Origin of the sequence: Thiohalocapsa halophila, assembly GCF_016583825.1 — a bacterium.
GTDB classification, from domain to species: domain Bacteria; phylum Pseudomonadota; class Gammaproteobacteria; order Chromatiales; family Chromatiaceae; genus Thiohalocapsa; species Thiohalocapsa halophila.
Map to the genome: position 1 here is coordinate 1 of NZ_NRRV01000006.1, position 56,256 is coordinate 56,256.

Consider the following 56,256-nt stretch of genomic DNA (forward strand, 5'->3'; position numbering starts at 1 on the left):
CACCCAGCACCCAGCCCCTAGCCCCATGACTGACCCACAGCCAACGAACGGCAATAACCCGTCCGCGCAGCCGCAGCCGCAGCCGGGGCCGGATCAGGACGAGCACAAGCTCATCGCCCAGCGGCGCGAGAAGCTGAAGGCCATCCGCGAGCAGGGCGTCGCCTTCCCCAACGACTTCCGCCGCAACGTCGTCGCCGGCGAGCTGCACGCCGAGTACGGCGAGATGGACGGGGCGGAGCTGGAGACCCGCAACGTGCGCGCCAAGGTGGCCGGGCGGTTGATGTCCCGCCGCGTCATGGGCAAGGCGAGCTTCGCGCACCTTCAGGATATGTCCGGGCGGCTTCAGCTCTTCGTGCAGCGGGATATGCTCGGCACCGACGACTACGCCTGGTTCAAGAAGGAGCTGGACATCGGCGACATCGTCGGCGCCTCGGGGCAGCTCTTCAAGACCAAGACCGGGGAGCTGTCCCTCAAGGTGGACCGGCTCCAGCTGCTGACCAAGTCTCTGCGCCCGCTGCCGGAGAAGTGGCACGGCCTGTCGGACCAGGAGAGTCGCTACCGCCAGCGCTATCTGGATCTGATCATGAACGAGGCGGCGCGCGAGACCTTCCGCACCCGCACCCGCATCGTCCAATTCATCCGGGACTTTCTGAACGCCCGCGACTTCCTGGAAGTCGAGACGCCGATGATGCAGGCCATCCCGGGCGGCGCCGTGGCCCGGCCCTTCGTCACGCATCACAATGCCCTGGACATGCAGCTTTTCCTGCGCATCGCTCCGGAGCTGTACCTGAAGCGCCTGGTGGTGGGCGGCTTCGAGCGGGTCTACGAGATCAACCGCAACTTCAGAAACGAAGGGCTGTCCACGCGTCACAACCCCGAGTTCACGATGCTGGAGCTCTACCAGGCCTACGCGGACTACGCCGACCTGATGGACCTCACCGAGGTGATGCTGCGGGACATGGCGCAGGCGGTGCTCGGCAGCCGGCAGCTCGACTACCAGGGCGAGACCTATGACCTCGCCCGGCCCTTTGCGCGCATGTCGGTGCGCGAGTCCATCCTGCACTTCAATCCGGACCTGGATCCCGCCGACATCGACGACCTGGAGCGCGCCCGCGCCGTCGCCGAGCGCTTGGATATCCACCTCAAGCCCGGCTATGGCCTGGGTAAGGTGCAGGTGGAGATCTTCGAGAAGACCGTCGAGCACCGGCTCATGGCGCCCACCTTCATCACGGCCTATCCGACGGAGACCTCACCGCTGGCCCGGCTCAACGATGCCGACCCCTTCGTCACGGACCGCTTCGAGCTCTTCGTCGGCGGCCGTGAGATCGCCAACGGCTTCTCGGAGCTCAACGACGCCGAGGATCAGGCCGAGCGCTTCCGCCGGCAGGTGGCGGACAAGGACGCCGGCGATCTGGAGGCCATGCACTTCGACGCCGACTACATCCGGGCGCTGGAGCACGGCATGCCGCCGACGGCGGGCGAGGGCATCGGCATCGACCGGCTGGTGATGCTGTTCACCGACTCGGCGTCCATTCGCGACGTGCTGCTGTTTCCGCACATGCGCCCGGAGGACTGACGCCTGCGTCTGCGTCGGCAACGGCGAATCCATGCAGGATGGCCGGCGCGGTACGCGCTTTCGCGTTGTCCTTTCCCTCGACCTGAGGACTGCGACAACGAAACTTCGTCGACGGCTCGCTCAACCTCGCTTCGGCCCTGGTCGCGAGCGCACTCACAGCCTGCAAAAGTCGTTTCCTCGCGGGCCAATCCGTCCGCGCCACGCAGTACTTGGACCCTCATGAAATCCATTCGCCAGGACTGGTTCTCCAATATCCGCAACGACCTGCTCGCCGGCCTGGTGGTCGCGCTGGCGCTGATTCCGGAGGCCATCGCCTTCTCCATCATCGCCGGCGTCGACCCCAAGGTCGGGCTCTATGCATCCTTCAGTATCGCCGTGATCACCGCCTTCGTCGGCGGGCGCCCGGGTATGATCTCCGCGGCCACCGCGGCCATGGCCGTGCTCATGGTGGATCTGGTGGCCGATCATGGCCTCCAGTATCTGCTGGCGGCGACGGTGCTGACCGGTGTGCTCCAGGTGATAGCCGGCTGGCTGCGGCTCGGCAACCTGATGCGCTTCGTCTCGCGCTCGGTGATCACGGGCTTCGTCAACGCGCTGGCCATCCTGATCTTCATGGCACAGCTGCCGGAGATCACCGGCGAGCAGCTGACGCTCGAGGTCTACGCGGTGCTGGCGGCGGGGCTTGCCATCATCTATCTCCTGCCCATGCTGACCAAGGCCGTGCCCTCGCCGCTGGTGGCCATCGTCGTGTTGACGGGGGTGGCGCTGTACCTGGGGCTCGACATCCGCACTGTCGGCGATATGGGGCAGATGCCGGACAGCCTGCCGGTGTTTCTGCTGCCGGACATCCCGCTGAATCTGGAGACGCTGCAGATCATCCTGCCGGTGTCGGCCACGCTGGCGGTGGTGGGGCTGCTGGAGTCCATGATGACGGCCACCATCGTCGACGACCTCACCGATTCCAAGAGCAACAAGAACCGCGAGTGCGTGGGCCAAGGCGCGGCCAATGTCGCCACCGGCTTCCTCGGCGGCATGGCCGGCTGCGCCATGATCGGCCAGACCGTCATCAACGTGAAGTCCGGCGGCCGCGGACGGCTCTCCACCCTCGTCGCCGGCGTCTTCCTGCTGATCCTGGTGGTGTTCGCCAACGAGTGGGTGGCGCAGATTCCGATGGCGGCGCTGGTGGCCGTGATGATCATGGTCTCCATCGGCACCTTCAACTGGGCCTCCTTCCGCAACCTGCGCGAGCATCCCTTCGACGCCAACGTGGTCATGATCGCCACCGTGGCGGTGACCGTACTCACCCATGACCTCGCCCAGGGCGTGCTGGTGGGCGTGCTGCTGTCCGGGTTCTTCTTCGCGCAGAAGGTGAGCCGGGTGCTTTACGTCGGCTCCAGCCCGGCGCGGGAGGGGCGCGAGCGCGTCTACCACGTCGTCGGCCAGGTGTTCTTCTCCTCCGCCGACCAGTTCATTGCGTCCTTCGACTATAAGGAGGTCATCGAGCAGGTGACCATCGACGTGAGCCGCGCGCACTTCTGGGACATTACCGCCGTCACGGCGCTGGACAAGGTGGTGCTCAAGTTCCGCCGTGAGGGTACGGAGGTGAACGTCGTCGGCCTCAATGAGGCGAGCCGCACCATGGTCGACCGCTTCGCGGTGCACGACAAGCCCGAGGCCGTTGCCGACCTGATGGGACATTAAAACTCGGAGCTGCTGACACAGGACACCGCCGATGCAAGACGAGCAGAAAATACTGGCCTGTGTGGACCAGTCCCACTTTGCGGACATGGTGACGGACACCGCCGCCTGGGCCGCCCGGCGCCTGCACGCGCCGCTGGAGCTGCTGCACATCCTGGACCGCGAGGCGCGGGTGGTGAGCGGGTCCGACCACAGCGGCGCCATTGGTGTGAACGCCCAGCAGGCGCTGCTGGAGGAGCTCTCCGACGAGGACGAGGCCCGCAGCAAAGCGGCCCGCGAGGAGGGTCGGGTCTTCCTCAACCGGCTGCGCGAGCGCGCCATCAGCCGCGGCGTGGACGGCCCGGACGTGCGCCTGCGCTATGGCGAGCTCGAAGAGACGCTCGTGGACGCGCAGAGCGCCGTCCAGCTCTTCGTGCTCGGCCGCCGCGGCGAGTCCGCCGAGACCACCCAGCGCGACTTGGGGCGCAACGTGGAGCGCATGGTGCGCGCGCTGGACAAGCCCATCCTCGCGGTCACCGACGACTTCACCGAGCCCGAGCGGGTGATGATCGCCTTCGACGGCGGCGCCATGACCCGCCGCGGGGTGGAGCTGCTGGCGCGCACAGCGCTCTTCCACGGCCTGCCGGTGGATGTAGTCATGTCCGGCAAGCCGCGGCGCGACGCCGAGAAGCAATTGGATTGGGCGCGGCAGACGCTGGCCGCCGCCGACTACGACGTGAAGACCGCGCTCATCCCCGGCGACACCGAGCGCGTCATCGCCCAGTACATCCACGACCAGGGCATCGACATGCTGCTCATGGGCGCCTACGGCCACTCGCCGCTGCGCAGCCTGCTCTTCGGCAGCAAGACCGCCGATCTGCTGCGCTCGGCCAAGGTGCCGACGCTGCTGCTGCGCTGAGTCGGCGGACCAGGTGGTCGGAGTGATGATCGAGACCGCTCGGCCTACAAGTACGGGTCAGCTGTTGTTCAATATGGGAAACCGGCCTCAGCGGGGAGTGATCGATGACTGACCTCGAGACCCTCTACCAAACCGATTACGCGGCTTGGGCCAGGCGCCACGTGGAGCTGCTGCGCGCCGGGCGCTTCGCGGAAATGGACATCGAGCATCTGCTGGACGAGCTGGGGGACATGAGCAAGAGCGAGCGCCGCGAGCTGGAAAGCCGACTCCTGAGCCTGATCGCCCATCTGCTGAAATGGGAGTATCAATATCAGGCGCTCTCCGAGCGTTGGCGCGAATTCAAGGGCGACAGTTGGCGGAACACCATCGTCGAGCAACGCAAGCAGCTCGCTGTCCTGCTGCGCCAATCACCCGGGCTCAAGCCGGTCGTCGGGGAGGCCATCACCGCCGCCTATCCAGATGCGGCCGACCTCGCCAGCAAAGAGAGCCGCCTGCCGCCCGAGACCTTCCCCGCGGACTGCCCGTACTCGGCTGAGCAGTTGCTGCAGGATGACTTCTATCCGGGGCCGAGCGATAGCAGGAGCTGAACAACTGCCGCAGGCATGGCCGGGCGCAACTGGGGCGCAACAGGACATCCCAGCCAGCCCGAGTCCTTCGCCCCGGCAGACCGCCGGTTGCCGACGACAGCATGAGACGCAAGCGCGATGGGCACAGCGCATCCAGCCTCCGGTGGCGGATGCGCTGCGCCCAATTCCTGAGCAAGGTCCGCGCCTTAAGGTCGCCGCTCGGGCAGCTCAATTCGGCGGCTGATCGGCCTCCGGCCAGAATCCGTCATCCATGATCTGCTCGAACGACCAAGTCAAGGCGGCCGGGAAGCTCGTTTCGGTGAGGCCCGTTTCGCGCGATGCGAGCAGCGTCGCGTCACCATAGGCGTCCGCCAGCAGCTCCGGCAGCTTCGGCTTGAGGCTCGGGTTGTCCGCCAGGTGCCGTGCGATGTCGCGCCGTTGGACCTTGATCGTGGTCCGCCAGAAATTGCCCCGCAGCATGGGCTGCGCCTGCCATTTGAGCAGGTGCATCAGCAGAATGGCCAGCCGGCTCAACAGCTCGCGCTTTTCGCGACGCCCCATGCTCTCGATCTCCTCGGCGATGTGCTCGATGTCCGCCTGCGCGAGCTGTCCCGAACGGAGGAGCGTGGCCTGTTGTTCTGCCCAGGCGTAGAAGTCGGTGTCGTAGAGGGTCATGGTGCACCTTGGCTCGGAAGCTGTGCGCTGTCACTGATGGCCCGGAGCTCGACTTTGTCGTAGACCTCGGCCAGTTCCAGGCTTGCTTCGACTGACTCCAGCGGCACGCTGTCGGCCAGGCGGTCGTAGGTGCTGAGCAGCCAGCGGCCGTCGGCCTGGCGGACGTAGAGCTCGGCGGCGACGCGGTGCTGGGAGACCAGCAGATAGGTTTGCAGGCTGCGCAGGGTGCGGTAGTGGGCGAACTTGTCGCCGCGGTCGTAGGCTTCTGTGGGGTCCGACAGGATCTCGATGATCAGGGTCGGGTTGGTGATGATGTCCCGGCGCTGGTCGTGGTAGGTGCGCTCGCCGCAGACGGCCATGATGTCGGGATAGGCGCCGAAGTTGGCGGCATCCGCACGCACCTTCATGTCGCCGGCGTAGACGTAGCACGGGCGGCGGCGGAACTGGTTACCGAGCTCGCGCACGATGTTGGTGGCGATGAGGTTGTGCTCCTCGGAGCCGCCGGTCATGGCGAAGACCTCGCCGTCCACGAGCTCGGTGCGGGTGTCGGTGGCCTCGCGCTCGGCCGCGAGCCAATCCTCGAAGGTCAGATACGGGATGGGCTGAACGGACATGCTGCACAGCTCCTGACAGGTGCTTGGAACGGCGCTCCGGGTGACTGTCTGCGCTCAGTGACTGTCTGCGCTCAGTATAGTCCGTGCGATCCGGCGTCCGAGCGCCGCGCGGTCGCGGTCTCAGACCAGCTGAGCCGTGGACGGCGTAGTCAGGCTATCCTGGCCTGACACAGTCAGGGCTCGAAGCCCTGACTGCGCAGGGGCCGCCCGCGCATGCACGGCGTCTCGCGCGAGGCCCGGCAGCCGGTGTCGGCACCGCCAGGCAGCAGAGCCCCCGCCGGCGGCCTCACTCATCCGAAATCGACACATCCTCGCCGGCGGCCGTCAGCCGCGCGGTCTTGTCGTCGATGTAGTCGAAGGGCCCGTCTGGGAAGTCGCGGTACTTGCCGAGCCCCACGTACTCCAGCAGCCCGACGAAGTGGTAGCGGTAGAGCATGCTCTCGATGCGCGCGATTTCGTCCTTGCCGCCGGTGGGGCCGTCCATCAGGACCAGGGCCGGGCGGTACTCGATGCCGAGGGCCTCTGCGAGCTGGCGCCCTGTGGTGGATTGGCCGTCGGGCCCGGTGAGCCCGGCATCGGATAGGGCATCCACGCGGACCACGGTGTAGGGCGCCAGCGCCTCGGCCACCTCCGGTGCCTTCAGGTGCCCGTCATGCAGGGCGTCGCAGGCGACGCAGGCGGTGTCCTCGAAGAGCAGCAGCAGCGGGCCGTCGATGGCGCTGAGATCACCGACGTCGGTGGCCTCCCGGATCAGCGCGTGCTCGCGGAAGGCATAGGCGCCGGTGGCCGCCGCCGTCTCGGCCTTCTGCGCGTCCAGGTACTCGGCGAGGGTCTGGCTCTGGTAGGCCTGCGCGTCGACATAGTCCAACACCTGCTTGAATTCCGGCACGTTGCGGTAGCCGTTGACCCGCGCCACCGGCTCGTTCGCCTGGCTCAGGAAGATCACCGTGGGCGTGTAGCGCACGCCGAGCGCCTCGGCCAGGGCCTTCTCGGACAGCATGGTCTCGGCATCCATGGCCACCTCCCGGTCGCCGCGCACGTTCAGCGCGATAACGTCGAAGCGCTCCCGGAGCCAGTCGCTGTAGTCGCTCCCCTTGAAGTTCTCTTCGATCATTTTGAAGCAATAGGGGCAGCCGTTCATCTCCAGGAACAGGATGACGTGGCGGCCGGCGTCGGCGGCCTCGTCCACGTCCTCGGCGATGTCGAGGAAGCTCTCCTTGAACCAGTCCGGGTGACTGGACATCTTGCCGCCCAACACCTTGCCGGTGCCGGTATCGGCGGCTGCCGCGGCGGCCGGCGCACCGCCGAGCGCGAGCAACAGGACAGCCAGCATCAGGGCAGCGAGCGGCAGCAGGCGAGGGTGAAGGCGTGTAGCCATGGCGATGGGTCTCCTGGCCAATCAAGGAAGGGGGCGGAGTATACCGGGGTGATTCGGGGCGCTTTTGGGGCGTTTTATGGGGCCTCAGTCGCGCAGTGCCCGGACCCTGATGGGCTCGCCCCAGATGCGCCGGATGAGCGCGGCGGCGGTCTCCGGCGGTGCCGCGCTGGTCCAGCAGCGCACTTGGCCCGGCGTCTCGCCGGTGCGCAGCAGCGCGGCCTCGCCGAGGCGGTGCTGCACCTGCCTGGCGACGGCGGCACCGGCGTCGGTGACGGTGATGCCGGGCCCGGCGATGTCCTGGATCAGCCCGCGCACCAAGGGATAATGGGTGCAGCCGAGCACCAGGGTATCCGCGCCGCGGTCCAGCAGCGGCAGCACCAGCTTCGTGAGCAAGTCCCGCAGCGCCGCGGCGCGGAAGTCCCCGGCCTCGATCAGCTCCACCAGGCCGGGGCAGGGCTGGGTGAGCACCTCCACCGCGCCGTGGAAGCGCCCGCGCAGGGCCTCGAACTTGTCGCTCTTGAGGGTGCCGCTGGTGGCGAGCACGCCGACGACGCCGCTGCGGGTGCCGGCCGCCGCCGGCTTCACGGCGGGCTCCATGGCGATGATGGGCAGACTGTGGCGCCCGCGCAGGTGGGCGGCGGCGGCGCCCGTGGCCGTGTTGCAGGCGATGACGATGGCCTTGGCGCCCTGCGCAATCAGAAACCCCGTCACCCGCTCGGCGCGGGCACGGATCAGGTCGTTCGGGCGCTCGCCATAGGGGGCATGGCCGGAGTCGGCGACGTAGAGCAGGTCTTCGGCGGGCAGCAGGCGGCGAATATCGGCGAGCACCGTGAGGCCGCCGACGCCTGAGTCGAAGACGCCGATGGGCGCATCCGCCCGCTGTGGCAGCGGGTGCGGCGCCCCCTGTGGATCAGGCGTCTCCAGCGCGGCATCCTCCGCCGGCGCAACCGGGGCCCGCGTGCGCGCCGATGCCGGTCCGCGTCGAGGGCCGAGCGTCGAGCCGACGCCGACGCGTCTCAGGCGGCGTCGCCGAAGCCATAGGCGGGGGCGCGCAGGCTGAGCAGCGGGCCGTCGTCGCCGAGCTGGAGCCCGTCGCCTTCGGCGGCGGCGACCTCGGCCACCACCAGCAGCTCCCAGTGGCCGGGCGCACTGGCGCGGGCGTCCACGATGCGGCCCGGGCCCTGCTCGGACTTGCTGCCGGGCGCGCTCAAGACATCGCCGGGCTTGGGCGCTGTGTCCGTGTCCACCTCGGCGATGTACATGCGCCGCTTGAGCTTGCCCAGGTACTGCATGCGGGCGACGACTTCCTGGCCGGTGTAGCAGCCCTTGTGGAAGCTCACGCCGTCGATGAGCTGCATGTTGACCATCTGCGGCACGAAGGCGTCCGCCGTCTCCGGCACCACGGTCGGGATGCCGGCGCGGATATCGTGCAGGGCCCAGAGGTCCGGGTTGGCCTCGCTGGCGCCGGCGGCGGTCGCCTCCGCCCAGAGGGCCCGGGCATCGGCGGCCGGCCCGATGAAGAGATAGCGGGGCACCGGCCCGGCGACGCGGATGAGTGCGGCATCGCCGGCGCGCACCATGTCGTTGTCGCCCTGGGGCAGGCTGCCGAGCCGGGCCGCCAGGACCTCGTCGGCGCAGGCGCCGATGACACCGCAGCACACCAGCGCGTCGCTGGCGTCGTCGATGCTGGCATTGCGACGCAGCATGAACATGCGCAGGCGTTTCAAGAGCCCTTCCATCTGGCTGCGCGGCAGCAGCAGAAACAGGCTTTCTCCGAGGCGCAGCAGCCGGAAATTGGCCAGCATGCGGCCCTTGGGGCTGCAATGGCTGCTGAGCTGGGTGTGGGTGTCCGAGAGCTCGCGGACGTCGTTGCTCACCTGGCCCTGCAGGAAGTCGGTGGCCTCTGGGCCGCCGACGGCGATGAGCCCGAGGTGCGAGAGGTCCGTCAGGGCGCAGTCCGCATCGGCCGGGGCGGTGTCGAAACGCGCCGCGCCGTCGTCGCCGACGGCGGCGCCGCGCGCGGTGAGGAAGGCTTGCCAGTCCTGGTTCATGATGTCTGGTCTCGCTTGCTTATGGTGCCGGGAACGGGCAGGCTTGAGAGGATAGCGGCTGCCCGGATGGCCGTCGATGGATCTCGCGGTCCCATGTGGGGCCGATTGCGCGCTGTTCGTCGATCACCGAGTCTGCACTCGGCTTCGCTGTGCCGGACAAGCCCGGTGCGGCAGCATCCCCAGCCGCCCGAGCCGCCGTCCCCTCCGAATTCAACCTCGTAGTGCTCGTCCTTCCATGCCAGTCGCCGCCGACAGCCTTGTCCTCTACAAGATCCACCCCGCCCGCGTGGTCAGTGTCGGCGAGAAGATCGAGATCGAGCTGGAGGGCGGGCAGAGCAAGCGCGTGCGCCCCAAGGACGTCACCCCCCTGCACCCCGGCCCGCTCAAGCGCTTGGCGGACCTGCACGAGCCCGGTGCGGCGCAGCTGGAAGAGGCCTGGGAGCTGCTGGAGGGCGCCGAGACGGATCTCAAGGAGCTCGCTGAGCTCATGTTCGATGATTTTACGCCCGCCAGCGCCTGGGCCGTCTGGCGGCTGCTGGACGAGGGGCTGTATTTTCAGGGGACGCCCGAGGCCATCCAGCCCCGCTCCCGGGAGGCCATCGAGCAGGACCGCGCCGAGCGCGAGGCCAAGGCCCGTGCCGAGCAGGAATGGGCGGGCTTCATGGCTCGGCTCGGCGAAGGGCGGATCATCGACGACGACCGCCCCCGGCTCGCCGAGGTGGAGCGCCTCGCCAACCAGCAGGGCGAGCACAGCCGCATCCTCAAGGCCCTGGAGCTGCCGGAGACCCCGCAGGCGGCGCATCGCCTGCTGGTGAGCCTGGGCTACTGGCCGCCCGAGCACAATCCCTATCCGGCGCGCAGCAACGTCGCGGTCACGGATCCGGCCCTGCCGGTGCCGGCACTGGCGGACGAAGAACGGCTGGATCTCACGCACCTGCCGGCCTTCGCCATCGACGACGAGGGCAACCAGGACCCGGATGATGCCGTCAGCATCGACGGCGGGCGCATCTGGGTGCATGTGGCGGACGTGGCCGCGCTGGTGGCGCCCGACGGCGAGCTGGACCGCGAGGCCCGCGCCCGCGGCGCCAATCTCTATCTGCCGGAGGGCATCGTCAACATGCTGCCCGCCGCGGTGACCGAGCAGTTGGGCCTGGGCTTGCAGGAGACCTCGCCGGCGCTCTCCTTCGGCGTCACGGTGGACGACGAGGGCCGGCTCGCGGACATCGAGATCCGCCCCAGCTGGATCCGCGCCCAGCGCCTCACCTATGCCGAGGCCGAGGCGCGGCTGGCCGAGGCGCCCTTCGCAGCGCTGAACGCCGCCGCCGAGCGCTACCGCGCCCGCCGCCAGGCGGCGGGCGCCGCCGGCATCGATCTGCCGGAGGTGAGCGTGCGGGTGCAGGACGGCGAGATCGTCATCCGCCCCATCGACCGCCACGGCTCCCGCGCCATGGTGACGGACCTGATGCTCATGGCCGGCGAGGCCGCCGCGGCCTGGTGCGGCGAGCGCGGCATCCCCATCCCCCACGCCACCCAGCCGCCGCCGGACAGTATCCAGCACCCCGCGGGCATGGCGGGCATGTACGCCTACCGCCGGCAGTTCAAGCCGAGCCGCACCAGCATCGAGCCGGGGCCGCACTTCGGGCTCGGGCTGGACGCCTATGCCCGCGCCACCAGCCCGCTGCGGCGCTATGCGGACCTGCTGGTGCACCAGCAGGTGCGCGCGGCGCTGCGCGGTGACGAGCCGCTGACCGCGGAGCAGGTGAGCGCGCGCGCCGGCGAGGCGGACCAGGGCGGCATCGCCGTGCGCCGCGCCGAGCGCCAGTCCAACCAGCACTGGAAGCTTTCGTACCTGAAGCGGCACAAGGCCTGGCAGAGCGAGGGCGTCGTCGTCGAGCTCGGCGAGCGCAAGGACACGGTCATGATCCCCGAGCTGGCGCTGGAGACCAAGCTGCGGGCCAAGGCTGACCTCACCCTGGATCAGCGCCTCACGCTCGGCGTGGCCGACGTGGATCTGTACGATCTGGATGCGCGGTTTCGGGTGGTTGGCTGAGCGGCTTCACGGCCAAGCAGGTCACTCGTCCACCGCAGCCTCTGCGACCGCCGGCCGGATCCCGCTGAACCTTGCCTCCGTTGGCGCGAGCTTCAGAAGAGCCGTCAATGAGATCGTTTTCTGTGCGCCGACGAAGCGGTTCAACTTGGCGGTACTGATGACGTAAAACGTCCACTGATCGAGGTTGAGCGGGTCGACGGTTTCTTGATGCCGGTGTTCCAGGAGGCAGAAAGCGTATACGTCAGACTGACGTTTTACTTGGTGGGAATAGGTGTTCCGTGAGGCATCCCAACCCTGAGTTGGCCGTATGTCGAAGGTGATCCGTGAGAGGCTAGCCTGCGCCCAGCTTTGGATGTAGGCGCCGGATTTCACTTCGATCCTCACGCCTTCAGGCGTTTCCAAGTCGTAGGGGTTCCATTCCACTCGCGTGCGGTCCGAACAGCCTACGGCAATCGCGACGATGTATTCTGCAAGCAGACCGCGCAGAGCATTGCCGACTAAGTCGGACGACGACCACTGCCAGAAAGACAGTAAGTCGAAGGGCAGTTGCCGTCCTTCGCTCTTGAACGCTTCCGATCCCGTTTTCCTTGTTCCCGAAATCTCCGGATACATTGGCTCTTCTCGCGCCTCGCAGGGTGGAGGCTCGGCGGGTGGGTGTCGATCCTACGGAGGTTTTGCTTCGCCCGCAGCACCCGGCGGGGCGCTACCGTTCGTACACCTATCGTTAACGTGTAGGTCGGGCCGACGCAAGGAGGCCCGACGCCCACGGTCGGCACCGCACCGGCGTCGGACGTCGCAGTCGCCCAGCCCGTCCGACGACGGGCTACCGCGCGCAGGAGGCGTTCCCGTCAGTCGGTGGCGGCCGTCGGCACGTCGTCCGGGCTTGCCGCCGACGGCGGCTCCTGTGCTGCCGCCGGCTCTTCCCGCGCCGGCAATGGCGCCACCGCGCGATCGAAGCTCCCCGGATTCAGATACTGGATGACCACGCCGCCGTCGTCGTCGCGGGCGATGTCCATGCCAAGCTCCGGATACAGCCAATGCACGATGCCGGATTCCTCGGTGCGCTTTTCGGCGGGCTCGCCGAACCGGCCGGCGATGTCCCGGGGCTCCAGGCTCTTCCAGGGCAGGTAGGTCAGGATGCGGATGGGGGCGTTCGCGAGCCGCTCCACGTCCACGGGGTCCAGCTTCACTTTGCGGCTGCCGCTGCTCGTCTTGCTGATGCGAAGTCCGCGCTCGTACATGGCCGCGAGCTGATCCTCCGGCACGCCGAGGGTGATGATCCAGTCCGCCTTCAGATTGCTGAGAAAGATGTTCTTGAAGTAGACCTCGACGGTGCGGGTCCCGTCGGGACTCTCGAACAGATTGATCTTGCCTTCGTCGCCGAGCAGGGCGCGTGCGTCGGCCAGGGTGCTCTCGCCGATGGTCAGGTTGAACACCCGCGTGTGGCCGGCGGCGTCCCGGCTGACGTCCCAGGGGTAGAGCTTCAGGCCTGCGCGCTCATCCGGCAGGATGGACAGGATCAGCATAATGCCGATGAAGAGCATGGCCGCGGCGGCCAGCGTGGAGAGGATGATTTTGCGGTCCATCTTCGAGGTGCGAGGTGCGAGGTGCGAGGTGCGCTGCGTGCGCCGATCAGGCGGGCGGGGTGACAGCTGGGTCGCGGCCTTCGTTCCGGGCTCGTGAGGTCGCTCTTCGGGGGTAGGGGCCTACGGACGCTCTGCGCCCGAGAGAGCCAGCGCGCCGAGCCATCAGTCGAGCATCAGCGCCGCGACCACATCACGCCCTTCGCTGACCAGGATATTGTAGGTGCGGCAGGCGGCGCCGGTGTCCATCACCTCCACGCCGATGCCCCGCTGCAGCAGCGCAAAGTGCACCTCGGGGCTCGGGAAGCGCTGGCGGGTGCCCGTGCCCAGGATCAGCACCTGCGTGGCGTCCCCAAGCACCGCTTCCAGATGGGCAACGCTCAGGGCGTCCACATGCTCCGGGCCCCAGTCCGCTTGCACGTGCTCAGCGGACACCGCGATGCTGCGGGCGTAATCGCGTCCGTTGATGCGGACATGCCCGTCGCCGTAGGCCTCGATGACGTTGGCGCCGGTGTCTTCGATCTCTGCAAATTTCATGGTCAGCGGCTGGCGGCGGGTGGGAAGGTTCATCGGCGTGCAATCACGCGGGTGCGACGAGCTGGCCCCGACAGGCACGAAAACAATGGTCAGTGTCAGTGCAGCATCAGTACAGGTGCCGCAGGTCCAGCTCGCAGCCCGAGAGCCCAGGGATGGGAACGCTGCACTGCCCCTGGATTGCGTCGCAGTGGCGGTAGCCCTCGGCGCCCTGCTCGCGGCAGCGCAGCACGGTGCCGGCGTTGGCGTCCACCAGCCAGGCCTCGGTAATGCCGCACGCGGCATAGCGCCTGAGCTTCACATCCCGGTCCAGCGGCAGGCTGCTGTCGGCGACCTCGATCAGCAGCAGGATGTCGGCCGGCCCCGGGTGCCTGGTGCGATACTGTGTTGCTGGTGGCGTCACCACCGCCAAGTCCGGCTCGGGCTCGTCGTGGGGCCCAAGTCGCACCGGGTTCTGCACCCGCACCACCGCAGAGTCGCCTGCGGTGCGGATCAGGCGGTTCTGTAGCTCGGTCACCATGGACGCATGCGGCGGCCTGATGGGCGGCATTTCCATCACCTGCCCGTCGATCAGCTCGACACGCGCGTCAGGCGACAGGATGCCGGTGTCCGCCATGCGGTGGTAGTCGTCCACCGTGTATCGGTGGCGATGGGGGAGCATCAGGTCCTGGGCGGTGGCGGCCATCGTCGGTTGCTCGGCTGCATGCCGTCTCGGCGGTTCGTTGCGTGCGGTTGGGGCGTCTCGCGTCGCTTGACCCACGATTCTAGCCGATGTGGGAGCATGGATACTCAGGCCGGTGCCGACCTGCCACAGCGCGGTTTTGAGTGGCAGCGGCAAAGCCTCCCTCCGGCGTGCGCAGAGGGTTGCCCGGATTCATCGGCCGGTCAGCCAGATGCCCCCTGTCGACCTCTCGGCGAAGTCCACGGTGCTCCCAGGCCGTTCGCGTCCACTCGGCATCCGTATAGACCTGGATCTCCGCCGGCATCGGCAGCGCCGACAGCCCCCAGTCCAGACCGGGCTCGGCCTGTGCGAGCCAGTCGGCGGCGCGGCTCGGCATGCTGGCGTCAAACCTCCTTGTAGATCCGCGCCCCGTCCCGCACGAACTCCTCCGCCTTCTCCTGCATGCCGACTTCGAGGGCCTGCTCGGCGTCCTCCAGCTGGCGGGCCTTGGCGTAGTCGCGCACGTCCTGGGTGATCTTCATGGAACAGAAGTGCGGGCCGCACATGGAGCAGAAGTGAGCGACCTTGTGCGAGTCGTGTGGCAGGGTCTGGTCATGGAATTCGCGGGCGCGGTCCGGGTCCAGGGACAGGTTGAACTGGTCCTCCCAGCGGAACTCGAAGCGGGCCTTGCTGAGCGCGTTGTCGCGGATCTGGGCGCCGGGCAGGCCCTTGGCCAGATCCGCACCGTGGGCGGCGATCTTGTAGGTGACGATGCCGTCGCGCACGTCCTGCTTGTTGGGCAGGCCCAGGTGCTCCTTGGGCGTGACGTAGCAGAGCATGGCGGTGCCATACCAGCCGATGTTGGCGGCGCCGATGCCCGAGGTGATGTGGTCGTAGGCGGGCGCGATGTCGGTGATCAGCGGGCCCAGGGTGTAGAAGGGCGCCTCGAAGCAGTCCGTAAGCTCCTTGGTGACGTTCTCTTCGATCATCTGCAGCGGCACATGGCCCGGGCCCTCGATCATGACCTGGACGTCTTGCTCCCAGGCGAATTGGGTCAGCTCGCCCAGGGTCTCCAGCTCGGCGAACTGGGCGCGGTCGTTGGCATCGGCGATGGAGCCGGGGCGCAGGCCGTCGCCCAGGGAGAAGGACACGTCGTAGGCCCGCATGATCTCGCAGATCTCGTCGAAGTGGGTGTAGAGGAAGTTCTCCTGGTGATGCGCCAGGCACCACTTGGCCAGGATCGACCCGCCGCGGGAGACGATGCCGGTCACGCGGTCCGCGGTCAGCGGGATATAGCGCAGCAGCACCCCGGCGTGGATGGTGAAGTAGTCCACACCCTGCTCCGCCTGCTCGACGAGGGTGTCGCGGAACATCTCCCAGGTCAGCTCTTCCGCCTTGCCGTCCACCTTCTCCAGGGCCTGGTAGATGGGCACGGTGCCGATGGGCATAGGCGCGTTGCGCAGGATCCATTCCCGCGTTTCGTGGATGTTCTTGCCGGTGGAGAGGTCCATCAGGGTGTCGCCGCCCCAGCGGGCGGACCAGACCATCTTCTCGACCTCCTCTTCGATGCTGGACGTCGTCGCCGAGTTGCCGATGTTGGTGTTGATCTTAACCCGGAAATTGCGGCCGATGATCATCGGCTCCAGCTCCGGGTGGTTGATGTTGGCCGGGATGATGGCGCGTCCCCGGGCCACCTCGTCGCGGACGAATTCGGCGGTGATGGTCTCGGGCAGGCCGGCACCGAAGGATTGGCCGCGCTGCTGGCGCAGGAGCTTCTCGTAGCGAGGGTCCGCTCGCAGCTCGTCGAGGCGCATGTTCTCGCGGATGGCGACGTATTCCATCTCGGGCGTGATCTCGCCACGGCGGGCGTAATGCATCTGGCTGACGTTGTGCCCGGGCTTGGCGCGGCGCGGTGTGCGCAGGTGCTCGAAGCGCAGGTGGGCCAGCGCCGGCTCGTGCTGGCGGCGGCGGCCGAAGTCCGAGGTCGGGCCGTCGAGCAGCTCGGTGTCGGCGCGTGCCTCGATCCAGGCGCTGCGCACGTCCGGCAGGCCGCGCAGCAAATCGATGGACAGGTTCGGGTCCGTATAAGGGCCGGACGTGTCATAGATGAAGATCGGCGGATTCTCCTCGGCACCCTCGCCGTTGCCGATGGGGGTAGGCGTCTGCGCGATCTCGCGCATGGGCACCCGGATGTCCGGGCGCGAGCCTGTCACATACTGCTTGGTCGAGGCGGGGAAGGGACGGGTGACCTCGTCGGACAGCCGCGCGGTGGTGGTGACGAAGTCTTCGGGAATGGCGCTCATGACGGCTCCTCGCAGCGATTCATGCCCCTTGACGCGGGGCTGGCCGATTGCGGCGGGGAGCGGGGCGCAGGGACGGGCGGGGCGGCCGTGATGCGTCCTCGCCTTCCCTCCGCCGGTATCAACCGGATCAGGTTCTAAGGGACTGTCTCAGCCCGCGCACGGCGGGCACCCCCAGCAGGACTGTCTTGCACGCTAGCCAAAGGGTAGACGGATTGCAACCATGGCCGCCAAGCGTCTGGGCGCGTCAGGCGCTCGGCGCCGGGCACAGTGATGGGACAGACTGGCTGGTCAGACTGGCTGGGCAGACCGACCGGCGCCAAGGCGGCTCCCGGCGGTCATGTGCCCTTCATCAAAGTGCGCTAGCCTGCCCGGCTCGGCGCGCGACGCGTCGCCGGCTACCAAACCGATCACCGCCAAACCGATCACCGGAGGACACCTCATGAGAATCACACCACTGACCATGCTGACCGCGCTCGCCATGCTAGCCCTGGCTTCGGCTCTGGGCGGCTGCGGCCAAGGCGATGAGACCGAGCAGATGGAGGAAAGCGCGCAGACCGAGCCGGCGACCGGCGCCGAAACCACCGCCGGCACGGACAGCCAGCTCGAGCAGGCAAAGAGCCAAGCCGCCGCCGCCATGGCCAAGCTCCAAGCGGCCGGTGAGCAGGCTGGCGCCGCCGCCCGGGATGCGGCCGGCAGCGCCATGGATCAGGTCCAGGCGAAGGCCGATGAGGCTGCGGCGAGCCTGCAAGAGGCCAGTACCCAGGCGAGCGCTGCGGCTGCGGCAGCCGCCGAGGCCGCGTCCGAGCGGACCGCAGCGCTGACCCAGAGCGCCCAGGCCCGGGCCGATACCATGATTACCGAGGCGCGGGATTATCTGCGCGAGAACGACCTCAACTCGGCACAGGGCGTGCTCGACAAGCTCAAGGGCCTGCGGGACCAGGTCTCGGAGGAGGTCCGCACCGAGATCGACGAGCTGCAAGAGCGCCTCTCCGACGAGGCCCGCAGCCAGACCGCCGGCTGACCGCCGCGGCCAGCTCGCCGCCCGCGGGCGCTGTTGGCAGCCATGGGCGCCGAGCCCAGGGCGCTGTCACTGCGCCCGCGCTGCCGTCTCCTTCTTCCCGGCTGCCCGGGGATACCACCACACCCGGCACACCGCCCCGTATTGCGTGAGCCCTCTGCATGACCTCTCCCGTCCCGCCTGACAATCCCCAAAGCCCATGGCCGAGTGCCGCCGAGGAAGCCGCCCAGGAGCCCTCTGCCGAGAGCCCGCAGATGGCTTCGGCCTCCTATCGGCTCGCCTACGCCGACATCGACTTCCTGCGCCGTGCGGAGCTTCGGCCCGTGCGGTTGCAGCTGGAGCTCCTGAAGGCGGAGCTGGTTCAGCAGGAGGAGCACATCGATTCCACGGTGGTGATCTTCGGCAGCACCCGCATTCCGGAGCCCGAGGCCGCCCGCGCCCGGCTGCGTGCCGCCGAGGATGCCGCCGCGGCGGCCCCGGATGACCGCGAGCTCGCCCGCCGCGCGGCCGTGGCCCGGCGCATCCATGACAAGGCCAAGTACTACGACGAGGCGCGACGGCTCGCGGCCATGATCACGCAGGTCTCGCAGCGCAACGGCCACCGGGACTATGTGGTAGTCACCGGTGGCGGGCCCGGGATCATGGAGGCCGCCAACCGCGGCGCCCAGGACGTCGAGGGCAAGAGCCTGGGCTTGAGCATCGTGCTGCCCCACGAGGAGCATCCGAACCGCTATGTCACGCCGGAGCTGTCCTTTCAGTTCCACTACTTCGCCGTGCGCAAGATGCACTTCGTGCTGCGGGCGCGGGCGCTGGTGGTCTTTCCCGGTGGCTACGGCACCCTGGACGAGCTGTTCGAGACCCTGACGCTCATCCAGACGGGCAAGGTCCATCCAGTGCCGGTGCTGCTGTTCGGGCGCGAATATTGGCAGCGCATCATCGACTTCGATGCGTTGGTGGAGGAGGGCACCATCGACCCGCCGCACCGGGAGTTGTTCCAATTCGTCGAGACCGCCGAGGCCGCTTGGGCGGCGATTCACGGCTTCTGGGCGAACAAGAACAGTGCAAAGTCCGTTGACTGAGGCGCCGTGCAGGGGTGCGCGACGGCAGTATTGGCCAACCATATTGCTTGGCTTGAGATAATTAATCCGGTCGATCTTGCGTCCGGCTTGGTTTCTGGCGAATCCTAGCGAGATACTCGGTGACCCTCGCGCCGAGCCACCGCTGGCTGGAGCACAAGAACCATGACCGACCGCATCACCGTCGGCGGCCTCCAGGTCGCCACGCCGCTGTATGAGCTGATCCGCGACGAGATCGCCCCTGGCACCGGCATCGAGCCCGACGCCTTCTGGGCGTCCTTTGCCGACATCGTCGCCGACCTGGGACCGCGCAACCGCAGCCTGCTGGAGCGCCGCGACGCGTTGCAGGCGCAGATCGACGATTGGCACCGCACCCGCTGTGGACAGCCACTGGATGCGGCCGCGTATAAGGCCTTTCTTCAGGACATCGGCTACCTTGAGCCGGAGGGCGCGGACTTCGCGGTGACCACCGCGAACATCGACCCGGAGATCGCGTCCATCGCCGGCCCGCAGCTGGTGGTGCCCGTCAACAACGCCCGTTACGCCCTGAACGCCGCCAACGCCCGCTGGGGCAGCCTCTATGACGCCCTCTACGGCACCGATGCCATCCCGGAGGACGGCGGGGCCGAGCGCGGCGCGAGCTTCAACCCGGTGCGCGGCGAGCGAGTGGTGGCTGCCGCCGCGGACTTTCTGGACAGCCATTTTCCTCTGACGGGCGGTGCCTCCCACGGCAGCGTGTCCGGCTACTGGGTCGAGAATGGCCAGCTCCTCGCCGGTGACGCCCCGCTCGCCGAGCCGGCGCAGTTCGCGGGCTGGCAGGGCCCGCCCGAGGCGCCGACGGCCGTGCTGCTGGCAAATCACGGCCTCCACGTGGAGCTCGCCGTCGATCGCGAGCACCCCATCGGCGCCAAGAGTCCGGCCGGGGTCAAGGACGTGGTGTTGGAGTCCGCGGTGACTGCGATTCAGGACTGCGAGGACTCCGTCGCCGCCGTGGATGCCGAGGACAAGGTCGGCGTCTATCGCAACTGGCTCGGGCTCATGCGCGGCGACCTCACCGCGAGCTTCAGCAAGGGCGGCAAGATGCAGGAGCGCCGGCTGAATCCGGACCGGGTCTACAGCGCGCCGGCGGGCGGTGAGCTGACCCTGCCCGGGCGCTCGCTGATGCTGGTGCGCAATGTCGGCCACCTGATGACCACCGACGCCGTGCTGACGGCGGACGGCGCGGAGGTCCCCGAAGGCTTCCTCGACGGCATGGTGACGGTGCTCGCCGCCGTGCACGACCTCAAAGGTTTAGGGTCCGTGCGCAACAGCCGCGCCGGCAGCGTCTACATCGTCAAGCCCAAGATGCACGGGCCGGACGAGGTGCAGCTGGCGGTGGATCTGTTCGCGCGCATCGAGGACGCACTGGACCTGCCGCGCAACACCCTCAAGATCGGCATCATGGACGAGGAGCGGCGCACGACGGTGAACCTGAAGGAGTGCATCCGCCGCGCCTCGGAGCGGGTCATCTTCATCAACACAGGCTTCCTGGACCGCACCGGGGATGAGATCCATACCAGCATGGAAGCGGGCCCGATGCTGCGCAAGGGCGCCATGAAGACCGCACCCTGGCTCTTGGCCTACGAGGACTGGAACGTCGACGTCGGCCTTGCCTGCGGCCTACGCGGCCATGCGCAGATCGGCAAGGGCATGTGGACCATGCCGGACGAGATGCGCGCCATGCTGGACACCAAGATCGGTCATCCAAGGGCCGGCGCCAACTGCGCCTGGGTGCCGTCGCCGACGGGCGCGACGCTGCATGCACTGCACTACCACGCCGTCGACGTCGCCGCGCGCCAGGCGGAGCTCGCCGCCGCCGGTCGGCGCGCGCAGCTAGACACCATCCTCGAGATCCCGGTCGCCGATTCCGCCGAGTGGAGCGCCGCCGACATCCAGCAGGAGCTGGACAACAACTGCCAAGGCATCCTCGGCTACGTGGTGCGCTGGATCGACGCTGGGATAGGCTGCTCCAAGGTGCCGGATATCACCGACACCGGCCTGATGGAAGACCGCGCCACGCTGCGCATCGCCAGCCAGCTGCTGGCCAACTGGCTCCACCACGGCATCGTGAACAAGGACCAGATCATGGCCACCCTCAAGCGCATGGCGGAGGTCGTCGACCGCCAGAACGCGGGCGACCCGACGTACCAGCCCATGGCGCCGGAATTCGACGGCATCGCCTTCCAGGCCGCCTGTGATCTCATCTTCCAGGGGCGCGCAGAGCCGAACGGCTACACCGAGCCCGCCCTGCACCGCCGCCGCCGCGAGCGCAAGGCGCAGGGTTGAAGCTGGCTCCTGGTGGCGGGGCGCCGGGCGCCGGACTTGGTTCCAAGGGCCGGCGCGGTGCGTAGTGTTGAGTCCGTGTCCGGCGCCGCCGCAGCGCCCCGCTGCGGATGCGGCGCCGACGGGCGGTCGCGCGCTTTAGCGAGTTAAAGTTACCGTCACCCTAATTGATTAGGGGGGACGGTATACTTATCTTTCCATGGCGATGTCGCGCGGCGTCGGCGGTCAGCTTCCCTGTCCTAGTCTGTGGTAAGGCGCGGGCTTCGGCAGTGCGGGAGCGGCTCACCCCGCTGGCAGCCGGGTCTTGACCGCGAGGCCGCCGGTCGGGGCCTGGGAGAACTCCACTGCCCCGCCGTAGGCATCGGCGACGTCGCAGGCGATGGCGAGGCCGAGGCCGGAGCCCGCCTTGCGCTCGTCGAGCCTGAGGCCGCGCTCACCGAGGCGGTGCAGCTGATCCGTTGGTACGCCGGGGCCGTCGTCGGTGATGGTCACCACCACCGCGTTGCCGGTGCTGACCCGGATCTCCACCTGCCGGCGGGCCCACTTGGCTGCGTTCTCGAGCAGGTTGCCGAAAAGCTCCAGTAGATCGTCCATGGCCAGCGCGGCGACGGCGCCGTCGGGTGCGGTGAGCTGCCAATCGATGCGCTCGCCATCGGGGGTGCGCTCGAGTGTGCCGAGGAGGCGGCGCAGCGCATCGCCCACGTTGGCCCGGGCCTGATGCGGGCGGGCACCGGAGCGCACCCGGGCCCGGATGAGCTCCCGGTCCACGCGCCGGCGCATGTGCCAGGCGAGCTGATCCAGATCGGCGGCCACCGCCGGGTTGCCCTCCTGGCGCAAGCGCTCGGCATCCGCCGCCAGTGCGCTCAAGGGCGTCTTCAGCCCATGGGCCAGGTCGGCCGTCCAGCTGCGGGCCTGGGCCACGGCCTGCTCGCGGGCGGTGAGTAGGGCGTTGACCTCCGCCACCAGCGGGCGGACCTCGGCCGGGTAGTGGGGCGGCAGACGCTCGGCCTGGCCCGCGCGCACGGCGTTAACGCCCTGGCGCAGCGCCTCCAGCGGCGCGAGGCCGATGCGGATTTGCACCAATGTGGCCACCGCCAGCAGCAGCGCAATGACGGCGAGGTAGGGCAGCATGTCGGCGGTGAAGGCATTGCGGGCGGCGATGAGCTCGGCGCGGTCCTGGCCCACGGCGAGGCGCAGCTCGCGCCCCGGCCCGTCGCCGGGGCCATCGGCGTCCGTCAAGAGCCTGATGCTGCGCTCGCGGACCAGCAGCGGGCGTCCGCCGGGCCCCGGGAGCAGGTGAGCATGCACTTGCCCGGCCATGAGCCGGTCGCGCGGCAGGGCGAGCTCGGTGTCCCAGAGGGACCGCGAGCGCAGGGCGCCGATCCCCCTGTCGCCTGCGGCGGTGTCGTCGATCTGCCAGTAAAGGCCGGACAGCGGGGCCTCGAACCGCGGGTCCGCCGGGCGCGGCTCGACGGCCAAGCGGCCGTCGTCGGTGATGTGCGCGGCGGCCGCGAGCTGGCTCAGCTGGCTCGTGAGCTCGGCGCCGATGCGCCGCTCGACGTGGCGCTCGAACAGCGCCACCAGGCTGAACGCGGCCACCAAGAGCGCCAGTGCGACGGACAAAAGCCCGGCGACGGCGAGACGGGCGCGCAGGGAGCGGCCGGTCACGGTCTGTTCCGGGACGCCTCGGCGGTTGGGTCGGGCTCGATGACATAGCCGAAGCCGCGGCGGGTCTGGATCAGGTCCGCGCCGAGCTTGCGGCGCACGCGGCCCACGAGCACCTCCACGGCATTGGACTCGCGCTCGAAGTCCTGGGCATAGAGCTGCTCGGTGAGCTCCAGCTGCGGCACGACCCGGCCGGCGTGCTGCATCAGATAGGCCACGAGCCGGTACTCGGTGGGCGAGAGCCGCACCGGCACGCCGTCACGAGTCACCTGCATCCGCCGCGTGTCCAGGCTGAGTCCACCGACCCGCAGCACCGGCGATGCCTGCCCGGCGGAGCGGCGCACCAGTGCGCGAAGGCGTGCCAGCAGCTCTTCCATGCGGAAGGGCTTTGGCAGATAGTCGTCGGCGCCGGCGTCGATGCCCTCTACCCGCTCGTGCCAGTCGCCGCGAGCGGTGAGGATGAGCACCGGGAAGCGCTGCCCGGCCTCGCGCCAGCGCCTCAGCACGGCGAGCCCGTCCATGCCCGGCAATCCTAGGTCCAGGATCACCGCGGCGAAGGTCTCGGTGTCGCCGAGGAACCAGGCCTGCTCGCCGTCCGCGCTGTGCACCACCACGAACCCCGCTGCTTCCAGCGCCGAGGCGATGCCCCGGGCCAGGCGTGTGTCGTCCTCCACCAGCAGAATGCGCATCAGTGCTCCTCCTCCTGCTTCAGCAGACGGCCGGTGGCGGCATTCGCCAGCACCTCCAGCAGGCGGCCGTCGGGGGCGATGATCTTGAGCTCATAGACCCAGGTACCGTCCTCGCGCTCCAGCTCGACTTCCACTACCTCGCCCGGCACCCGCGTAGTCACGCTCGCCAGGATCTCGGCGAGCGGCAGCACCTCCCCGCGCTCCAGCGCCGCACGGGCGCGGTCGTGGTCGTGGGGGTCAGCGTGCACCGATCCGCCTGCGGCCGCCAACAGCAGCACCAGCGCCCGCGTGCTGGCGAGCCGGGGCATTTGGCCCATAGGCGGATACATGTAAAGCCTCCGGGGCGTCGGGCGACTGTCTTAAAGCATTAGAGGGCGTGTCCCGGGGCTGCCGGGGCGCGCTGAGCCGGCGCGCTCGGGGCGCGGGCCGTGGGAGCCAGGCTGTCCGGCCGGCACCGTGGAGCCCTCCGCTGCCTGCACTGCCAGCACGCCCGCCGTCAGCACCCCTGCTGTTCCCATCATGCTGCGCGCGCCCGGGTGACAAAAGGCTGACGACGGCTTACAGGCATTGGTCAGCGACGGCGCCTTAGGCTGGCCGCCAGTGGATGCCGGCTGCGCCAGCCGCCTGCCGGCGCCGGGATCCTGAAGCCATCGTCTCAGCAACTGGAGCAATGAGCCATGACGACACAAACATTATCCGCCGATGCGGCGCCGCGACGGCGTTCGCCGCAGGCCGAGGACAGCGGCCAAGTACGGGTTTGGGACCCCTTGGTGCGGGTTTTCCACTGGTCGCTGGTGGCGGCCTTCGCCACCGCCTTCGTCGTCGAGGACGACCTCCTCGGCGTGCATGTGTGGGCCGGGTACCTGATCCTTGCCCTGATCGCCTTACGGCTGGTCTGGGGTGTCGCCGGCTCCCGCCACGCCCGCTTCACCGACTTCGTGCAGGGGCCGCGGCAGGTGCTCGCTTATCTGCGCCAGAGTCTGCGCCTGCAAGCACCTCGACATCTCGGCCACAACCCCCTGGGCGGTGTCATGGTGGTGGCGCTGCTGGTGCTGGTGGGCGTCACCGGTGTGAGCGGCATGGCCCTGTATGGCGCCCAGGAGCTGTCGGGACCCCTGGCGGGGCTGATGAGCACAGCGCCGCCCGCCGTCGGCGAGGCGCTGGAGGAGACCCATGAGGTGCTCGCGAATCTGACGCTGGTCTTCATCGTCGCGCACGTGGCCGGGGTGCTGTTCTCGAGCTTCGCCCACCGCGAGAACCTGATCGGTTCCATGTTCACCGGCCGCAAGCGCCGCAGCTGAGGGAGTGACCATGACATTGACGATGATCTCAGGCCCGTTGCGCAGCCTCGGTCCGGCGCTGTTGCTCGCGGCGGCGGGGGTGGGCCCCGCCGCCGCGGCGGGCGACGCCGCTGCCGGTGCCGCCGCCTGGGTGCAGAAGCACCCGCAAGCCGAGGGCGCACCCGCGCGCAGCTGCGCCAGCTGCCATAACGAGGATCTGACGCAGCCTGGGCGCCACGCGCGCACGGGCAAGCCCATCGAGCCCCTGGCGCCGTCGGTGCACCCCGAGCGGCTTACCGATCCGGCCAAGGTGGAGAAGTGGCTCAGACGCAATTGCCGCTGGACCCTGGGCCGCGAGTGCTCGGCGACCGAGAAGGCGGACTTCCTGGCCTATATCCGCACCCAGTAGCGCTGTAAGCGAACCTCCGACGGAGACCCTTGATGAAGACATCCCTGCACATTGCCGGCGTTCTGGCCGGCGTCCTGCTGGCCCTCGCTATCGCCGGCCTGGCCTTGGGCGACGATGACGACCATGACGATGATCACTACGAGGACCACGGCGGGTGGGTAGAGCCCGGCGAGGACGTCGAGCCCGTCGCCAACGTCGCCTATGCTGAGGAGTGCGGTGCCTGCCATATGGCGTATCAGCCCGGACTGCTACCCGGTGACGCCTGGCGGCAGGTCATGGACGCCGACGCGCTGATGGACCACTACGGCGACGACGCCTCCCTGGCGCCACCGCTGCGCCTGGAGCTCGCCGAATACCTCGTCGCCAACGCCGCCGGGCAGTCCCGCAAGTCGCGCTCCCGCGCCTTCGCGGTCGGCGACGCCGGCGCCGGCGACTTGCCGCGCATCACGGCGACCCGCTACTTCCGCAACGAGCATCACGAGATCCCGGCAGGGATGGCCACCGGCAACCCGGACGTCCGCAGCTTCAGCAACTGCGACGCCTGCCATACCGGCGCCGCCGACGGCGTCTACAACGAGCATCGGGTGCGCATCCCCGGCCACGGCCGCTGGGACGATTGAGGCTCGGGGCTCCGCCCACCGCCCCTGCCCCCGGCAGAGCCGCCGATGCGAGGGTGGTGGCTCCCCAGGGCGCAGCAGTCGGCGCATTGGCCCCCCCGATCGCATGCTCAGCGCAGGTGCCGTCGGCGAGGTCTAGGGTCTGATTATGGCTCGCGGCGTCATAGAGGCCTGGTATGCGACACGTCTTCGTCGTCGGGCTCGACGACTTCCATTTGCGGCAACTGCGGACGTTGCCGGGGGCCGATGAAATCCGCTTCCACCCGCTGTTCACCCGCGCCGAGGTGAAGCAGCAGGACAGGTTCCCCGTGGCCCGGCTGCTGGACGAGGGGCGGCGCCTCCTGCGGGATTTCCCGGAGGGCGTGGATGCGGTGATCGGGTACTGGGACTTCCCCGTCAGCACCGTGCTGCCCATCCTGCGGGCTGCGGTCGGCCTGCCGGGCCCGAGCTTGGAGGCAGTGCTGCAATGCGAGCACAAGTACTGGAGCCGGCTGAAGCAGGCGGAGGTTGTGCCGGAGCAGGTACCGCCCTTCTGTGCCGTCGATCCCTTTGCCGACGACCCCCCTGGCGCAGTGCCCGCTGGACTTCCCTTTCTGGCTAAAGCCGGTGAAAGCGGTGCTGTCGCATCTTGGCTTTCGCATCGATAGCGAGGAGGATCTGCACAAGGCCCTGCCCATTATCCGGGCCAACATCCACCGCTATGCCGAGCCCTTCAACCTGATTCTGGGCTATGCAGAGCTGCCCCCCGAGGTGGCGGCCGTGGACGGCTGGCACTGCATCGCCGAGGGCATCATCTCCGACGGGCACCAGGTGACCCAGGAGGGCTATGCCTACGGCGGCGATGTCTGCGTCTACGGCACCGTGGACTCCTTGCGCGGCGGGCCCGTGGGCTCGTCCTTCGACCGCTATCAGTATCCATCGCAGCTGCCGATCTCGGTACGGGCGCGTATGACGGCGGTGACGCAGCTGGTCATGCACCAAATCGGCTACGACATGGCACCCTTCAACATCGAGCATTTCTGGGATCCCGAGACGGACCGGCTCTCGCTGCTGGAGATCAACAGCCGGCTGTCCAAATCCCACGCGCCACTGTTTCGGCTAGTGGACGGGCAGTACCACCACCGCGTCATGCTGGATCTGGGGCTCGGCCGCGCGCCGGCGTTCGAGCAGGGCCGCGGTCGCTACAAGCTGGCGGCCAAGTTCATGCGGCGCCACTACGCGGACGCGCGGGTGACGCGGGTACCGACGGCGGCGGAGATCGCGGCGGTGGAGCAGGCAGTACCCGGCACCCGGATTCAAATCGAGGTGTCCGCCGGGGAGCGGCTGTCCGGCCTGCGGGATCAGGACAGCTACAGCTACGAGCTGGCGACGCTGTTCATCGGCGCCGACTCCGAGGCGGAGCTTACGGCGCGGTATCGGGAATGTCTGGAGCGGTTGCCGCTGACGCTCGCGCCGGTCGCAGAATAGGGGGCGTCGGGGCGGCTGGGTCCGGCATCGTATTCCGTGCGCTGGGCATTCGCGATATTCTTAGGTAATCGAAAGCGCAGGTTACAAGATAAACAGGACACAACGCATGAAGATGGTGCCATTCATCATGGTGGTGCTGGTGCTGGTCTTGGCGCTCGCCGGCTGCGCCAACATGAACAGCGCCGAGCAGCGCATGGTCTCGGGTGCCGCCATCGGCGGCGTCGTCGGCGGGCCCATCGGTGCTGGTGTCGGTGCCGGCATCGGCTACGTGGTGGACCGCAACGAGGACCAAGTCCGCTGATCTGGCGCGCGGCGGCGCGCGGCGCTGTCCGGCGCCGCCGACGGGTTCGGCAACGTATGGCGGTGCAGGCGGCATCGCTGCGCGTCGGGATCGGCAGGGTCCACTGTTGTTGGGCGCCGGCGTTGGCCCGGCTCCGCCCGCATGCAGTCGTAAGTCCCACTGTGATCGTCATCGAATCGTCTTATTCCCCCGGTAGCCTGTGGGGCGCCTGCTGACGGCACTCCATCCAAACCCCGGGGGATTACATCATGCAGACCTTCGCGCGCAGCGTGCTCGCCGCCGGCATCGTCGCCGCCGGCGTCCTACCGACAACCACGGCCCTGGCCGCACCCTTCGTGAGCTTCGACAAGGCTTGGACGCACTTCGCGTCCGTCTCTCAAGGCGATCCGCAGACCGACGTCTTCGATGAGAGCGCCGCCGAGATCGTCGCCCATGACTCGGCTACACAGCGGGTCTTCGTGGTCAACGGCGACCTGAGCCGGGTGGACGTGCTGGACGCCGCCGACGGCAACTTCCTCGGCTCTCTCGATGTCTCCAGCTTCGGCGGCCCCAACAGCGTCGCCGTGAAGAACGGCACCGTGGCCGTCGCCGTGGAGAACGCCACCAGCGCGCAGACCGACGGGAGTGTCGTGTTCTTCGACGCCGCCGACACCGACATCGGCTCGGGCGGCACCAGCACCGGCAACGCCACCGTCGGCCCGCTGCCGGACATGGTGACCTTCACGCCGGACGGCTCCAAGGTCATCGTCGCCAACGAAGGCGAGCCCGACTTCTACGGCCAGGACGGCACCGACCCCGAAGGCAGCATCTCCATCGTCGACATCTCCGGCGGGGTTGCCGGCGCGTCGGTGAGCACCGCGGGCTTCACGGGCTTCAACAAGACCGACCTCGTCAACGACGGCGTCCGGATCACCGGCCCCGGCACCGGCGGCGCCGGCGAGGCCACCGCGGCCCAGGATATCGAGCCCGAGTACATCGCCGTCTCCGAGGACGGCAGCAAGGCCTATGTGACGCTGCAGGAGAACAATGCCGTCGCCGTGGTGGACATCGACTCGGCGACGGTGGAGGCGGTGCGCTCCCTCGGCTTCAAGGATCACGGCGCCGACGGCAGCGGTCTCGACGCCAGCGACCGGGACGACGCTGTCAATATCCGCACCTGGGACAACGTCAAAGGCATGCCGATGCCCGATACCATCGGCGCCTACACCGCCGGCGGCAAGACCTATTACGTCACCGCCAACGAGGGCGACAGCCGAGAATACGACGAGATCCCAAGCGGCTCCAACGGCACCGTGTACTCCGATGAGACGCGGGTCGAGGACGTGACCCTGGGCGCAGGCTTTCCGGCAGACGCCCGGGACGAAGACCAGCTCGGGCGGCTGCAGATGAGCAGCGTCGACATCGACGGCTCGACGCCGACGACCTACGACGAGATCATGAGCTTCGGCACCCGCTCCTTCAGCATCTGGGACGGCGACAGCGGCGATCTGGTCTGGGACAGCGGCGACTTCTTCGAGCGCTTCACGGCCGATCTGTCGCTGACAGACCTCGACGGCAACCCCGTGTTCAACTCCGACAACGACGGCAACGACAGCTTCGACAGCCGCTCCGACGCCAAGGGGCCCGAGCCCGAGGCGCTGGTGATCGGGCAGATCTACAACAACACCCTGGCCTTCGTCGGGCTCGAGCGCATCGGCGGCATCATGGTGTTCGACATCACCGATCCCACCAGCCCGTTCTTCCTGCATTATCTGCTGGACCGCGACTTCACCGTCGCCGCCGACAGCATCGCCGCCGGCGATATCGGCCCCGAGGGGCTCTACTTCGTCACCCCGGAGGCAAGCCCCTTCGGCCGGTTCGGTCTGGTGGTGGCCAATGAGGTCAGCGGCAGCACCAGCTGGTACAACATTCAGGTGCCGCTGCCGGCACCGCTGGCATTGTTCGCCGCCGGTCTGCCTCTGCTGCTCTTGGCGCGGCGGCGCTGAGTCCTCCCCGCTCGCCGCGGCGAGCCGCCGCCGGCCCGGCGCGGGCCGGCGGCCATCGGTGCGCGGTCGTGTCTGCTATAGTCAGGTGCTGATCCATACCGCGTCGTTCGCGGTACAGCAGCCCCTGCCATGACCGCCCAGCCCCCCGTTCAGCCCCCGCTCAAGCCACGTCTGCCACCCGAAGATCGCCGCCAGCGCATCCTTGAGATCCTGCGCGCCGCAAGGCTGCTGGGGCCGCTGCTCGCCGTGGCCGTAACCTTGGTGGCCGCGCTGGTCTTGCTGCTGGTGAACATGGCGACACCCGGTCTGGCCTGGCCCAAGCTCGTCTGCCTGGGCTTCCTCGCCATGGGGCTCGCGGCGGCAGTGCTCACGGCCCAGCGCCTGAAGACGCAGCTGCTGCAGCCGCTGGTGAATCTGGAGGAATCCGTCTCCCGTGTCTGCCAGGGCGAGCCGGGGGCCAGCCGGGCGCTCGCCAACGTGGGCGTGCTGGAGACCATGGCGCAGGGCATCGGCAGCCTCAACGCCGAGCTCACCGACCTCTATGAGGACATGGACAGCCGCGTCGCCCGCCAGACCCAGCGCCTGGCGCAGAAGACGGCGTCGCTGAAGATCCTCTACGACGTCGCCGCCGAGATCACCCGCGCCGACACCCTGGAGGACTTGCTGCTGCATTTTTTGCGGGTGCTCAAGGAGATGGTCAACGGCCGCGCCGCCACCGTCCGCGTGGTGGCCGCCGACGGCGAGATGCGGCTGGTGGGCTCCATCGGCCTGGACGACGACCTGGTGCGCCAGCAGGACATGCAGCCGGTGGAGCTCTGTCTCTGCGGCACCGTGCTCTGCCCCGGCGAGATCGTCTGCGACAACGACCAGCGCTACTGCTCCCGGGTCTACGGCCGGCGGATGTTCGCGAGCGACGCGGTGGAAGTCGTCACCGTGCCGCTGAAGCATCACGACGAGCTGCTCGGGGCCTACAGCATCTTCGTGGACCGGCCCGGGCTGCGCGAGCGCGAGGACATTCTGGAGCTGCTCAGCACCATCGGCCAGCACATCGGCGTGGCCCTGGCCAAGCACCGCTCCGATACCGAGGCCCGGCGCCTGTCCATCGTCGAGGAGCGGGCCTCCCTGGCGCACGAGCTGCACGACTCCCTGGCACAGACCCTGGCGAGCCTGCGGCTGCAGGTGCGCATGCTTGGCGATGCCCTGAAGGACGCCGAGGTGGCCGCCGAGGCCAGGGCCGACCTGAACCGCATCAAAAACGGCATCGACGAGGCCCATGGCGAGCTGCGCGAGCTGCTCTCCAGCTTCCGCGCCCCCATGGATCGACGCGGCTTGATTCCCACCCTGGAGGACATCATCCGGCGCTTCGGCCAACAGACGGGTATCCATGCCGTGCTGCAGCTCAATTGCCGGCCCTTCGAGGTCTCGCCCACCGAGGAGATGCAGCTGATGCGCATCGTCCAGGAAACCCTGACCAATGTGCGCAAGCACGCCGATGCCCAGACCGTGCGCGTGCTGCTCACCCGCGAGGCCAATGGCGAGTATGTCCTGCTGATCGAGGACGACGGCGTCGGCTTCAGCACCCGGCGGGAGGCGGCGGGCCGGCCCGGCGAGCACATCGGCTTGTCCATCCTGGACGAGCGCGCCCGGCGCATCGGCGCGCGGCTGGAGATCGAGAGCGAGCCCGGGGAGGGCACCCGCGTGGAGGTCACCTTCACCGCCGGGCGCACGGGGCGCGCCGCACCCACGCAGCAGGCCGCCTGATGCGCGTGCTGCTCATCGACGATCACGCCCTGTTCCGGGTCGGTCTGCTGGAGCTCCTGGAGCGCCGCGGCATCGAGGTGGTGGATGCCGTGGGCGACTCCGACGTCGGCCTGCGCCTGACCCGCGACTGTGCGCCGGACGTGGTGCTACTGGACCTGCGCATGCCCGGCCCCGGCGGGCTCGAGATCCTGAAGCAGATCCGCGCCGAGGGTCTCGATCGGCGCGTGGCCATGCTCACCACCAGCACCGAAGAGGAGGACCTCATCGCCTCCTTGCAGGCCGGTGCCAACGGCTATCTGCTGAAGGACATGGAGCCGGATGAGCTGGGGGCGGCTTTGGAGAATATCGTCGCCGGCAAGACCGTCGTGGCCCCGGATCTCACGGGGGTCCTGGCCAGGGCGTTGCGCCCGGAGCCGGAGCCGGCGGCGGCGCCGCAGCCGGCGGTGTCGGAGCTGACGCCGCGGGAGCAGGAGATCCTGTGCCACCTGGCGGCCGGGCAGAGCAACAAGGCCATTGCCCGGGAGCTCGGTATCTCCGACGGCACGGTCAAGCTGCACGTGAAGGCGATTTTGCGCAAGCTCGCGGTGCACTCGCGGGTGGAGGCGGCGGTGATGGCGGTGGAGCAGGGGCTTTGCGCGCGGGACTGACCTGGGCCGCATCTCAACAATGGCGGCGTTGACAATCTTGGACGCAGCCCAGGGGCTTGCTCAGGTATAACGCTCGTCATCGAAAGACAGCCTCGGGAGAACGCCATGAAGAACTTTCTGGAGCTCATCCGCAACTGCCTCACGGACGTGCGCGAGATCATGCCTTGGGAGCTGGAGGAGCGCCTTGCCGAGAATCCGGATCTGCTGGTGGTGGACGTGCGCGAGCCGGACGAGTTCGCGGCCATGCACATCGACGGCTCCATCAACATCCCCCGCGGCATCCTGGAGTCCGCCTGCGAGTGGGACTACGAGGAGACGGTGCCCGAGCTGGTGCGCGCCCGGGACCGGGAAGTCGTCGTCGTCTGCCGCTCCGGCTATCGCAGCGTGCTGGCGGCCAACTCCATGCAGGTGCTGGGCTACGGGAAGGTCGCGTCGCTGAAGACCGGGCTGCGGGGCTGGAAGGACTACGAGCAGCCCCTGGTGGACGCCGCGGGCCAGGACGTGGACCTCGACGACGCCGACGTCTATTTCACGCCCAAGCTGCGCCCCGAGCAGCAGCGCCCGAAGGACACGCAGGCGGCCTGAGGGGCACTCTCACGCAGAGGCGTTGCATCTCGGCATGGGCTGATCATGATCCGTAGTGCGTAGTGCGGAGTGCGCGACGAGCTGCTGCGGCGGTCGCGTGCGCCAAGGAGCGCGCGCGGTTTGGCCCACGCCCCCCGCGTCGCGTCCGCCCGCCCTGGGCGCTGCAATCCCGCACCCTGCCCGATGGGTTATTCCGCAAGGTACGCCAACGCATCCGGATCGAATGGCCTGGGCGTGATCCCCAAAGGTGCGAAGCCGTCTTCGACGCAGGTGTTGCCGCCGAGGAGCATGGTGAGCTGATCGCGGGTCACCGGGAACCACTCGAACCGCCCCATGACCGAGGCCACCGGCCCGATGAACATCACCGGCGCCGGCAGCATCAGCTTTTTCTTGCCGGTGGCGGCGGCGATGCCGGAGAGGATCTGCTTCCAGCTCCAGGCGTCGGGACCGCACAGCTCCAAGGTCTGGCCGATGGTTTCGGGTGTCTCCAGGGACTTGGCGAAGGCCGCGGCCACGTCCTCCACGTGCACCGGCCCCAGCTCGAAGCCGCCGGCGTCCGTCGGCAGCCAGCCCTCGTAGAACAGCGGCGCCGGCATGGGGCTGTCGATGAGCTCCTCCTTGAGCTGGGTGCAGAATTCCATGCGCCCCCGCGGCGGACCGAAGATCACCGACGGCCGGAAGATGGTCCACTCCAGCGACGACGCCTTCAGCGCCTCTTCAGCGGCGAGCTTGGTGGTCTGATAGGGGGTCGCGGCGGCGTCGATGCCGTTGGCGCTCATGAGCAGGAAGCGCTTGACGCCCAGCTCTTCGGCCACGGCCATGGCGCGCTCGGCACCGCGGCGCTGCATCGCGTCGAAGGTGATGCCGCGGCTCGGCTGCTCGCGCAGGATACCGATGAGATACACGGCCGCGTCGCAGCCCTCGAAGCAGGTGCGCACCGCGGCCTCGTCGCTGATATCGCCGGTCACGGACTCCAGGTCCGCAAGCGCCGGCAGCTTGTCCTCGCTGCCGGGGCGCACGAGCACCCGTGTGCTGTGGCCGTAGACCGCCAGGGCGTCCAGGAGGTAGCTGCCAACGAAACCGGTGCCGCCGATGATGCCGATCTTCATGTGAGCTCCCTTGCGTGGTTCGGTTAGGTGAGGGGCTGGGCGCCGCCAGGCCGCGGGCTGTGTGCCGGCGGTGGCGACGGATCAACCCTGCGCTTGTGCGGGGATGTGCGGCACCTGGGCGCGAATTCCAGCCCCGGAGATGGCTTTTCAGACAGGGTCTGTCCAGCCGCGTGCAGGCCATCGACCTAAGACGTCTCGATTTCGAAGATGTTTTCGCTCGGTATGGCAGGCGCTTGTATATGCTTTGTCCGGCGTCATGTGCTTCGCTCCTACAAGCCTGCAAAAGGATGACCATCATGTCGAAGCACTTCCTCATCATCGGCGCAAGCTCGGGTATCGGCGCTGCGTTGCTGGAGCAGTTGGTGGCCCGCGGCAATACCGTCACGCACCTATCGAGAGAGCCGGAGCGCGCGCCGGATTTGCCCGGCATCACCGGTGTGCACTGGGACCTGCGCAGCGAGCCCTTGCCGGTGGACGCGCTGCCCGAGCGCCTCGACGGCGTCGCCTACTGTCCCGGCGGGATTCGGCTCAAGCCCTTCCAGCGCCTGAAGGAGCAGGACTTCAACGAGGAGTGGGAGCTGAATCTCATGGGCGCCGTGCGCACCCTGCAGGCCGTGCTGCCAGCCTTGAAGCGCAGCGAGACGGCGTCCGTGCTGCTGTTTAGCACCGTTGCGGTGCAGACCGGAATGCCCTTCCACGCGGCAGTGGCCGCGGCGAAGGGGGCGGTGGAAGGTCTGACCCGCTCGCTGGCGGCGGAGTGGGCCCCCGCCATTCGGGTCAATGCCATTGCGCCGACACTCACCGACACCCCGCTCGCCGAGCGTTTGCTGGGCTCCGAAGACAAGCGCCAGGCGGCCATGGACCGCCACCCCCTCAAGCGTGTCAACGATCCCGGCGACGTCGCACGCGCCGGCGCGTGGCTGCTCGCCGACGCCCCCGCCGTAACCGGTCAAGTGATCCAAGTGGACGGCGGCTTGTCCTCGGTGCGGGTCTTCTAGTCGACACTGGTCAACCGGTTTGTGCGGGCCGGTTCGGCATTGCCCGTGCAGGCCGAGTCGTCACGCAACCTGACGGGCGAACGGGCGAACGGGCGAACGGGCGAACGGGCGAACGGGCGAACGGGCGAACGGGGGGGGCGGCGCAGGATCTCACCTACGCCTGCGCCACAGGGGGTGGCTGGCCGCGCGCCGAGTATGGGCGCGCGACCGCCCGATGGCGCTGCTCGGCCGCGCGCGGCGTCAGGTGCCGGTGGCCCGCAGGTCGCCCGCAGCGCCGGCTTTGCCCAGACTGCGGATGCGTAGACGGCGGAGCTTAGTGCGCAGTCCGCCGAATGCGGTGTCGATGGCCTCCTCGGCCTTCTTGTGGGCCTCGCGCACGACGATCTGGCGCTTCGCGGAAAGGTTGGCCACCAGCTCGCAGCGGACGCGATGGCCTTTGACTTGGTCGAACTCCTCGGCGAGGCGGACTTGCAGGTCGAGCTGTTGATCCGGTGCCGCTTGGGTGAGATCCGCCGCGAGGCGGTTGATGCGCCGGCCAAGCTTGCGGTCCAGGGCAAGCGTATCTCCTGTGATGCGTACGCTCATTCACTACCTCGTTGTGATGTACAGAGCGGTCCCGGACGCCGGGACGGGGCTTGCGGGCCGATTGGCCCGTGTTGCAGGTGGCTGATTTCCAGCAGGGCCCAGGTGTGGGCTGCGTCGTTGATACAAGGCAGACATCTCGGGCAGGTGCGATATGAGGTCGTGCGTCGACGGCGCTGCCGCCGCAGCGCATGACCGGGCCGCCGCCTGCTACGCCTCGGACTTCAGATGTTCGGGGCAGTGGCGGTCGCTCTTGGACGTTCCGCGACTCCTGATGGCCTGTCTGCAACGGGGATCGGTTCCAACTGGCGCAGGCCCGAAGGCCCTTGTTGAACGGGAAGTGGACGCTCTTCGACGGTCCTCTCTCACCGGGACCCACCAACCTCGGGGCTAGCTGCGGCCGGTGCAATGAGCCGATGCGGGCGGGTGCTGTGCCGGGACGCTGCGAGACTCATGCCCTGCGTCCAGCAGTAGCTGCCGGCTCGGCGACGGTGCTGTCGAAGAGCGCTGGTCGACGGCTTTCTTGCCCAACCGCGGTTGCGAGGCGCCTGAGCGCCGGCGGTCGCGGGAGGGGGCTCGTCGAAATTGTTCGGGCGGCGAGCGGGGGGACGCCGGGGTGGCGTTTCCGTCCGAATCTTGTCTTGGCGCAGACAATAGCACAACTTCTCGACGGCGTCGCGATCAGGGCCGCGTTATCGAGCCCGGCGTTCGGCTTGGCGCATTCGGTCGCGTTTTCAAACGGTGTTGGCGCTTGCAGACGGGCCACGGCGGCCGCCCGCGACAGCGCTCATGCAGGCTTCCTCGCGCGGGCCTCGCAAGCCACAGCTGGTGCTGTTTTTTGACCTCAGGAAATCCAGGGTTTCCGGCCCCGGCGCGCGGCGAACTTTTCCGCCTACCCGGTGCTCCAACCTTGTGAGCTTCGTTGAAGCTCTCTGACTCCTTGTCGTGTTCCCCCGCCCTTGGGCGGGGTTTTTTTTGGGCTTAGCCTCGTCCGCCGACCGAGACCCAGCGCCGGGCGGCCCCAGCCCCCAGCCCCCAGCCCGCGACCGTAGCCCCAAGCTTTGAGCCCGAGCAGACACACTTGCTCGCGGGTATCGTGCGCGCTCATGCGTACAGGCCGCCGGTAGCGGCTGAGCACACCTGCGCCCCGTCAAGATCGACCCATGCCCGAGGGAGACACCATCCACAAGGTGGCCGCCTACCTGGACGACGCCTTGCGCGATCGCCGCGTCCAGGCCGTGCGCCTGCACCCGGCATTCGGGCCGACCGTGGGTGCGCGGACAGTGGCCCGGGTCGCCAGCGAAGGCAAGCATCTGTTCATCAGCTTCGAGGACGGTACGGCGCTGCGTAGCCACCTCGGTATGTACGGTGCTTGGCACAGTTACCCCGCCGGCGCCGTCTGGCGCAAGCCGCGGCGGCAGGCGTCCGTCGTCATAGACACCGCCCAGCGGGACTTCGTGTGCTTCAACGCCAAGGAGGTCCAGTGGCTTCGCTCCCACGGCTTCCGTCGGGCGGACCAGGCAGCCCGCCTCGGCGCCGACTTGATTCGCGACGGCCTCGCTGCCGAGGAGCTGCTGCGGCGTATCGACAGCTTCTGCGACCCGCAGACGCTGCTCGTAGACCTGCTGCTGGACCAGCGCATCGCCGCCGGTATCGGCAACGTCTACAAGTCCGAGGTGCTGTTCCTGGAGCATTGGGCGCCGCTGCGCCGGGTGCGGGACCTCGGCGACGACGCCCTGCTTGCGCTCTATCGGCGTGCGGCGGCGCTGCTCGGGGAGAACCTGGGCGGCGGGCCGCGGACCACGCGCTTTAGCGCCGCTGGTCGCGGCGGACTCTGGGTCTATGGCCGGGCGGAGCTGCCCTGCCGGCGGTGCGCAGCACCGGTGCGCCGCGCGCTGCTGGGCCGCCAGCCGCGCTCCAGCTACTGGTGTGCGCGCTGTCAGGCCTGAGGCGCTGGCATGGCCTGGATGCCGCGAGCGGTCGGCGCGGCTCCGGCGGGGCCTGGCCTGCCGCGCGCCCTGCGACAGCACTACGGCGCCGTTGCCTGCTGTGAACCGATCCCAATGTCGCCTGTCATCGAAGACCAGGCAAACGCCTATTGATTGGCAGCTTTCGTCCGCGACCGGACGGCTCGCCTTTTGCTGTGGCCTAAACCGGGGAAAATCAACGCGCTCGGAAGCCGCGTTCTCAAGCGCCTTGCCGGTTTTGGTAAGGCAAGACCAATAATCGATATTTCGTCATAAGGGCGCGCGCCGCTCGCGACCGTCGGCTCGCAGCCGCCGCACCGTCCCGGCGTCCGCCACAAGCCAGCCCAGGAGCTGCACCATGAACCTCTCCCTCGGATTCCACGTCATCGCCGGTTTTGCGCTGGCGCTCGCCTTCGGCGGTATGACCTTCTTCTCCGCGGTGATGGCGCCGTTGGTGTTCACCAAGCTGCCGTTCGAGACCGCCGGCGGCTTCATCCGACAGGTCTTCCCTTGGTATTACCTGACCATCGGCGGGGTCTCGGTGGTGGCGGCCCTGGCTTTGCTGTTCGCCGGGGAGTCCTTGGGCGCCTTGCTGGCGGCCTTGGTGGCGGTGGGCTTTTGGCTCGCCCGGCAGGTGCTGATGCCCCGGATCAACGCCGCCCGCGACGCCGGCGAGGACGCGACCTTCAATCGCCTGCATCGCGTCAGCGTGGTGATCAACGGCGCCCAGTGGCTGCTGCTGGCGGCGGCCTTGGTCATGGTGCTGGTGTGAGCCGCAGGCGCCCAAAGGGCCGCGCCGGACTTGCCGGGCATCGCGTGCCGTCGGCGGTGGGCGCATGAGCGTTTCCGGTAGGGGCGCCGCCGTCGCGCACCGCTATGCCTGGACTGAGTGGGTCAGCCTGCTGGCGTTGACGGCCATGTGGGGCACCTCGTTTCTCTTCACCAAGGTGGCGGTGACGGCGCTGCCTGTAGCCTGGGTCGTCATGGCCAGGCTCGGCATCGGCGCCCTGGTGCTGGTGGCGCTGGCCTGGCTGCTCGGGCGCGGTGTGCCCCGCGGTGGGCGTCTTTGGCTCTTCTTCGGCCTGATCGCCATCGTGGGCAACCTGCTGCCGTTCTCGTTGATCACCTGGGGGCAGCAGTCCATCGACAGCGGCCTCGCCGGCATCCTGATGGCCATCATGCCGCTGGCGACACTGGGGCTTGCGCATTTGTTCGTGCCCGGCGAGCGTCTCACCGGCAACCGGGTGGCGGGCTTCCTGACGGGCTTCGCCGGCGTGGTGGTGCTGATCGGCCCGCAGGCCCTGCTCGCCATCGGCGGCGAGCGGGGGCCGCTGCTGCCCATGCTGGCGGTGCTCGCCGGCGCCCTCTGCTATGGCACCTCGGCGATCCTGGCCCGGCTGCGCCCGCCGAGCGATGCCCTGACCACGGCCGCCGCGACCATCGGGCTGGCGTCGGTGCTTGCGGTGCCCATGGGGCTGAATGGCTGGCTCGGCGGCATGGCCGAGCCGCCGACGGCGTTGCCCACGGCGGCGGTGCTCGGGGCCGTGCTCTTCCTCGGCCTGTTCTCCACCGCGACGGCCATGATCGTCTACTTCCGGCTCATCCGCACCGCCGGGCCGTCCTTCACGTCGCAGCTGAACTATTTGATTCCGCTCTGGGCGGTGGCGGTGGGCGTGGTCTTCCTCGGCGAGGAGCCGACCCTCGCGCACCTGTTCGGGCTGGTGCTGATTTTGGCGGGCATTCTGTGGTCCCGGCGCCCGCCGCGGCGGGCGCCGCGCGCCGGCGATGCACTCACCACTACTCGAACAGATCCCTGAAGGCCTTGCTGAAGCGCTTGTAGGCATCCCAGCCGTCCTTGTCCATGACTTGGTCGATGACCCAGCGGTTCTCGTCCTGCTCCCCCATGAGCTGCTGGATCTCGAAGCCCAGATGGCGCAAAAAGCTGTAGGACGGCCCCTCGTCGTCCAGCTGAAACTCTGCGTATTCGCCGGAGCGCTCGTTGAGCCGCTGGATGAAGGGCGTGCCGTAGTCGTCGGGGCCCATCAGGTCCTGACTGTTGTCCTGCACGTGGTCGACGGCCTTGCGCGCCATCGCGGTGATGAGCTCGCGCCGCCGGTCGTCGTCCAGCATCTCGTGGGCGAGGCGGTCGGCGATCTGGATCAGGAAGATGACGTACTCCTGGATCACCCGCATGCGCTGGGCGTCGTCGCGATAGACGAAGCGCTCGCAGTGCAGGGTGATGGCCTTGTCGGTGGCAATTCGGAAGGCGATAAAGGCCAGCGCGCCGCCGACCTCGTCGAGGGAGCGCTCGATATCTTCGTTCTGCCAGTGGCTCTTGATGCGAAGCGCCATGGTCGTGCTGACTCCTGCTTGTCGCTTTGGCTTGTTTCGGCTTGGATGGGGCAGTTGGGGGCGCGCGGCGAGTGCGCAAAGCACCACCACCGACGCGGCTCATTCGCGGGCGCGCAGCCGTTATCCCAGCCGGGCTTGAACTGGCGGCGATTTTACCCGACCATTTTGGTCAGGATTTGCGCGCGGGGCGCTGCCGGTTGGCCGGCACCGCCCGCTACGCGCTGCCGGAAGCCATCGAGGTTGTCGTAATGAAGCCGAACCAGCTCGAAGCCCTTGCCGACACGGTGCAGTACAACTGCCATGTCTCCGACGCCCGGCACGGCGGTGACTATTCGCTCTGCGTCTATTTGATGAAGATGCGCGAATACTACCGCTGGGAGCACAAGCTGCCCTATGGGGCACCGCTCGCCAAGGATGCCGTCGGCGATTGGCTGGCCGCGCGCGAGCAGCTTTGGGAGGGGCTCGAGGACGCCGACCTGCGCCCGCTCAGCATCCAGGGGCGGGATTATGACCCCTTCGACGCCGACGCCATCAACGAGTACCTCGCCGCCGACGGCCTGGTCTACAGCAGCGGGCTCGGCAATCGCGCCAAGCCGCATTTCTTTCTCGGGCGCCTGGAGCAGTGCCTCAGTCGCAGCGGCTACACCGTCTACGTGGCCGCCGGCGAGTACGCCCGCGACCTCGCCGCACCGCCGGCGATGACGCTGGGCAACAGCATCTTCCTGCGCCGGGAGTCCCTGCGGCGCATGCTTTGGGAGAAGCTGGAGAGCTGGCGCTGGAGCCGCCCGGACAACGCCCTCGGCCGCGCCTTTGCGTGCTACGACTTCGACGCGGACCTGGACGGCTCGCTGGACGCCATTACCGACCGCGAGATCGACAACGCCCTGCTGCACGAGCAGGGAGAGTACGAAGCCGGGCAGCTGTTGGACGACGCCGCCTGGAACGCCATGGTCGCCGACGTCGCCGGCACCCCGGCGGAGCTCACCGCTCGCGCCGTGCGCGACCACCTCGCCGACGCCCTGGTGACCCTGCCCAGGCTCGCCGAGCAGGCCGACGCCCCGGCGCTGCATTTCTACGTCGGCAACCTCAACAACATGCGCAAGCACCTGTTTCCCTCGCTGACGGCCGCCTATGACGCCTGGCGGGCGGGCGGCGACACCGAGCCACTGGCGGCAGCCGCCGCGCGCGGCCGCGACCACTGGCTTGCCCTTGGCCGCGAGATGGTGGCACGCCACAACGCCGACGGATCCGAGCCCGCCGCATTGGTGGCGGAGCTGCGCAGCCTAGCGGAATCTCAGCAGCTCTAGGCACCTGTCTTTGGGCCGGCCTGACCGGGGTGTCGAGCAAGGGATCGGGCGTCGCGGGTGCCGTTCGTCCGGGGATTGGTACACTTTGGCCTATCCGCTAGGGTGCCAGACTGCGGTGCTGCCTAAGCTGCGGACGTAAGTGGCTGATTCCCATTGGCCAAACCCAACGGCGCGCCGCGCCATGGCGATCAGGGCAGGATCATGCGCAAGAGCAGACTGCGGACGTTCGGTTATCTGGCGGCGGCTGTGCTCGCAGGGACGAGTCTGAGCGCCGCCGCGAAGCGGGTGGAGCTGGATCAGCGAATCGGCGGCGTCGCCGACGCCGAGTCGCAACGGGTCGGCGGCTCGGCCAAGCTGGCCCAATGGCTCAACCAGAACCCCTGGGACAACTGGAACAACTGGCCGAACTACTAACGGACCGCCGAGCTCGCGGCGATGCGCCTCGGCCAGACGCAGCGCTCGTGCATCCAGCTGCTGGTGCTCCAGGCATCGTCCTTCTGCAATATCGATTGTCGCTACTGCTATGTCCGTGGCCGCGATCGGGCCGAGCGCATGCCGGACGCGGTGTTGGACGCCGTCGCGCGCAACCTAATCCCGAGCCGGCTCACCGGCGCAGAGCTTTCGGTCTGCTGGCATGCCGGCGAGCCGCTGGCGGTCCCCAGAGCCTGGTACGAAGACGCCTGCACCCGCCTCGCGGCCGCAGCGCGGCCCGGCCAGCGGTTGGTGCAGCACGTGCAGACCAATGCCATGCTCATCGACGACGGCTGGCTCGAGACCTTCCAGCGCCACGGCTTTCGCGTCGGCGTCAGCATCGACGGACCCCAGCCCATCCACGATGCCAACCGCGTCACCCGTCGTGGCCAGGGCACCCACCGCGAGACCATGCAAGGGATCAGCCGGCTGCGTGCGGCGGATTATCCCTTCGACGTCATCGCCGTGTTGACGGCGCCCGCGCTGGATGAGCCGGATGCCCTGTTTGACTTCTTTGCTTCCCTCGGTGCGCGTTCTGTCGGGTTCAACATCGACGAGATCGAGGGACCGAACACGCAAAGCTCTCTCGCCGTAGCGGATGCGGAGGGGCGCTTCCGCCGCTTTTTGGAGCGTTTCCTCCGGCGTCATGCCGATGCCGGGGAACCCTTCGCGCTGCGGCCGCTGACGCAGTTGCGCAGCGCCATCGCCGGCAGGGTGCGGGGGGCGGCGATGATAGCGAACCACCAGGTAGAGCCGCTCGGCATCCTCGTGGTGGGGGCCGACGGCGCCCTGAGCACCTTTTCTCCAGAGCTCATCGGCACGCCGGAGCCCGCCTTCGGGGATTTCGTCTTCGGCAATGTCCTTGCCGGCGGACCCGAGCAGATCCTGCGTAACCCGCACTTTCGGCGGTTGCGGCGCGCGGTGGACGCAGGCCGGCGGCGCTGTGCCCGGCGCTGCGGTTATTTCGACCTCTGCGGCGGCGGCGCCCCCGGCAATAAGTATTTCGAGAGCGGCCGCGTCGACATCGACGAGACGCTGTATTGCCGCCTGTCCGTCCAACAGATGCTGGAGGCGACGCTGCGCCATCTGGAAGCCGCAGGGGAGGACGCCCGGACATGACGGATGCCCGCATCGATGCGACCGGGGGGAGCGGCGTCGACGCCGCCAAGGGCGGCCACGGTGGCCGCCGTCGGCGCTGGCTCCTGCGCCTGCTCGCCGGGCTCGGGCTCGCCGCTTTGCTGTTGGCAGCCCTGGTGCTGCTGCAAGGCGGCGGGGCGCGCACACTGGAAGATTTCCTCGCCGGTGAGTGGCCGGGGCCGGCTGCCCGTATCTACGTGGAGCCGCCGCAGCTCTATACGCGTGAGCGCCTGGTCAATGACCGCTTCCGCGAGATCAACTGGCTGGAGCAGCGCTTGAACGGACTGGAGAGCGTCGCCGAGCGGCCGCCGAGCATGGCGTCCGCCAGCGACAGCGAGCAGCAGGTGCACCTCGGCAGCGGGCGGCAGCCAGATGACGCAGCGCCGGCGACGGGCTCCGCGCGGGCGCAGCCGGCGCCGGCCCCATCGCTGTCGCTGGACCAGCTGGAGGCCTTCAATCTCGACTTCGAGCGCCGGCTCGCGGTGCGCTCGGAGATGCTGAACACGCTGCTGGACGACAGCCACGACCTCTCGGGCGCGACCTTGTACCGGATGAACTTCGACGTCTCGGTGGTCCCGAAGCCCGGTGCACGCGGCTTCGGTTTGGTGGCCATCGACGTCGCGCCGAACAGTTGCGTTGGCGGCGATGACGTCTGCTACGACATCGCCCAGGAGGCGCGCCTGGCCCAGCGGGTCCAGGCCTATCGCGGTCTGCTCGGCTCCTGGGAGCGGGATTTGCAAGGCTTCTTGTCGAAGGTCTACCGCGATCGCACCGGGTTCCGCATCGACAGCGGTCACGACCCCTTCGGTGGCGTGCCGAAGGAGCGCATGGCCTTCAGCTGGTACCTGAGAGCCAAGACCATGGAGCTCTGGCTTGGCTTGCTGGCCGGGTCGGATTGCGCCGCCGGCGCGAGGACGAACGGCGCCGGAACCGATCCGGCGCAGGCTGCGGAGACCTGCATCGCATCCTGCCGTCGAGATCCCTCCGGCTGGGCCTGCGATGCGGCGCTGCGCCGCGACCATCTGCGCCGCAGCCTGGGGCTGCCGGGCTCCAGGACCCTGCTGGCCGGCGACTTGTCCGCGGGCCTGGAGCGCGCCTTCAACGAGGAGATCCGCCGCTACGGCGGGCAGGTGCGCGACAAGCTGCGTCGGCGCAATCTCGCGGCCTTCCGCAGCGAGCTCGAGGTCGCGTTACAGGCCTGCCCCAAACCCGTCGGTTGGCGACAGGGCGCCGATTGCGTGTCGGCGGAGGCCGGCGACGCGGCGCCGGGTGCGGACGGGCAACCCGAGCCGCCGCCCGCGGCGGCGATACAGCTCAGCGCGAAGCTCGACCAGGGCGGCACCAAACCCCGCTCGGCGACTCAGCCGACGCCGGGTTTGGCCATGCGCGAGGCCGGTCTGGACCTGAGTAAGCGTGATCTCGAGTGTATCGAGAATATCCGCGCCTGCGACACCAAGCAGCTGGACGAGCTGTATACGAGCATCGTCACTGCCAACGCCTGTCGCGGCGGTCCTCTGACCCTGGCCTGGGACCGTAAACATCGCTACTCCATCGCCTGTCCGGCGGTGCAGTCGGATCAGCTGATCAACCTCTATGGGCTGGTTCGGCTGGCGGCTTTGCTGCGGGAGATGCATCGTACATTGATCCAACCGGCGGCGGTTGCCGCTGGTGATCGGCCGTTGCTGCCGATGCTGCCAGAGGGCAGCACGAGCGAGGAGGTACGCGAGCGTGGGCGCCAGTTCTACGAAACCTGCCTGCTGGCTTACCAAGACGTCGCATACCGATGCCGGGACGCCTCCGCAGGCAGCGACGACGGCTGGCATGGCGAAGACGTCGACAACGCCGCGCAGAGGGCGCCAGGCGGCAACGAGCCCAAGCCGACGAGCTCGACCTGTAGCCTGAGTGCGGAGGACGAGAAGCTCGAACAGACGCTGTGCGAGCTGGTGAAGGCCGGAACCAGCGACGCGGTGGACGATCTCGCGCTGTTCAAGGAATGGTTCGCCGAGTTCTTCGTCGACCGCCTGCGGCGCAGCGACATTCCGGGCTTTCAGCCGTCGCCGTCCATCGATCGCTTCTTCGCCGTACAACCGGTGGGTTGCGGCACCGGCGCCTGCGACGTGATGGTGAATCGCCGCCGCTGGCTGAGCGAGGAGGATGCGGAAGCATTCGGCGAGCGCTTGACGAAGGCCCTCGATCGGCTCGGCGACCCGCCGGTGGCCGCGGTTTGCCGCGAGGCGGGCGACGCCCGCGACCAGACCCGCTGTGAGCAGGCCCAATGGCTGCGGGCGTTACTGCCCGCCACCCACCAGCTCTGCCTCGGCAGGCATGTCGACAAGTGTCTGGACGTGCTGCGCGAGTCGCTACGGGCAGCCGAAAACTTCGAGGTGCAGCGCGACACGCTGCCGGACGTGGAATTTCGATCCAATGACGACCAATTTCGCAAGTTATTGATCTATCAGCTCCAGTGTACGGGGGATCGGGTCATGGATGCAGTCGGCGCCGGAAGCTCAGCGGCGGACGCCGTTGCGCATTGCCGCCAGCCGCTGTCCAATCTGGAGCAGCGCGTGGCCTGGGATTTCGCGACGACCATGACGGCACTGGCATTGGAGCAGCGCCTGGACGCGCTCGGGGGCGAGATCACGGTCTACGCCGTAGAGCCGCGCACCAAGAGCCTGGTGGGCCGCACCGCTGTACGCCAGACACGTCAGCTGAGCGCCTCGCTGGAGACCCTCCCGCAGGAGCTGCGCGCGGCGCAGCTGCAGGCCGCACAACGCATAGCCGAGCGCCTGGAGCGCATCGGCGCCCGGGCAACGGTGGTGGGCTTCGGGCACCTACGGGGGGGCGCCAGCGTGGGCAATGACACGCGTCGGGCAAGCTTCGGTTGGATCCTGCTGCCGAACCATTTCGAGCCCCAGGGGCTGCTCGGGCGCGTGCGGCCGACGCACCAGGCGGCGACGCACCGCCTATCCGCGGTGCTGTCGGTGCCGAGCTGGTGGACCAGCCTGCGGTTGACCATCCGCCAGTGTTGGGGCCGACACGGGGGGCTGGATGGCGCCGTCAGCCTGGATCCGTATCAAGCCGAGGCACAGTGCGACGGCAAGAGCCACAAGTCCGGATTCGCCCCCGCGGGAACCGTGGTCTACGACGTGGACCTGCCGGAGACCACGGAGCGGATTACCGAGGTGTTCGATTTCGAGGTCATCAAGGTGCCCTACATCGATCACCGGCCGCCGCAGGAGGTGGCCGCGTTCGAGGCGGGTCGGCGCGGCAGGGCGGTGATCCAGGGCGGACGGCTATGGCGGGGCACCATGGTGACGTTGAATGACCAGCCCGCCGACGAGATCACCGTACTGCCGGATATGAAAGGGGTCGTGGCCACCTTCGATTGCGTGCTGCCGCCGGCGGGCATGCGCCACTACACCCGCAACGAGCGTGTCGAAGCCCCGAGAGGCGATCCGGGCGATGCCCCGAGCCGCGCCAAGCTGAGCGTCTGGACGGCCCAGGGCGACACCTTCACCGAGGCCAGGATTCACCCCTTCAAGGTGCGCCTGCCGGGGGAGCGCCCCTGCTGGCTCGAGCAGGCTGCCGGTGCTTTGGTGCCGCCGGCGCCGGCGCAGCACGACGCCGGCGATCCGGCGCCGGAGGCCGGTCAGCAAGCAGCCACCGCGGCCAGCGCGACTCGCCGGCCCCATGCCCTAGCCGTGCGCTAGCCCCTGTCGCGCCTTACCGCGTTGGGGCCGGTGCTGCAGCGGGCGGCGGGCAGCGGCGCAGGATCGCTTACACCCGGCGCCGCCGGGCTCGGCGCGAGCCCGGCGAGCGAGGACGCCGGTAGCGGGCTCAGTCCGGGTCGTAGCCCAACACCGGCGACAGCCAGCGCTCCGCCTGCTCCAGGGTCATGTCCTTGCGTGCGGCGTAGTCCTCCACCTGGTCCTTCTGGATGCGGCCGATGCCGAAGTAGCGCGAGCTCGGGTGCGAGAAGTACCAGCCGGAGACGGCCGCCGTCGGCAGCATCGCGAAGGACTCGGTCAGCGTCAGGCCGATGCGCTCGTCGGGCTTGAGGATCTCCCAGAGCGTGCCCTTCTCGGTGTGGTCCGGGCAGGCCGGGTAGCCGGGGGCCGGGCGGACGCCGGTGTACTTCTCGGCGATGAGGTCGTTGTTGTCCAGCTGCTCGTTGGGCATGTAGCGCCACAGGTTGGTGCGCACCAGCTGGTGCAGGCGTTCGGCGAAGGCCTCGGCGAGGCGGTCCGCCAGCGCCTTCAGCATGATGGAGCTGTAGTCGTCGTGGTCCGCCTCGAAGCGCGCCACGTGCTCGTCGATGCCGATGCCGGCAGTGACCGCGAAGGCGCCGATCCAGTCGCGCTTGCCGCTGTCCGCAGGCGCCACGAAGTCCGCCAGCGAGATGTTCGGCTGGCCCTTGCCGGCGGCGCGGAACATCTGCTGGCGCAGCATGTGCAGCTCATACGCCTTTTCGCTGCGGGTCTCGTCGGTGTAGATGGCGATGTCGTCGTCGCCGATGGCGTTGGCCGGGAAGAAGCCGCAGACGCAGCTCGCCTTGACCCACTTCTCTTTGACCATCTTCTCCAGGAAGGGCACGGCGTCCGCGAAGAGCTTGCGCGCCTCTTCGCCGACAACCTCGTCGTCCAGGATGGCCGGGTACTTGCCGGCGAGCTCCCAGGCGTTGAAGAAGGGCGACCAGTCGATGAAGTGCTTGAGGTCCTCCAACGGGTAGTCGTCGATGGTGGCGATGACGCCGTCACCGACGCGCTCCAGCTTGATATCGAGCTCCAGGCCGTCGGGCAGGGCGATCTTGTCGCCGAGGATGGCCGGGCGCTCCGGCGTGTACTCCGCCCAGTCGATGGCGACCTTGTTGGCGCGGGCGTCGTCGATGGGCATGAACTTGCGGGTGGTGCCACGGCCCTCGCGCTCGGCGCGCATGCGCTCGTACTCGGCGGCGATCTCCGCCACATAGCCGTCGTGGTGGGTCTTGCTCAGCAGGTTGCTCACCACGCCGACGGCGCGGGAAGCGTCCACGACATAGACCGTGGGCGCCTCACGCTGCGGGGCGATCTTTACTGCCGTGTGCAGCTTGGATGTGGTGGCGCCGCCGATCAGCAGCGGCATGTCCATCCCCTGGCGCTTCATCTCCTTGGCCACGTGCACCATTTCGTCCAGCGACGGGGTGATCAGGCCCGACAGGCCGATCATGTCGACCTCCTCCTCCCGGGCGCGCTGCAGGATGGTCTCCGCCGGCACCATGACGCCCAGGTCCACCACCTCGTAGCCGTTGCACTGGAGCACCACGGCGACGATGTTCTTGCCGATGTCGTGCACATCGCCCTTGACCGTGGCGATCAGGAACTTGCCGTTGCTCTTGCCCGCCTGGCCCGATGCCTCCTTCTCGGCCTCCAGGTAGGGAAAGAGGTAGGCGACCGCCTTCTTCATGACGCGGGCGGACTTCACCACCTGCGGCAGGAACATCTTGCCCTCGCCGAACAGATCGCCGACGACGTTCATGCCGTCCATCAGCGGGCCTTCGATGACCTCCAGCGGCTTGTCGGCGTTTTGGCGGGCGGCCTCGGTGTCCTCGTCGATGTAGTCGGCGATGCCCTTGACCAGGGAGTGCTCGAGCCGCTTCTCCACCGGCCAGGAGCGCCACTCCTGGTCCTCCGCCTTTTCGGCGCCGGAGCCGTCGCCCTTGTACTTGGGCGCGATGTCCAGCAGGCGCTCGGTGGCGTCGTCGCGGCGGTTCTGGATGACGTCCTCGACCGCTTCGCGCAGCTCCTCATCCAGGTCGTCGTAGATGGCGAGCTGGCCGGCGTTGACGATACCCATGTCCATACCCGCTTTGATGGCGTGGTACAGGAACACGGCATGGATGGCCTCGCGTACCGGGTTGTTGCCGCGGAACGAGAAGGACACGTTGGAGACGCCGCCGGAGACCAGGGCATTCGGCAGGGTCTCTTTGATTTTGCGCGTGGCCTCGATAAAGTCCACGGCGTAGTTGTTGTGCTCCTCGATGCCCGTGGCCACCGCGAAGATGTTCGGGTCGAAGATGATGTCCTCGGACGGGTAGCCCACCTGCTCCGTCAGGATCTTGTAGGCCCGGGTGCAGATCTCGACCTTGCGCGCTTGGGTGTCCGCCTGGCCCACTTCGTCGAACGCCATGACGATGACTGCCGCGCCATAGCGGCGACACAGTCTGGCCTGCTCGATGAACTTCTCTTCGCCTTCCTTCAGCGAGATGGAGTTGACGATGGACTTGCCCTGGACGCACTTGAGCCCGGTCTCGATGACCTCCCACTTCGAGGAGTCGATCATCACCGGTACGCGGGAGATGTCCGGCTCCGCAGCGGCGAGGTTCAGAAAGCGATTCATCGCCTCCACGGCGTCGAGCAGCCCCTCGTCCATGTTGACGTCGATGACCTGGGCGCCGTTTTCCACCTGCTCCACGGCCACGGACAAGGCGGTGTCGTAGTCGCCCTCCTTGATGAGCCGCTTGAAGCGCGCCGAGCCGGTGACATTGGTGCGCTCGCCGACGTTGACGAAGAAGCTGTCCTTGGTGATGTTGCAGGGCTCGAGGCCCGACAGACGGCAGGCCGGCTCCAGCTCGACCTCTGTGCGCGGCGCCATGCCTTCGACCGCCTTGGCGATGGCCTCGATGTGCTCGGGGCCGGTGCCGCAGCAGCCACCGATGATGTTGAGCCAGCCCTCGCGGGCCCAGTCGGCGACCTCCTTGGCCATTTCCTCGGGCCCCAGGTCGTAGCCGCCGAGCTCGTTGGGCAGGCCGGCGTTGGGGTGGGTGGAGACGCGGCACTCGGCGATGCGCGCGAGCTCCTCCACGTAGGGGCGCAGCTCGTGCGGCCCCAGCGCGCAGTTGAGCCCGATACTTAAGGGCTGCGCATGGCGCAGACTGTTGTAGAAGGCCTCGGTGGTCTGGCCCGTCAGGGTGCGCCCGGACTGGTCCGTGATGGTGCCCGAGATCATGATCGGCAGCTCGACGCCGTCCTGATCGAACACCTGCCACACGGCGAACAGCGCCGCCTTGGCGTTCAGGGTGTCGAAGACCGTCTCCACCAGAATGATGTCCGCGCCGCCCTCGATGAGCGCGCGGGTGGCCTCGGCATAGGCCGTCACCAAGGTGTCGAAGTCGATGTTGCGAAAGCCCGGGTCGTTCACGTCCGGGGAGATGGAGGCGGTGCGGTTGGTCGGGCCGAGCACACCGGCGACGAAGCGGGGCTTCTCGGGCGTGCTGTAGCCGTCTGCGCTCTCGCGGGCGAGCTTGGCGGCGGTGAGATTGATCTCGTAGACCAGCTCCTCCATGCCGTAGTCGGCCATGGCGATGCGGGTGCCGTTGAAGGTGTTGGTCTCGATAATGTCGGCGCCGGCGGCCAGATACTCGCCGTGGATGTCGACGATGAGGTCCGGCCGCGTCAGCACTAGTAGGTCGTTGTTGCCCTTGAGATCGGACGGCCAGTCCTTGAAGCGCTCGCCGCGGTAGTCGGCCTCCTCGAGGTCGCGGCGCTGGATCATGGTGCCCATGGCGCCGTCGAGGATCAGGATCTGACTCGCGAGTCGTTCGTGGAGCAGGTCGGTGCGGTCTGTCATAGCGTTACTGCCGTGTTGCTGGGCGCGGGCCGACGGCCTCGGCTGCCGTTTGAAGATGGTTCCGGTCAGTTGCGCGCGTCGGCCCCTGAGGGTCGAGCATGCGCGGGCTGACCTTCGGGCGGCTGGTGTCGCTCGACGACGGAAGCGGATACGCGTGCGCACGCCGGCCGGCGCCCGGGGGCCGGTGCAGAGAACGGACGGCGCGAGGCTCCGTCCTTCAGCTTGTTGGCGTTACGCCCGTCAGCGGGCGGGTTGCCACACCGGCGCGCCGTGCGCAGGGCGGGCGTTGCTCAGATCCGCTCCGGGGTCAGTTCTTGTCCGGAGTCTCTGGTTTGGGGTCAGTGCTGGCTCGTTCGTCGTTCTCGGAGGCTGCGGTGCCGTCTGCGGCGGGCCGCTCCTTCGGAAGATAGCGTGGACTCTGCTCATGGCCATCCCAGACCACAGGTTTAGCGAGCCATTTTTGGATGAATGCCCAGGAAGCCTGATAGCCGTCATGGGGCAGGGTGCAGGCCGAGCAGTCCTTGCGGCGGACACCGTTCGCGTCGGTGAAGACCTCGTACGGCCCCGGGCACTCGTACGCGATCAGGGGACAATAACAGAAAAGGCAGTTGAATTCCCGCTTGACACCCGGGTGACAGGGCAGGAACGGGCATTCATGGTTGGTGAAGCCCTTGAAAGCCTCGTTGTTGGTGGTGTCTTTCGGTTGCATGGCTGGGGGATGGCCGTGACCCTGCAAGAGGATGGGGCTGAGCCGTGACAGTGACGAAAGCTAAGCAGGTAAGGGCGCAGTCTCTGCCGCCAAGGGCGGACTTGGACCGCCGGCGCTTCATCGCGTGGCGGTGACGACCACGCTAGGCTGTCTTTAGGGCGTCCGAGTCTTCGCCAAGATGGCCAATAAAGCGGTTGCTCCCTAGGGCGTCGCCAGTGCCGCGTGCCCCTCCTGCTCGGCCCCGAAACCCACGCGCCGCGGGTATCCGAGCGTCTACACGCCATTCACGCCGTGCTGCGGGCTTTGGATTCGTCGTTCAGATCCAAGACGGCGAGCTCAGCGAGTGTATGGCCGTGGTCGATACAGCCGCAGCCGGGCGATGGCTCGCGGCCCGCTCACCGTGCTAGCGCCAGCAATGCATCCAGGTCCAGATTCGCCTCGATGTGCTCGGCAAGCTCGTTCAGCGCCTGCTCGATGCGGGCGTCGAAGTCGAGCTGCCCGGCCTTGGCGCCCATCTGCTCCAGCCAGTGCGTGCGGAAAGCGTCTCCTGCAAAGATGCCATGCAGGTAGCCGCCCATGACCCGGTCGTGGTGGCTCACGGCGCCCTCGGGCTTGGTGGTGCCGTCGGCGTTTTGCAGCAGCAGCCAGGGCTGCTCTAGCCCGGCGCCGGTGGTGCGGCCCATGTGCATCTCGTAGCCCGCGACCTCGCAGCCGCTGACGCCGTCTTGGGCCGAAAGCTCGATGAGGCGCTTGTCGCCGCCGATCTCGGTCTCGATGTCCAGCAGTCCCAAGCCGGGGGTGTCGCCCGGCGGGCCCTCGATACCCTGCGGGTCGCGTACCACGCGCCCGAGCATCTGGAAGCCGGCGCAGAGTCCCACCACCCGCCCGCCGCGGCGCACGTGGGCGTGGATGTCGATGTCCCAGCCTTCTTTGCGCAGGATATCCAGATCCGCCCGGGTGGCCTTGGAGCCCGGCAGGATGACGACGTCGGTGTCCGCCGGCAGGGCCTGTCCGGGCATGAGCCAGCGCAGGTTCACCGCGGGCTCCGCGGCCAGCGGGTCCATGTCGTCGAAGTTGGCGACGCGGGAGAGACGCGGCACGGCGATGTTGAGCGTGCCGGTGTTGGCCCAGCTGTCCTCGGCCGGGCGCTCCAGCGCCAGAGAGTCCTCCGCCGGCAGCCGCGAGGCGCCCTCGAACCAGCGCACCACGCCGAGGAAGGGCCAGCCGGTGTGTGCCGTGATGGTCTCGCAGGCGGGCTCGAACAGCGAGAAGTCGCCGCGGAACTTGTTCACCATGTAGCCGACGACGCGCGCCCGGTCGGGCGGGTCCAGCAGCAGCCAGGTGCCCACCAGGTGCGACATGGTGCCGCCTTTATCGAGATCACCGACGAAGACCACGGGCACGTCGGCGCGCTCGGCGAAGTACATGTTGGTGATGTCGCTGTTGCGCAGATAAATCTCGGCACCACTGCCGGCGCCCTCCACCAGCACCAGGTCGGCGTCGGTGCACAGGCGCTCGAAGCTGTCCAGGATGGCCGGCATCATGCCCTGGCGCATCTGGTGGTAGACCCGCGCCGGGCAGTTGCCGAGCGCGCGCCCGCGCAGCACCACCTGGGAGCCGACATTGGTCTGCGGCTTGAGCAGCACCGGGTTCATGTGGATGGACGGCGGCACGCCGCAGGCGCGGGCCTGCAGCGCCTGGGCCCTGCCGATCTCGCCGCGCGGGCGCTCGCCGTCGGGGCCGGGGCGGGCGTCCGTATCCTCGGTGACGGCGGCGTTATTGCTCATGTTCTGCGCTTTGAAAGGCCGCACCTTGAGCCCGCGCCTGGCATAGGCCCGGCAGAGCCCGGCCACCAGCAGGCTCTTGCCCACGTCGGAGGCCGTGCCCTGGATCATCAGCGTGCGGGCGCGCCGCGGCCCGTGGTCGCCGAGGGGCGGGAGGTCGAGGTCGATGCTGGGCGGGGTATCGGGCATGGTGTCGAATGGCGTTTTGTCGTGACGGGCTCGGGTTGGGTAAGCTGGCGGCAGGACTTAAGACCTAGGACCAAGCGTCGGCGCGCAGGCAAGCGCCCGCAACCTGTTGATAGATTGGGGTCGAAGAGGAACAAGAAGCATCATGCGCCAAATCGTGCTGGACACGGAAACAACGGGCCTGGAGCCGGAGGAGGGCCATCGGGTCATCGAGATCGGCTGTGTCGAGCTGATCGAGCGCCGGCCCACCGGCAACAACTATCATCGCTACCTTCAGCCGGACCGCGAGGTCGACGCCGGCGCCTCGGCGGTGCACGGCATCACCAACGAGTTTCTTGCCGGCCAGCCGCGCTTCGCCGACGTGGTGGAAGAGCTCATGGACTACTGCCGCGGCGCCGAGCTGGTGATCCACAACGCCCCCTTCGATGTCGGCTTCTTGAACCACGAGCTGAAGCTTTGGCGCCTGGATGCACCGGCCATCGACACCCTTTGCTCGGTGACCGATAGCCTGGTGCTCGCGCGCCGGCTGCACCCGGGTCAGCGCAACAGCCTGGACGCACTCTGCAAGCGCTACGGCATCGATAACGCCCAGCGCGACCTCCACGGCGCACTGCTGGACGCCCAGATCCTGGCCGACGTCTACCTGGCCATGACCGGCGGCCAGGTGAGCCTGCATCTGGGCGGTGAGGAGCACGTGGAGACAGGCCTGCGGCGAGAAGAGGTCCGTCATGTGGCGGTACCCCGCGGCAAGCTGCGTGTCGTGCGGGCCAATGCCGACGAGCTCGCTGCCCACGAGCGCAAGCTAGCCGCCATCCAAAAGGCCAGCGGCGCCTGCGTCTGGCTCGCCGAAGGCGCCGCCGACGCCGAGGCGGTCGCACGCTGATTTGCTGATGTTTGCCTCAGTGCGGGCCCCCAACCGGGGTGCCCGCGCGGCGTGACCAGCAACGGCGGTGGGCAGCGCTTAGAGAAACGCCGAGCTATCGGCGCTTTCCCTGTGGGCCAGGATCCGCCGGCACTCTCCGCGATACGACGCCTAAGGCTGTCAAAGCGCCAGCGGGCAAAGAGCCGGCAGGCCGCCCCTTTGGGAGCCAGCCCGGCTCAATGCGATTTGTGCCCGCGATGGCCAATAAACCGGTGGCTTAGTTGGAGTGTTTTCGGCTGCCGGCGGCCTGTGCGGTGCCCGCGAGGCTCTCGATGGTGCCCAGATCCAGGATCTCGACGTGCTTGCGGTCGACCTTGACCAGCCCTTCGTCCTGGAAGCGGGTGAAGAGTCGGCTGACGGTCTCCACCGCGAGGCCGAGGTAGTTGCCGATCTCGTGGCGCGACATGCTGAGGTAGAAATCCGTTGGTGACAGACCCCGCTTACTCAGGCGCTGCGACATGCTCACTAGGAAGGCCGCAAGGCGCTCCTCGGCGTTCTTCTTGCCCAATAGCAGCAGCATCTCGGCATCATGACCAATCTCCTTGCTAAGCAGCCGGAACATGGAGTGCTGCAGGCTCGGGATGGACGCGGCCAGCTCCTCGAAGCGCTGGAAGGGGACCTCACAGATAGCGGAGGTCTCCAGCACCTTGGCGGAGCAGGCGTGGCAGTCCTGGTCGATGGCGTCGAGGCCGATGATCTCGCCGGGGAGGTGGAAGCCCAGCACTTGCTCGCCGCCTTCCTCGCTCGGCGTGTAGGTCTTCACCGAGCCCGTTTTGACAACGTACAAGGATCGGAAGCGCTCTCCGCTGCGAAAGAGGTGATCCCCCCGGTGCAGCGGGCGCGAGCGTTTGACGATGCTGTCCAGCCGGTCCACGTCCTCCGGCGACATGCCCATGGGGAGGCACAACTGAGACAGCGTGCAGTTTTTGCAGGCGACCCGGATGGTCTCGAAGGAGATAACTTTTCGTTGAGTCAAGGCAGTGTACCTGGCTGGTTGACGGTGTCATTGTGCAACCCAGGTTGACATGCATCAAGGGTAAATGTCGCTGCTTTCACGCGCCCCTATTGATGTTATTGCCTAGGATACTGCGACCTGGCCGCCGTCTGTGTACCTGTAGCCGTGGCTTTGGGCCTCCGGTCCTTTAGGAACGAGAGCTTGCCCGACCGGATCAGCGTCAGCCCGTGGCCGACCAGCCGGCGCGCAAGCGCGGCCGGTTATCGCTGAAAAACAAAAGCCGCGCCCGAGGGCGCGGCTCGTGTGGCCGCCGGGGGCGGCGGCCGTCAGGGCAGTGCTGGCCCGATCTTACTTGGCTTCTTCGCCGGAGGGCTGCGCCGGGGCTGCCGGGGCTGCCGGGGCGCCGTAAGGGGCGCCGTAGGGCATGGGCGGTGCGCCGTAGCCGTAGCCCGGATAGCCGCCGCCGTAGCCGTAGCCCGGATAGCCGCCGTAGCCACCATAGGGATGGCCGTAGCCGTAGCCGCGGCCATAGCCATAGCCGCGACCATAGCCCCGGCCGTAACCGCGGCCACCGCCGGACATGCTCATGTTGAAGTCGCCGTAGCCGTCGCCGAACATGTCGCCCAGCATATCGCCCATGCCGTCACCCCAGCCGGAGCCGTAGCCGGGGCCGCCGTAGCCCGGGCCCCACCAGGCCTGTGCGGCGCTCATGGAGAAGGTGGCTGCACCGGCCACGGCGGCGATGCCGAAGATCTTGGCAAGCTTTTGCATGATCTGACGCTCCTGAAGAATTCTAGTGAGTTCAGCAGACCGGGACGGGCCGAGCGGTGTCGCCGCTGCCTGGCCCCGGCGGTCCGTAGGATACGAACGGCGCGGAGTATACGTGTCGGTTTTCGGCTTGTGAAGTGCGCTAGGGAGCGGTTTCCTGGGGTAATTCAGCGCAGGTCCCTGCGCCGGGGACCGTTTTCGCTGCGAATTGAGGGAGGGGGGTATATTTGGTAACGTCCGCTCTGTCTCGTGCCGCACATCCCCTGTCTCGGCAAATGTCTCGGCAAAGCCGTCGTCGGGCCTCCAGGAAGTCATGACCAAGCTCATTTTCGTCACCGGCGGCGTCGTGTCGTCCCTCGGTAAAGGCATCGCGTCCGCGTCCCTGGGCGCGTTGTTGGAGGCCCGCGGCCTGCGGGTCACCATGATCAAGCTCGACCCCTACATCAACGTGGACCCGGGCACCATGAGCCCGTTCCAGCATGGCGAGGTCTATGTCACCGACGACGGCGCGGAGACCGACCTGGATCTCGGTCACTACGAGCGCTTCCTGCGCACGCGGATGGGCCGCAACAACAACTACACCACCGGCCAGATCTATGACAGCGTCATCCGTAAGGAGCGCCGCGGCGACTATCTCGGCCGCACCGTGCAGGTGATCCCCCACATCACCGACGAGATCAAGTCCAGCATCCTGCTCGGTGCCGACGACGCCGACGTGGCCCTGGTGGAGATCGGCGGCACCGTCGGCGACATCGAATCCCTGCCCTTCCTGGAAGCCATCCGCCAGATGCGGGTGGAGCTCGGCCCGAAGGCGGCGATGTTTATCCATCTGACCCTGGTGCCGTACATCCAGACCGCCGGCGAGATCAAGACCAAGCCCACCCAGCACTCGGTCAAGGAGCTGCGCTCCATCGGTATCCAGCCGGACGTGCTGCTGTGCCGGGCGGAGCGGGACCTGCCGGACGACGAGCGGCGCAAGATCGCGCTTTTCACCA

Annotated in this window: 47 protein-coding genes, 1 pseudogene and 1 riboswitch (1 of these 49 only partly in view); of the genes and pseudogenes, 27 read left to right on the plus strand and 21 right to left on the minus strand. The window is 68.2% G+C overall.

Features of this window, described 5'->3' with window-relative positions:
• Positions 1-25 precede the first annotated feature (25 nt).
• The 4 genes from lysS (at position 26) to CKO31_RS03715 (ending at position 4,759) form a co-directional block, all read left to right on the plus strand.
• On the plus strand, positions 26-1,576 hold the full coding sequence (lysS, locus tag CKO31_RS03700) for a lysine--tRNA ligase (RefSeq protein WP_200234178.1): 1,551 nt from the start codon (positions 26-28) through the stop codon (positions 1,574-1,576).
• A gap of 219 nt (positions 1,577-1,795) precedes the next feature.
• On the plus strand, positions 1,796-3,277 hold the full coding sequence (locus CKO31_RS03705; protein ID WP_200234180.1) for a SulP family inorganic anion transporter: 1,482 nt from the start codon (positions 1,796-1,798) through the stop codon (positions 3,275-3,277).
• 31 nt (positions 3,278-3,308) lie between these two features.
• The gene (locus CKO31_RS03710) at positions 3,309-4,172 is read left to right on the plus strand and encodes a universal stress protein (RefSeq protein ID WP_200234181.1); all 864 of its coding nucleotides are present in this window, start codon (positions 3,309-3,311) and stop codon (positions 4,170-4,172) included.
• Between the two features lie 104 nt (positions 4,173-4,276).
• Positions 4,277-4,759: a DUF29 domain-containing protein gene (locus CKO31_RS03715; RefSeq protein WP_200234182.1), complete on the plus strand. Its 483-nt coding sequence runs from the start codon at positions 4,277-4,279 to the stop codon at positions 4,757-4,759.
• 207 nt (positions 4,760-4,966) lie between these two features.
• Here the strand turns inward: CKO31_RS03715 and CKO31_RS03720 are convergent, their stop codons facing one another.
• The 5 genes from CKO31_RS03720 to ygfZ all read right to left on the minus strand — a co-directional run bounded on the left by CKO31_RS03720 (position 4,967) and on the right by ygfZ (position 9,456).
• Positions 4,967-5,413, minus strand: coding sequence for a DUF29 domain-containing protein (locus tag CKO31_RS03720; protein WP_200234183.1), 447 nt, complete (start codon positions 5,411-5,413; stop codon positions 4,967-4,969).
• The gene (locus tag CKO31_RS03725) at positions 5,410-6,027 is read right to left on the minus strand and encodes a Uma2 family endonuclease (protein ID WP_200234184.1); all 618 of its coding nucleotides are present in this window, start codon (positions 6,025-6,027) and stop codon (positions 5,410-5,412) included. The genes CKO31_RS03720 and CKO31_RS03725 overlap by 4 nt, the downstream gene beginning before the upstream one ends.
• A gap of 286 nt (positions 6,028-6,313) precedes the next feature.
• A complete protein-coding gene (locus tag CKO31_RS03730) occupies positions 6,314-7,405 on the minus strand; it encodes a thioredoxin family protein (RefSeq protein ID WP_242475126.1) in 1,092 nt (363 codons plus the stop codon).
• Between the two features lie 84 nt (positions 7,406-7,489).
• Positions 7,490-8,329 (minus strand): glutamate racemase, encoded by an 840-nt coding sequence (gene murI / locus CKO31_RS03735; protein WP_306341704.1) that lies wholly within the window; start codon positions 8,327-8,329, stop codon positions 7,490-7,492.
• Positions 8,330-8,421: 92 nt separating this feature from the next.
• Entirely contained in the window at positions 8,422-9,456 is a 1,035-nt protein-coding gene (gene ygfZ, locus CKO31_RS03740; protein ID WP_200234185.1) for a CAF17-like 4Fe-4S cluster assembly/insertion protein YgfZ, read from the minus strand.
• A gap of 235 nt (positions 9,457-9,691) precedes the next feature.
• Between ygfZ and CKO31_RS03745 the strand changes: the two genes are divergently transcribed.
• Complete coding sequence (locus tag CKO31_RS03745; protein ID WP_200234186.1) at positions 9,692-11,506, plus strand: RNB domain-containing ribonuclease; 1,815 nt, start codon at positions 9,692-9,694, stop codon at positions 11,504-11,506.
• A gap of 21 nt (positions 11,507-11,527) precedes the next feature.
• Here the strand turns inward: CKO31_RS03745 and CKO31_RS03750 are convergent, their stop codons facing one another.
• The 5 genes from CKO31_RS03750 to thiC form a co-directional block, all read right to left on the minus strand.
• The gene (locus tag CKO31_RS03750) at positions 11,528-12,118 is read right to left on the minus strand and encodes a hypothetical protein (protein ID WP_200234188.1); all 591 of its coding nucleotides are present in this window, start codon (positions 12,116-12,118) and stop codon (positions 11,528-11,530) included.
• Between the two features lie 236 nt (positions 12,119-12,354).
• Positions 12,355-13,092: a hypothetical protein gene (locus CKO31_RS03755; protein ID WP_200234190.1), complete on the minus strand. Its 738-nt coding sequence runs from the start codon at positions 13,090-13,092 to the stop codon at positions 12,355-12,357.
• Between the two features lie 162 nt (positions 13,093-13,254).
• Positions 13,255-13,659 (minus strand): Mth938-like domain-containing protein, encoded by a 405-nt coding sequence (locus CKO31_RS03760; RefSeq protein WP_242475127.1) that lies wholly within the window; start codon positions 13,657-13,659, stop codon positions 13,255-13,257.
• 73 nt (positions 13,660-13,732) lie between these two features.
• Entirely contained in the window at positions 13,733-14,308 is a 576-nt protein-coding gene (locus tag CKO31_RS03765; RefSeq protein WP_200234192.1) for a Uma2 family endonuclease, read from the minus strand.
• A 380-nt stretch (positions 14,309-14,688) separates the two neighbouring features.
• Entirely contained in the window at positions 14,689-16,587 is a 1,899-nt protein-coding gene (gene thiC, locus CKO31_RS03770) for a phosphomethylpyrimidine synthase ThiC (protein WP_200234194.1), read from the minus strand.
• A gap of 87 nt (positions 16,588-16,674) precedes the next feature.
• Positions 16,675-16,770, minus strand: a riboswitch (TPP riboswitch).
• A 256-nt stretch (positions 16,771-17,026) separates the two neighbouring features.
• On the opposite strand from thiC, the gene CKO31_RS03775 reads away from it, so the two are divergent.
• The 3 genes from CKO31_RS03775 (at position 17,027) to CKO31_RS03785 (ending at position 21,006) form a co-directional block, all read left to right on the plus strand.
• Complete coding sequence (locus tag CKO31_RS03775; protein WP_200234196.1) at positions 17,027-17,608, plus strand: hypothetical protein; 582 nt, start codon at positions 17,027-17,029, stop codon at positions 17,606-17,608.
• Between the two features lie 158 nt (positions 17,609-17,766).
• On the plus strand, positions 17,767-18,684 hold the full coding sequence (locus tag CKO31_RS03780) for an LOG family protein (RefSeq protein ID WP_200234198.1): 918 nt from the start codon (positions 17,767-17,769) through the stop codon (positions 18,682-18,684).
• 162 nt (positions 18,685-18,846) lie between these two features.
• Positions 18,847-21,006, plus strand: a complete 2,160-nt coding sequence (locus CKO31_RS03785) for a malate synthase G (protein ID WP_200234200.1) — start codon at positions 18,847-18,849, stop codon at positions 21,004-21,006.
• A gap of 279 nt (positions 21,007-21,285) precedes the next feature.
• Here the strand turns inward: CKO31_RS03785 and CKO31_RS03790 are convergent, their stop codons facing one another.
• From CKO31_RS03790 to CKO31_RS03800, 3 genes are read right to left on the minus strand one after another with little or no spacing between them, the layout of a single operon-like run.
• Positions 21,286-22,671 (minus strand): sensor histidine kinase, encoded by a 1,386-nt coding sequence (locus tag CKO31_RS03790; RefSeq protein ID WP_200234202.1) that lies wholly within the window; start codon positions 22,669-22,671, stop codon positions 21,286-21,288.
• Positions 22,668-23,357, minus strand: a complete 690-nt coding sequence (locus tag CKO31_RS03795) for a response regulator transcription factor (protein ID WP_200234204.1) — start codon at positions 23,355-23,357, stop codon at positions 22,668-22,670. Before CKO31_RS03795 ends, CKO31_RS03790 begins: the two co-directional genes overlap by 4 nt.
• Positions 23,357-23,686 carry a PepSY domain-containing protein gene (locus CKO31_RS03800; RefSeq protein ID WP_242475128.1) on the minus strand — a complete coding sequence of 110 codons (330 nt, stop codon included), beginning with the start codon at positions 23,684-23,686 and terminating at the stop codon, positions 23,357-23,359. Before CKO31_RS03800 ends, CKO31_RS03795 begins: the two co-directional genes overlap by 1 nt.
• Before the next feature lie 348 nt (positions 23,687-24,034).
• On the opposite strand from CKO31_RS03800, the gene CKO31_RS03805 reads away from it, so the two are divergent.
• The 9 genes and pseudogenes from CKO31_RS03805 (at position 24,035) to CKO31_RS03845 (ending at position 32,409) form a co-directional block, all read left to right on the plus strand.
• Positions 24,035-24,658 carry a cytochrome b/b6 domain-containing protein gene (locus tag CKO31_RS03805; RefSeq protein ID WP_200234206.1) on the plus strand — a complete coding sequence of 208 codons (624 nt, stop codon included), beginning with the start codon at positions 24,035-24,037 and terminating at the stop codon, positions 24,656-24,658.
• Between the two features lie 10 nt (positions 24,659-24,668).
• On the plus strand, positions 24,669-25,046 hold the full coding sequence (locus tag CKO31_RS03810; protein ID WP_242475129.1) for a DUF1924 domain-containing protein: 378 nt from the start codon (positions 24,669-24,671) through the stop codon (positions 25,044-25,046).
• Positions 25,047-25,078: 32 nt separating this feature from the next.
• Positions 25,079-25,666 (plus strand): diheme cytochrome c, encoded by a 588-nt coding sequence (locus CKO31_RS03815; RefSeq protein WP_200234208.1) that lies wholly within the window; start codon positions 25,079-25,081, stop codon positions 25,664-25,666.
• Between the two features lie 173 nt (positions 25,667-25,839).
• Positions 25,840-27,130: pseudogene (locus tag CKO31_RS03820) on the plus strand (ATP-grasp domain-containing protein).
• Between the two features lie 106 nt (positions 27,131-27,236).
• Complete coding sequence (locus CKO31_RS03825) at positions 27,237-27,431, plus strand: YMGG-like glycine zipper-containing protein (protein WP_200234209.1); 195 nt, start codon at positions 27,237-27,239, stop codon at positions 27,429-27,431.
• Between the two features lie 248 nt (positions 27,432-27,679).
• A complete protein-coding gene (locus CKO31_RS03830; protein ID WP_200234210.1) occupies positions 27,680-29,416 on the plus strand; it encodes a choice-of-anchor I family protein in 1,737 nt (578 codons plus the stop codon).
• A gap of 129 nt (positions 29,417-29,545) precedes the next feature.
• On the plus strand, positions 29,546-31,177 hold the full coding sequence (locus CKO31_RS03835; protein ID WP_200234211.1) for an ATP-binding protein: 1,632 nt from the start codon (positions 29,546-29,548) through the stop codon (positions 31,175-31,177).
• Complete coding sequence (locus CKO31_RS03840) at positions 31,177-31,824, plus strand: response regulator (RefSeq protein ID WP_200234212.1); 648 nt, start codon at positions 31,177-31,179, stop codon at positions 31,822-31,824. The genes CKO31_RS03835 and CKO31_RS03840 overlap by 1 nt, the downstream gene beginning before the upstream one ends.
• A gap of 105 nt (positions 31,825-31,929) precedes the next feature.
• On the plus strand, positions 31,930-32,409 hold the full coding sequence (locus CKO31_RS03845) for a rhodanese-like domain-containing protein (RefSeq protein WP_200234213.1): 480 nt from the start codon (positions 31,930-31,932) through the stop codon (positions 32,407-32,409).
• A gap of 188 nt (positions 32,410-32,597) precedes the next feature.
• On the opposite strand, the gene CKO31_RS03850 is transcribed toward CKO31_RS03845, so the two are convergent.
• On the minus strand, positions 32,598-33,518 hold the full coding sequence (locus tag CKO31_RS03850) for an NAD(P)H-binding protein (RefSeq protein WP_200234214.1): 921 nt from the start codon (positions 33,516-33,518) through the stop codon (positions 32,598-32,600).
• Positions 33,519-33,814: 296 nt separating this feature from the next.
• Here CKO31_RS03850 and CKO31_RS03855 point away from each other — a divergent pair, with 296 nt between their 5' ends.
• Positions 33,815-34,516: an SDR family NAD(P)-dependent oxidoreductase gene (locus CKO31_RS03855; protein WP_200234216.1), complete on the plus strand. Its 702-nt coding sequence runs from the start codon at positions 33,815-33,817 to the stop codon at positions 34,514-34,516.
• 240 nt (positions 34,517-34,756) lie between these two features.
• Here CKO31_RS03855 and CKO31_RS03860 read toward each other — a convergent pair whose 3' ends face one another.
• Positions 34,757-35,101: an HPF/RaiA family ribosome-associated protein gene (locus tag CKO31_RS03860; RefSeq protein WP_200234217.1), complete on the minus strand. Its 345-nt coding sequence runs from the start codon at positions 35,099-35,101 to the stop codon at positions 34,757-34,759.
• Between the two features lie 1,160 nt (positions 35,102-36,261).
• On the opposite strand from CKO31_RS03860, the gene CKO31_RS03865 reads away from it, so the two are divergent.
• The 3 genes from CKO31_RS03865 (at position 36,262) to CKO31_RS03875 (ending at position 38,882) form a co-directional block, all read left to right on the plus strand.
• On the plus strand, positions 36,262-37,047 hold the full coding sequence (locus tag CKO31_RS03865) for a DNA-formamidopyrimidine glycosylase family protein (protein ID WP_200234219.1): 786 nt from the start codon (positions 36,262-36,264) through the stop codon (positions 37,045-37,047).
• Between the two features lie 376 nt (positions 37,048-37,423).
• Positions 37,424-37,837 (plus strand): DUF4149 domain-containing protein, encoded by a 414-nt coding sequence (locus tag CKO31_RS03870; RefSeq protein ID WP_200234221.1) that lies wholly within the window; start codon positions 37,424-37,426, stop codon positions 37,835-37,837.
• A 64-nt stretch (positions 37,838-37,901) separates the two neighbouring features.
• Entirely contained in the window at positions 37,902-38,882 is a 981-nt protein-coding gene (locus tag CKO31_RS03875) for a DMT family transporter (protein WP_200234223.1), read from the plus strand.
• Here CKO31_RS03875 and CKO31_RS03880 read toward each other — a convergent pair.
• Positions 38,863-39,417 carry a hypothetical protein gene (locus CKO31_RS03880; RefSeq protein WP_200234225.1) on the minus strand — a complete coding sequence of 185 codons (555 nt, stop codon included), beginning with the start codon at positions 39,415-39,417 and terminating at the stop codon, positions 38,863-38,865. The genes CKO31_RS03875 and CKO31_RS03880 overlap by 20 nt on opposite strands.
• A gap of 248 nt (positions 39,418-39,665) precedes the next feature.
• On the opposite strand from CKO31_RS03880, the gene CKO31_RS03885 reads away from it, so the two are divergent.
• The 4 genes from CKO31_RS03885 to CKO31_RS03900 all read left to right on the plus strand — a co-directional run bounded on the left by CKO31_RS03885 (position 39,666) and on the right by CKO31_RS03900 (position 46,042).
• Positions 39,666-40,724 carry an Sfum_1244 family protein gene (locus tag CKO31_RS03885; protein WP_200234227.1) on the plus strand — a complete coding sequence of 353 codons (1,059 nt, stop codon included), beginning with the start codon at positions 39,666-39,668 and terminating at the stop codon, positions 40,722-40,724.
• Between the two features lie 153 nt (positions 40,725-40,877).
• Positions 40,878-41,138, plus strand: a complete 261-nt coding sequence (locus CKO31_RS03890; protein ID WP_200234229.1) for a hypothetical protein — start codon at positions 40,878-40,880, stop codon at positions 41,136-41,138.
• Between the two features lie 21 nt (positions 41,139-41,159).
• Positions 41,160-42,314: a cyclophane-forming radical SAM/SPASM peptide maturase GrrM/OscB gene (gene grrM / locus CKO31_RS03895; protein ID WP_200234231.1), complete on the plus strand. Its 1,155-nt coding sequence runs from the start codon at positions 41,160-41,162 to the stop codon at positions 42,312-42,314.
• Complete coding sequence (locus CKO31_RS03900; protein ID WP_200234233.1) at positions 42,311-46,042, plus strand: hypothetical protein; 3,732 nt, start codon at positions 42,311-42,313, stop codon at positions 46,040-46,042. Before grrM ends, CKO31_RS03900 begins: the two co-directional genes overlap by 4 nt.
• Before the next feature lie 127 nt (positions 46,043-46,169).
• Here CKO31_RS03900 and metH read toward each other — a convergent pair whose 3' ends face one another.
• From metH to CKO31_RS03915, 3 genes are all read right to left on the minus strand, one after another.
• Positions 46,170-49,937: a methionine synthase gene (gene metH, locus CKO31_RS03905; protein ID WP_200234235.1), complete on the minus strand. Its 3,768-nt coding sequence runs from the start codon at positions 49,935-49,937 to the stop codon at positions 46,170-46,172.
• A gap of 307 nt (positions 49,938-50,244) precedes the next feature.
• Positions 50,245-50,646 (minus strand): cysteine-rich small domain-containing protein, encoded by a 402-nt coding sequence (locus CKO31_RS03910; RefSeq protein WP_200234236.1) that lies wholly within the window; start codon positions 50,644-50,646, stop codon positions 50,245-50,247.
• A 395-nt stretch (positions 50,647-51,041) separates the two neighbouring features.
• A complete protein-coding gene (locus CKO31_RS03915; protein WP_200234238.1) occupies positions 51,042-52,619 on the minus strand; it encodes a cobyric acid synthase in 1,578 nt (525 codons plus the stop codon).
• A 142-nt stretch (positions 52,620-52,761) separates the two neighbouring features.
• Between CKO31_RS03915 and dnaQ the strand changes: the two genes are divergently transcribed.
• A complete protein-coding gene (dnaQ, locus tag CKO31_RS03920) occupies positions 52,762-53,499 on the plus strand; it encodes a DNA polymerase III subunit epsilon (protein ID WP_200234240.1) in 738 nt (245 codons plus the stop codon).
• A gap of 256 nt (positions 53,500-53,755) precedes the next feature.
• Here dnaQ and fnr read toward each other — a convergent pair whose 3' ends face one another.
• Both fnr and CKO31_RS03930 read right to left on the minus strand, forming a co-directional pair.
• Positions 53,756-54,514, minus strand: a complete 759-nt coding sequence (fnr, locus tag CKO31_RS03925; protein ID WP_200234242.1) for a fumarate/nitrate reduction transcriptional regulator Fnr — start codon at positions 54,512-54,514, stop codon at positions 53,756-53,758.
• Positions 54,515-54,841: 327 nt separating this feature from the next.
• Positions 54,842-55,264, minus strand: a complete 423-nt coding sequence (locus CKO31_RS03930) for a sulfur globule family protein (RefSeq protein ID WP_200234244.1) — start codon at positions 55,262-55,264, stop codon at positions 54,842-54,844.
• A gap of 310 nt (positions 55,265-55,574) precedes the next feature.
• Here CKO31_RS03930 and pyrG point away from each other — a divergent pair, with 310 nt between their 5' ends.
• Positions 55,575-56,256, plus strand: partial view of a CTP synthase gene (gene pyrG, locus CKO31_RS03935; protein WP_200234246.1) — the 5' portion only. 995 nt of this gene lie beyond the right edge of the window; 682 of the gene's 1,677 nt are visible here — the first part of the coding sequence; it begins with the start codon at positions 55,575-55,577; its stop codon lies off the right edge, out of view.

What these genes read in the sequence shown, in the direction of transcription:
- lysS (WP_200234178.1), top strand. Translation starts at nt 26, where the DNA reads ATGACTGACCCACAGCCAACGAACGGCAATAACCCGTCCGCGCAGCCG.
- CKO31_RS03705 (WP_200234180.1), top strand. Translation starts at nt 1,796, where the DNA reads ATGAAATCCATTCGCCAGGACTGGTTCTCCAATATCCGCAACGACCTG.
- CKO31_RS03710 (WP_200234181.1), top strand. Translation starts at nt 3,309, where the DNA reads ATGCAAGACGAGCAGAAAATACTGGCCTGTGTGGACCAGTCCCACTTT.
- CKO31_RS03715 (WP_200234182.1), top strand. Translation starts at nt 4,277, where the DNA reads ATGACTGACCTCGAGACCCTCTACCAAACCGATTACGCGGCTTGGGCC.
- CKO31_RS03720 (WP_200234183.1), bottom strand. Translation starts at nt 5,413, where the DNA reads ATGACCCTCTACGACACCGACTTCTACGCCTGGGCAGAACAACAGGCC.
- CKO31_RS03725 (WP_200234184.1), bottom strand. Translation starts at nt 6,027, where the DNA reads ATGTCCGTTCAGCCCATCCCGTATCTGACCTTCGAGGATTGGCTCGCG.
- CKO31_RS03730 (WP_242475126.1), bottom strand. Translation starts at nt 7,405, where the DNA reads ATGGCTACACGCCTTCACCCTCGCCTGCTGCCGCTCGCTGCCCTGATG.
- ygfZ (WP_200234185.1), bottom strand. Translation starts at nt 9,456, where the DNA reads ATGAACCAGGACTGGCAAGCCTTCCTCACCGCGCGCGGCGCCGCCGTC.
- CKO31_RS03745 (WP_200234186.1), top strand. Translation starts at nt 9,692, where the DNA reads ATGCCAGTCGCCGCCGACAGCCTTGTCCTCTACAAGATCCACCCCGCC.
- CKO31_RS03750 (WP_200234188.1), bottom strand. Translation starts at nt 12,118, where the DNA reads ATGTATCCGGAGATTTCGGGAACAAGGAAAACGGGATCGGAAGCGTTC.
- CKO31_RS03755 (WP_200234190.1), bottom strand. Translation starts at nt 13,092, where the DNA reads ATGGACCGCAAAATCATCCTCTCCACGCTGGCCGCCGCGGCCATGCTC.
- CKO31_RS03760 (WP_242475127.1), bottom strand. Translation starts at nt 13,659, where the DNA reads ATGAACCTTCCCACCCGCCGCCAGCCGCTGACCATGAAATTTGCAGAG.
- CKO31_RS03765 (WP_200234192.1), bottom strand. Translation starts at nt 14,308, where the DNA reads ATGGCCGCCACCGCCCAGGACCTGATGCTCCCCCATCGCCACCGATAC.
- thiC (WP_200234194.1), bottom strand. Translation starts at nt 16,587, where the DNA reads ATGAGCGCCATTCCCGAAGACTTCGTCACCACCACCGCGCGGCTGTCC.
- CKO31_RS03775 (WP_200234196.1), top strand. Translation starts at nt 17,027, where the DNA reads ATGAGAATCACACCACTGACCATGCTGACCGCGCTCGCCATGCTAGCC.
- CKO31_RS03780 (WP_200234198.1), top strand. Translation starts at nt 17,767, where the DNA reads ATGACCTCTCCCGTCCCGCCTGACAATCCCCAAAGCCCATGGCCGAGT.
- CKO31_RS03785 (WP_200234200.1), top strand. Translation starts at nt 18,847, where the DNA reads ATGACCGACCGCATCACCGTCGGCGGCCTCCAGGTCGCCACGCCGCTG.
- CKO31_RS03795 (WP_200234204.1), bottom strand. Translation starts at nt 23,357, where the DNA reads ATGCGCATTCTGCTGGTGGAGGACGACACACGCCTGGCCCGGGGCATC.
- CKO31_RS03800 (WP_242475128.1), bottom strand. Translation starts at nt 23,686, where the DNA reads ATGTATCCGCCTATGGGCCAAATGCCCCGGCTCGCCAGCACGCGGGCG.
- CKO31_RS03805 (WP_200234206.1), top strand. Translation starts at nt 24,035, where the DNA reads ATGACGACACAAACATTATCCGCCGATGCGGCGCCGCGACGGCGTTCG.
- CKO31_RS03810 (WP_242475129.1), top strand. Translation starts at nt 24,669, where the DNA reads ATGACATTGACGATGATCTCAGGCCCGTTGCGCAGCCTCGGTCCGGCG.
- CKO31_RS03815 (WP_200234208.1), top strand. Translation starts at nt 25,079, where the DNA reads ATGAAGACATCCCTGCACATTGCCGGCGTTCTGGCCGGCGTCCTGCTG.
- CKO31_RS03825 (WP_200234209.1), top strand. Translation starts at nt 27,237, where the DNA reads ATGAAGATGGTGCCATTCATCATGGTGGTGCTGGTGCTGGTCTTGGCG.
- CKO31_RS03830 (WP_200234210.1), top strand. Translation starts at nt 27,680, where the DNA reads ATGCAGACCTTCGCGCGCAGCGTGCTCGCCGCCGGCATCGTCGCCGCC.
- CKO31_RS03835 (WP_200234211.1), top strand. Translation starts at nt 29,546, where the DNA reads ATGACCGCCCAGCCCCCCGTTCAGCCCCCGCTCAAGCCACGTCTGCCA.
- CKO31_RS03840 (WP_200234212.1), top strand. Translation starts at nt 31,177, where the DNA reads ATGCGCGTGCTGCTCATCGACGATCACGCCCTGTTCCGGGTCGGTCTG.
- CKO31_RS03845 (WP_200234213.1), top strand. Translation starts at nt 31,930, where the DNA reads ATGAAGAACTTTCTGGAGCTCATCCGCAACTGCCTCACGGACGTGCGC.
- CKO31_RS03850 (WP_200234214.1), bottom strand. Translation starts at nt 33,518, where the DNA reads ATGAAGATCGGCATCATCGGCGGCACCGGTTTCGTTGGCAGCTACCTC.
- CKO31_RS03855 (WP_200234216.1), top strand. Translation starts at nt 33,815, where the DNA reads ATGTCGAAGCACTTCCTCATCATCGGCGCAAGCTCGGGTATCGGCGCT.
- CKO31_RS03860 (WP_200234217.1), bottom strand. Translation starts at nt 35,101, where the DNA reads ATGAGCGTACGCATCACAGGAGATACGCTTGCCCTGGACCGCAAGCTT.
- CKO31_RS03865 (WP_200234219.1), top strand. Translation starts at nt 36,262, where the DNA reads ATGCCCGAGGGAGACACCATCCACAAGGTGGCCGCCTACCTGGACGAC.
- CKO31_RS03870 (WP_200234221.1), top strand. Translation starts at nt 37,424, where the DNA reads ATGAACCTCTCCCTCGGATTCCACGTCATCGCCGGTTTTGCGCTGGCG.
- CKO31_RS03875 (WP_200234223.1), top strand. Translation starts at nt 37,902, where the DNA reads ATGAGCGTTTCCGGTAGGGGCGCCGCCGTCGCGCACCGCTATGCCTGG.
- CKO31_RS03880 (WP_200234225.1), bottom strand. Translation starts at nt 39,417, where the DNA reads ATGGCGCTTCGCATCAAGAGCCACTGGCAGAACGAAGATATCGAGCGC.
- CKO31_RS03885 (WP_200234227.1), top strand. Translation starts at nt 39,666, where the DNA reads ATGAAGCCGAACCAGCTCGAAGCCCTTGCCGACACGGTGCAGTACAAC.
- grrM (WP_200234231.1), top strand. Translation starts at nt 41,160, where the DNA reads ATGCGCCTCGGCCAGACGCAGCGCTCGTGCATCCAGCTGCTGGTGCTC.
- CKO31_RS03900 (WP_200234233.1), top strand. Translation starts at nt 42,311, where the DNA reads ATGACGGATGCCCGCATCGATGCGACCGGGGGGAGCGGCGTCGACGCC.
- metH (WP_200234235.1), bottom strand. Translation starts at nt 49,937, where the DNA reads ATGACAGACCGCACCGACCTGCTCCACGAACGACTCGCGAGTCAGATC.
- CKO31_RS03910 (WP_200234236.1), bottom strand. Translation starts at nt 50,646, where the DNA reads ATGCAACCGAAAGACACCACCAACAACGAGGCTTTCAAGGGCTTCACC.
- CKO31_RS03915 (WP_200234238.1), bottom strand. Translation starts at nt 52,619, where the DNA reads ATGCCCGATACCCCGCCCAGCATCGACCTCGACCTCCCGCCCCTCGGC.
- dnaQ (WP_200234240.1), top strand. Translation starts at nt 52,762, where the DNA reads ATGCGCCAAATCGTGCTGGACACGGAAACAACGGGCCTGGAGCCGGAG.
- CKO31_RS03930 (WP_200234244.1), bottom strand. Translation starts at nt 55,264, where the DNA reads ATGCAAAAGCTTGCCAAGATCTTCGGCATCGCCGCCGTGGCCGGTGCA.